The 57,671-nt window shown below is 48.6% G+C and carries 56 protein-coding genes and 1 riboswitch (2 of these 57 cut by a window edge); of the genes, 55 read left to right on the top strand and 1 reads right to left on the bottom strand.

Annotated features, from left to right (window positions below):
- The 45 genes from ALO_RS13565 to pyrR form a co-directional block, all read left to right on the top strand.
- A protein-coding gene (locus ALO_RS13565; protein ID WP_004573428.1) for a 1-deoxy-D-xylulose-5-phosphate reductoisomerase crosses the window boundary here: on the top strand, positions 1 to 1,131 show its 3' portion. 39 nt of this gene lie to the left of the window's left edge; 1,131 of the gene's 1,170 nt are visible here — the last part of the coding sequence; its start codon lies beyond the left edge, outside the window; its stop codon occupies positions 1,129 to 1,131.
- A 9-nt stretch (positions 1,132 to 1,140) separates the two neighbouring features.
- Positions 1,141 to 2,181, top strand: a complete 1,041-nt coding sequence (gene rseP / locus ALO_RS13570; protein WP_004573429.1) for an RIP metalloprotease RseP — start codon at positions 1,141 to 1,143, stop codon at positions 2,179 to 2,181.
- Between the two features lie 24 nt (positions 2,182 to 2,205).
- Entirely contained in the window at positions 2,206 to 3,285 is a 1,080-nt protein-coding gene (gene ispG, locus ALO_RS13575) for a flavodoxin-dependent (E)-4-hydroxy-3-methylbut-2-enyl-diphosphate synthase (protein WP_004573430.1), read from the top strand.
- The gene (locus ALO_RS13580; protein WP_004573431.1) at positions 3,286 to 4,992 is read left to right on the top strand and encodes a proline--tRNA ligase; all 1,707 of its coding nucleotides are present in this window, start codon (positions 3,286 to 3,288) and stop codon (positions 4,990 to 4,992) included.
- Positions 4,993 to 5,132: 140 nt separating this feature from the next.
- Positions 5,133 to 8,831 carry a PolC-type DNA polymerase III gene (locus ALO_RS13585; RefSeq protein ID WP_004573432.1) on the top strand — a complete coding sequence of 1,233 codons (3,699 nt, stop codon included), beginning with the start codon at positions 5,133 to 5,135 and terminating at the stop codon, positions 8,829 to 8,831.
- Positions 8,832 to 9,050: 219 nt separating this feature from the next.
- Complete coding sequence (locus ALO_RS13590) at positions 9,051 to 9,503, top strand: ribosome maturation factor RimP (protein ID WP_004573433.1); 453 nt, start codon at positions 9,051 to 9,053, stop codon at positions 9,501 to 9,503.
- A gap of 39 nt (positions 9,504 to 9,542) precedes the next feature.
- Complete coding sequence (gene nusA / locus ALO_RS13595; RefSeq protein ID WP_004573434.1) at positions 9,543 to 10,586, top strand: transcription termination factor NusA; 1,044 nt, start codon at positions 9,543 to 9,545, stop codon at positions 10,584 to 10,586.
- Positions 10,587 to 10,597: 11 nt separating this feature from the next.
- Positions 10,598 to 10,876, top strand: a complete 279-nt coding sequence (gene rnpM / locus ALO_RS13600; protein WP_004573435.1) for an RNase P modulator RnpM — start codon at positions 10,598 to 10,600, stop codon at positions 10,874 to 10,876.
- Complete coding sequence (locus ALO_RS13605) at positions 10,846 to 11,169, top strand: L7Ae/L30e/S12e/Gadd45 family ribosomal protein (protein ID WP_004573436.1); 324 nt, start codon at positions 10,846 to 10,848, stop codon at positions 11,167 to 11,169. The genes rnpM and ALO_RS13605 overlap by 31 nt, the downstream gene beginning before the upstream one ends.
- Before the next feature lie 25 nt (positions 11,170 to 11,194).
- Positions 11,195 to 13,906 (top strand): translation initiation factor IF-2, encoded by a 2,712-nt coding sequence (infB, locus tag ALO_RS13610; protein ID WP_040293459.1) that lies wholly within the window; start codon positions 11,195 to 11,197, stop codon positions 13,904 to 13,906.
- 21 nt (positions 13,907 to 13,927) lie between these two features.
- The gene (rbfA, locus tag ALO_RS13615) at positions 13,928 to 14,296 is read left to right on the top strand and encodes a 30S ribosome-binding factor RbfA (RefSeq protein WP_004573440.1); all 369 of its coding nucleotides are present in this window, start codon (positions 13,928 to 13,930) and stop codon (positions 14,294 to 14,296) included.
- Complete coding sequence (locus tag ALO_RS13620; protein WP_004573441.1) at positions 14,286 to 15,239, top strand: DHH family phosphoesterase; 954 nt, start codon at positions 14,286 to 14,288, stop codon at positions 15,237 to 15,239. Before rbfA ends, ALO_RS13620 begins: the two co-directional genes overlap by 11 nt.
- A 4-nt stretch (positions 15,240 to 15,243) precedes the next feature.
- Positions 15,244 to 16,131 (top strand): tRNA pseudouridine(55) synthase TruB, encoded by an 888-nt coding sequence (gene truB, locus ALO_RS13625; RefSeq protein ID WP_004573442.1) that lies wholly within the window; start codon positions 15,244 to 15,246, stop codon positions 16,129 to 16,131.
- Between the two features lie 69 nt (positions 16,132 to 16,200).
- A complete protein-coding gene (locus ALO_RS13630) occupies positions 16,201 to 17,139 on the top strand; it encodes a bifunctional riboflavin kinase/FAD synthetase (protein WP_004573443.1) in 939 nt (312 codons plus the stop codon).
- A gap of 147 nt (positions 17,140 to 17,286) precedes the next feature.
- Positions 17,287 to 17,553, top strand: coding sequence for a 30S ribosomal protein S15 (gene rpsO / locus ALO_RS13635; protein ID WP_004573444.1), 267 nt, complete (start codon positions 17,287 to 17,289; stop codon positions 17,551 to 17,553).
- Positions 17,554 to 17,731: 178 nt separating this feature from the next.
- On the top strand, positions 17,732 to 19,822 hold the full coding sequence (locus ALO_RS13640; protein ID WP_004573445.1) for a polyribonucleotide nucleotidyltransferase: 2,091 nt from the start codon (positions 17,732 to 17,734) through the stop codon (positions 19,820 to 19,822).
- A 127-nt stretch (positions 19,823 to 19,949) separates the two neighbouring features.
- A complete protein-coding gene (locus tag ALO_RS23540) occupies positions 19,950 to 20,081 on the top strand; it encodes a hypothetical protein (RefSeq protein ID WP_004573446.1) in 132 nt (43 codons plus the stop codon).
- A gap of 8 nt (positions 20,082 to 20,089) precedes the next feature.
- Complete coding sequence (locus tag ALO_RS13645) at positions 20,090 to 21,415, top strand: sensor histidine kinase (protein WP_004573447.1); 1,326 nt, start codon at positions 20,090 to 20,092, stop codon at positions 21,413 to 21,415.
- 23 nt (positions 21,416 to 21,438) lie between these two features.
- A complete protein-coding gene (locus tag ALO_RS20970; RefSeq protein ID WP_004573448.1) occupies positions 21,439 to 22,113 on the top strand; it encodes an accessory gene regulator ArgB-like protein in 675 nt (224 codons plus the stop codon).
- A gap of 235 nt (positions 22,114 to 22,348) precedes the next feature.
- The gene (locus ALO_RS13655) at positions 22,349 to 23,131 is read left to right on the top strand and encodes a LytR/AlgR family response regulator transcription factor (RefSeq protein WP_004573449.1); all 783 of its coding nucleotides are present in this window, start codon (positions 22,349 to 22,351) and stop codon (positions 23,129 to 23,131) included.
- Between the two features lie 203 nt (positions 23,132 to 23,334).
- Positions 23,335 to 24,060, top strand: a complete 726-nt coding sequence (locus ALO_RS13660; RefSeq protein ID WP_004573450.1) for a polysaccharide deacetylase family protein — start codon at positions 23,335 to 23,337, stop codon at positions 24,058 to 24,060.
- 207 nt (positions 24,061 to 24,267) lie between these two features.
- Positions 24,268 to 25,083 carry an N-acetylmuramoyl-L-alanine amidase family protein gene (locus ALO_RS13665; RefSeq protein WP_004573451.1) on the top strand — a complete coding sequence of 272 codons (816 nt, stop codon included), beginning with the start codon at positions 24,268 to 24,270 and terminating at the stop codon, positions 25,081 to 25,083.
- Between the two features lie 157 nt (positions 25,084 to 25,240).
- On the top strand, positions 25,241 to 26,494 hold the full coding sequence (locus ALO_RS13670) for a M16 family metallopeptidase (RefSeq protein WP_004573452.1): 1,254 nt from the start codon (positions 25,241 to 25,243) through the stop codon (positions 26,492 to 26,494).
- Positions 26,491 to 26,970 (top strand): dCTP deaminase/dUTPase family protein, encoded by a 480-nt coding sequence (locus ALO_RS13675; RefSeq protein ID WP_004573454.1) that lies wholly within the window; start codon positions 26,491 to 26,493, stop codon positions 26,968 to 26,970. Before ALO_RS13670 ends, ALO_RS13675 begins: the two co-directional genes overlap by 4 nt.
- A gap of 165 nt (positions 26,971 to 27,135) precedes the next feature.
- Positions 27,136 to 27,594: a transcriptional regulator NrdR gene (gene nrdR / locus ALO_RS13680; RefSeq protein WP_004573455.1), complete on the top strand. Its 459-nt coding sequence runs from the start codon at positions 27,136 to 27,138 to the stop codon at positions 27,592 to 27,594.
- Positions 27,595 to 27,624: 30 nt separating this feature from the next.
- Positions 27,625 to 29,604 (top strand): anaerobic ribonucleoside-triphosphate reductase, encoded by a 1,980-nt coding sequence (nrdD, locus tag ALO_RS13685; RefSeq protein ID WP_004573456.1) that lies wholly within the window; start codon positions 27,625 to 27,627, stop codon positions 29,602 to 29,604.
- A gap of 20 nt (positions 29,605 to 29,624) precedes the next feature.
- On the top strand, positions 29,625 to 30,161 hold the full coding sequence (gene nrdG / locus ALO_RS13690) for an anaerobic ribonucleoside-triphosphate reductase activating protein (RefSeq protein WP_004573457.1): 537 nt from the start codon (positions 29,625 to 29,627) through the stop codon (positions 30,159 to 30,161).
- 71 nt (positions 30,162 to 30,232) lie between these two features.
- Positions 30,233 to 31,975 (top strand): TIGR03960 family B12-binding radical SAM protein, encoded by a 1,743-nt coding sequence (locus ALO_RS13695; RefSeq protein ID WP_040293496.1) that lies wholly within the window; start codon positions 30,233 to 30,235, stop codon positions 31,973 to 31,975.
- 33 nt (positions 31,976 to 32,008) lie between these two features.
- Positions 32,009 to 32,815, top strand: coding sequence for a peptidoglycan editing factor PgeF (pgeF, locus tag ALO_RS13700; RefSeq protein WP_004573459.1), 807 nt, complete (start codon positions 32,009 to 32,011; stop codon positions 32,813 to 32,815).
- A gap of 108 nt (positions 32,816 to 32,923) precedes the next feature.
- Positions 32,924 to 33,634 carry a YggS family pyridoxal phosphate-dependent enzyme gene (locus tag ALO_RS13705; protein WP_004573460.1) on the top strand — a complete coding sequence of 237 codons (711 nt, stop codon included), beginning with the start codon at positions 32,924 to 32,926 and terminating at the stop codon, positions 33,632 to 33,634.
- Between the two features lie 33 nt (positions 33,635 to 33,667).
- Positions 33,668 to 34,087, top strand: coding sequence for a cell division protein SepF (locus ALO_RS13710; RefSeq protein ID WP_004573461.1), 420 nt, complete (start codon positions 33,668 to 33,670; stop codon positions 34,085 to 34,087).
- A 14-nt stretch (positions 34,088 to 34,101) separates the two neighbouring features.
- Positions 34,102 to 34,908, top strand: a complete 807-nt coding sequence (gene proC, locus ALO_RS13715) for a pyrroline-5-carboxylate reductase (RefSeq protein ID WP_004573462.1) — start codon at positions 34,102 to 34,104, stop codon at positions 34,906 to 34,908.
- Positions 34,905 to 35,696 (top strand): YlmH family RNA-binding protein, encoded by a 792-nt coding sequence (locus tag ALO_RS13720; RefSeq protein WP_004573463.1) that lies wholly within the window; start codon positions 34,905 to 34,907, stop codon positions 35,694 to 35,696. Before proC ends, ALO_RS13720 begins: the two co-directional genes overlap by 4 nt.
- A gap of 30 nt (positions 35,697 to 35,726) precedes the next feature.
- Entirely contained in the window at positions 35,727 to 36,179 is a 453-nt protein-coding gene (locus ALO_RS13725; RefSeq protein WP_004573464.1) for a DivIVA domain-containing protein, read from the top strand.
- Positions 36,180 to 36,181: 2 nt separating this feature from the next.
- Positions 36,182 to 36,508 carry a DUF167 domain-containing protein gene (locus ALO_RS13730; protein ID WP_004573465.1) on the top strand — a complete coding sequence of 109 codons (327 nt, stop codon included), beginning with the start codon at positions 36,182 to 36,184 and terminating at the stop codon, positions 36,506 to 36,508.
- Positions 36,509 to 36,629: 121 nt separating this feature from the next.
- On the top strand, positions 36,630 to 39,419 hold the full coding sequence (gene ileS, locus ALO_RS13735; RefSeq protein ID WP_040293500.1) for an isoleucine--tRNA ligase: 2,790 nt from the start codon (positions 36,630 to 36,632) through the stop codon (positions 39,417 to 39,419).
- A 189-nt stretch (positions 39,420 to 39,608) separates the two neighbouring features.
- Positions 39,609 to 39,920, top strand: a complete 312-nt coding sequence (locus ALO_RS13740) for a DUF5665 domain-containing protein (protein WP_004573468.1) — start codon at positions 39,609 to 39,611, stop codon at positions 39,918 to 39,920.
- Positions 39,904 to 40,464: a nitroreductase family protein gene (locus ALO_RS13745; RefSeq protein WP_004573469.1), complete on the top strand. Its 561-nt coding sequence runs from the start codon at positions 39,904 to 39,906 to the stop codon at positions 40,462 to 40,464. Before ALO_RS13740 ends, ALO_RS13745 begins: the two co-directional genes overlap by 17 nt.
- Positions 40,465 to 40,480: 16 nt before the next feature.
- The gene (locus ALO_RS13750; RefSeq protein WP_004573470.1) at positions 40,481 to 41,161 is read left to right on the top strand and encodes a TraR/DksA C4-type zinc finger protein; all 681 of its coding nucleotides are present in this window, start codon (positions 40,481 to 40,483) and stop codon (positions 41,159 to 41,161) included.
- A 122-nt stretch (positions 41,162 to 41,283) separates the two neighbouring features.
- Complete coding sequence (locus ALO_RS13755; RefSeq protein WP_004573471.1) at positions 41,284 to 41,988, top strand: TVP38/TMEM64 family protein; 705 nt, start codon at positions 41,284 to 41,286, stop codon at positions 41,986 to 41,988.
- A gap of 51 nt (positions 41,989 to 42,039) precedes the next feature.
- Positions 42,040 to 42,207, top strand: coding sequence for a DUF362 domain-containing protein (locus ALO_RS13760; RefSeq protein ID WP_004573472.1), 168 nt, complete (start codon positions 42,040 to 42,042; stop codon positions 42,205 to 42,207).
- Positions 42,208 to 42,326: 119 nt separating this feature from the next.
- Complete coding sequence (locus ALO_RS13765) at positions 42,327 to 42,707, top strand: methylglyoxal synthase (RefSeq protein ID WP_004573473.1); 381 nt, start codon at positions 42,327 to 42,329, stop codon at positions 42,705 to 42,707.
- A gap of 18 nt (positions 42,708 to 42,725) precedes the next feature.
- On the top strand, positions 42,726 to 43,196 hold the full coding sequence (lspA, locus tag ALO_RS13770) for a signal peptidase II (protein WP_004573474.1): 471 nt from the start codon (positions 42,726 to 42,728) through the stop codon (positions 43,194 to 43,196).
- A complete protein-coding gene (locus ALO_RS13775; protein WP_004573475.1) occupies positions 43,193 to 44,119 on the top strand; it encodes an RluA family pseudouridine synthase in 927 nt (308 codons plus the stop codon). The genes lspA and ALO_RS13775 overlap by 4 nt, the downstream gene beginning before the upstream one ends.
- Before the next feature lie 25 nt (positions 44,120 to 44,144).
- Positions 44,145 to 44,693 carry a bifunctional pyr operon transcriptional regulator/uracil phosphoribosyltransferase PyrR gene (gene pyrR / locus ALO_RS13780; RefSeq protein WP_040293463.1) on the top strand — a complete coding sequence of 183 codons (549 nt, stop codon included), beginning with the start codon at positions 44,145 to 44,147 and terminating at the stop codon, positions 44,691 to 44,693.
- Positions 44,694 to 44,770: 77 nt separating this feature from the next.
- On the opposite strand, the gene ALO_RS13785 is transcribed toward pyrR, so the two are convergent.
- The gene (locus tag ALO_RS13785; protein ID WP_040293465.1) at positions 44,771 to 46,531 is read right to left on the bottom strand and encodes an Rqc2 family fibronectin-binding protein; all 1,761 of its coding nucleotides are present in this window, start codon (positions 46,529 to 46,531) and stop codon (positions 44,771 to 44,773) included.
- Between the two features lie 163 nt (positions 46,532 to 46,694).
- Between ALO_RS13785 and ALO_RS13790 the strand changes: the two genes are divergently transcribed.
- The 10 genes from ALO_RS13790 to priA form a co-directional block, all read left to right on the top strand.
- Positions 46,695 to 49,445, top strand: coding sequence for a calcium-transporting P-type ATPase, PMR1-type (locus ALO_RS13790; protein WP_004573478.1), 2,751 nt, complete (start codon positions 46,695 to 46,697; stop codon positions 49,443 to 49,445).
- A gap of 41 nt (positions 49,446 to 49,486) precedes the next feature.
- On the top strand, positions 49,487 to 50,332 hold the full coding sequence (gene dapF, locus ALO_RS13795; RefSeq protein ID WP_004573479.1) for a diaminopimelate epimerase: 846 nt from the start codon (positions 49,487 to 49,489) through the stop codon (positions 50,330 to 50,332).
- A gap of 120 nt (positions 50,333 to 50,452) precedes the next feature.
- On the top strand, positions 50,453 to 51,049 hold the full coding sequence (locus tag ALO_RS13800) for a hypothetical protein (protein ID WP_004573480.1): 597 nt from the start codon (positions 50,453 to 50,455) through the stop codon (positions 51,047 to 51,049).
- A 129-nt stretch (positions 51,050 to 51,178) separates the two neighbouring features.
- Positions 51,179 to 52,063 (top strand): YicC/YloC family endoribonuclease, encoded by an 885-nt coding sequence (locus ALO_RS13805; RefSeq protein WP_004573481.1) that lies wholly within the window; start codon positions 51,179 to 51,181, stop codon positions 52,061 to 52,063.
- Positions 52,064 to 52,123: 60 nt separating this feature from the next.
- Entirely contained in the window at positions 52,124 to 52,390 is a 267-nt protein-coding gene (gene remA / locus ALO_RS13810; RefSeq protein WP_004573482.1) for an extracellular matrix/biofilm regulator RemA, read from the top strand.
- Positions 52,391 to 52,409: 19 nt separating this feature from the next.
- A complete protein-coding gene (gene gmk, locus ALO_RS13815) occupies positions 52,410 to 53,015 on the top strand; it encodes a guanylate kinase (RefSeq protein WP_004573483.1) in 606 nt (201 codons plus the stop codon).
- Positions 53,016 to 53,026: 11 nt separating this feature from the next.
- Complete coding sequence (gene rpoZ / locus ALO_RS13820) at positions 53,027 to 53,233, top strand: DNA-directed RNA polymerase subunit omega (protein ID WP_004573484.1); 207 nt, start codon at positions 53,027 to 53,029, stop codon at positions 53,231 to 53,233.
- A gap of 11 nt (positions 53,234 to 53,244) precedes the next feature.
- On the top strand, positions 53,245 to 54,438 hold the full coding sequence (gene coaBC / locus ALO_RS13825) for a bifunctional phosphopantothenoylcysteine decarboxylase/phosphopantothenate--cysteine ligase CoaBC (RefSeq protein WP_004573485.1): 1,194 nt from the start codon (positions 53,245 to 53,247) through the stop codon (positions 54,436 to 54,438).
- Positions 54,439 to 54,531: 93 nt separating this feature from the next.
- Positions 54,532 to 54,643, top strand: a riboswitch (SAM riboswitch).
- Between the two features lie 65 nt (positions 54,644 to 54,708).
- Positions 54,709 to 55,893 carry a methionine adenosyltransferase gene (gene metK / locus ALO_RS13830; protein WP_004573487.1) on the top strand — a complete coding sequence of 395 codons (1,185 nt, stop codon included), beginning with the start codon at positions 54,709 to 54,711 and terminating at the stop codon, positions 55,891 to 55,893.
- Between the two features lie 124 nt (positions 55,894 to 56,017).
- Positions 56,018 to 57,671, top strand: the 5' portion of a protein-coding gene (priA, locus tag ALO_RS13835) for a primosomal protein N' (protein WP_004573488.1). Its footprint extends 764 nt past the window's final position; only the first 1,654 of its 2,418 coding nucleotides appear in the window; it begins with the start codon at positions 56,018 to 56,020; the stop codon falls past the right edge of the window.

The following is a 57,671-nucleotide window of genomic DNA, read 5'->3' on the forward strand; positions in this document are numbered from 1 at the left end:
GGCACTCAATGCCTGCAGGTGATCAACGAGTATCCCGGCCGATTTCAGGCAACTGTTTTAGCGGCACATCATAATGATGTTCTGCTGGAAGAGCAAATCCGGCACTTTAGCCCCCGATTGGCTGTCCTAGCAGATAAAGCCGCGGCTGACAGGCTGGTACGGCGTTATCGCGGAGCTACTTCGATTCTGGCGGGAGAAGAAGGCCTTTTAGAGGCGGCGGTCTATGAGCCGGTAGAAACAGTACTGACTTCCATAGTGGGATTCGCCGGGCTCCAGCCTACGGTAGCAGCCATAAAGGCTGGTAAAAACATCGCGTTGGCCAACAAAGAAACTCTGGTGGCCGCCGGCGGGCTGGTCATGGATTTAGCCAAAGAATATGGTGTTTCGATTATTCCGGTGGATAGTGAGCATAGTGCTATTTTTCAGTGTCTGCAGGGGGGGAAGAAGGAACAAATTTTCCGGCTGCTGCTTACCGCGTCCGGCGGTCCCTTTTTAGGCTATACCTTAGACCGGCTGGCTGATGTAACCATTGAAGCCTGCCTGAAGCATCCCAATTGGGCCATGGGCAAAAAGATCACGGTTGATTCGGCCACCTTAGTTAATAAAGGCCTGGAAGTAATCGAGGCAAAGTGGTTGTTTGGGGTCGATTACAGTCAGATTGAAGTAGTCGTTCACCCCCAGAGTATCGTTCATTCCATGGTGGAGTTTCAAGACGGATCGGTCATTGGCCAGATGGGGCTGCCGGATATGAAGCTGCCGATCCAATATGCCCTGACTTACCCTGAGCGCTTGCCGTCCCAACAGCCTCGTCTGGATTTAACTAGCCTAACGGCGCTTACCTTCGCCAAACCGGATCAGAAAACCTTTTCCGGCTTGGCGCTGGCCTTTGAGGTGGGCCGCTGCGGCGGGTCACTGCCCTGTGTGTTCAGCGCCGCCAATGAGGTTGCTGTTTACGCTTTCTTAGACAGGAAGATCCGTTTTTTAGATATCGTACAGGTTATCCGTAACACAGTCAATAGTCATCAGACAATCACTAAGCCGGATCTGGCGGATTTGTTCGCGGCGGATGTCTGGGCGCGGGATTTTGCCTCTCAGGTGATCCGGGATTTAGGCCCTGCTATCAAAACTTGACAACAAGGAGTGATTCCAATAGCCACCATATTTGCCGCGATTTTTGTGTTTGGCTTGCTGGTTATCATGCACGAATTAGGGCATTTTGCCGCAGCTAAGCTGGTTGGAATGGGTGTCCATGAATTCGCGATCGGATTCGGCCCCAAGCTGTTGAGCCGTAAAGTGAAGAATACGGTGTATTCGTTGCGTTTAATACCTCTGGGAGGTTTTAATAAAATTGCCGGTATGGACCCGGATGAACCCCAGGATCAAGATTCGTTTAACTCTAAGCCCATATGGGCCAGAATTTTGGTGATTATTGCCGGATCAGCCATGAATTTTCTGCTGCCGGTTATCTTGTTCGCCATGATCTTTTGGTCAGCGGGCATTGACCTTCCTTCGGAAGAGCCGGTTCTGGGAACGGTAATGTCCGACAAGCCAGCCAGCCAGGCCGGCCTGTTGACCGGCGACCGTATTGTCTCAATTGATGGTGTCAGAATCGGCAACTGGATGCAGATGGTCGAATTTATTCAAAAAAATCCCGGGAAGTCTCTGAAGATTGCCTATTCCCGGCATGACCAACCCCAAGAGGTGACGATCACGCCGGAATATGACGAACAGGCCAGAAGGGGGATTATTGGGGTTCTGCCTCAGATATTCCATCAGCAGCCTGGTTTTGTTGAATCGATTAAATTGGCTTGTCGCCAAACTTATCAGATTGGGATGGGGATGATCATTGGCATCGGACAGATGATTACCGGCCAGATTCCGGCTGATGTGGCCGGTCCCATTGGCGTGGCTCAAATGGCCGGACAAGTGGCTCAGTTGGGATTTATCCCTCTGCTGCAGTTTACGGCTTTGCTGAGCATTAACCTGGGATTGATTAATATGCTGCCGGTTCCAGTGTTGGATGGCGGTCATGTGGTGACCTTACTGGTGGAGGCGGTGCGGCGCAAACCATTGGAAAAAAATCAGCTGTACTTTATTCAAATGATCGGCTTTGCCTTATTAATGGCCTTATTGTTGATGGCCACATTTAAAGATATTGCTCGTTCGATCGGACTGAATTGATCGGGCTAAGAGCGGGGGAAAACGATGATGCTCCGTAGAGATACTAGACCGATTTATATCGGGAAAGTCGGAATCGGCGGTCACATGCCCATATCCGTCCAGTCCATGACTAATACCAAAACTACCAATATCCCGGCTACCGTGGAACAAATTCACCGTCTGACAGAGGCCGGCTGCGATATCGTCAGAATTGCTATTCCCGACATGGCGGCAGCCCAGGCGGTGGAGTCTCTGAAAAACTCGGTCAGTGTGCCGTTAGTAGCTGACATCCACTTCGATTATCGTCTGGCCATTGCTGTTCTGGAGCGAGGGATTGACGCGCTTCGCATCAATCCCGGCAATATCGGGGATCCGTCCGGTGTCAGAGCGGTGGTGACCGAAGCCCAAAAACGGCGGGTTCCTATTCGCATCGGCGTCAACGCCGGATCTCTTGATAAAAAATTATTGGCCAAATACGGCGGCCATCCCACACCGGAAGCGATGGTTGAAAGTGCGCTGGAACATATAAAGATTCTGGAAGAGCTGGATTTTTTCGATATTAAGATTTCTTTAAAGGCCAATGATGTACCGACAACGATCAGAGCTTACACCTTGATGTCTGAGCAGGCGAATTATCCGTTGCATTTAGGGATTACTGAGGCTGGAACCATATCATCCGGGGTCATCAAGTCGGCTGTGGGCATTGGCGCCTTACTGGCTCAAGGGATTGGCGACACCATTCGGGTATCCTTAACCGGTGATCCGGTGGAAGAAGTGAAGGTAGCCAGCGAAATTCTCAAATCACTGGGTTTGCGGCAATATGGCCCGACACTGGTATCCTGTCCTACCTGTGGTCGATGCAATATTAATTTGGTGAACATAGCTAATCAGGTAGAACAAAAATTGCGCGACATCAAAAAACCGATCAAAGTGGCGGTTATGGGCTGCGTGGTGAATGGCCCGGGCGAGGCCAGAGAGGCTGATATCGGTATTGCCGGCGGCACGGAATACGGCCTGATTTTCGCTAAGGGAGAAATACTGAAAAAAGTGCCGGAACCTCAGTTGCTCACGGAGTTGTTCTCGGAAATAGACAAACTTGCTACAGAAGGTAAGGGGGAACCATAAATGCGCGCTTCGCAATTGTACGCTCCTACATTACGAGAAGTGCCGGCAGAGGCGGAAGTGGTAAGCCATCAGCTTATGCTGCGGGCCGGCCTGATCCGCAAAGCTACGGGCGGAATCTATACATATTTGCCATTAGCTTGGCGAGTACTGAAAAAAATTAAGCAAATCGTTCGGGAAGAAATGGATGCCAAAGGCGGGCAGGAACTGGCCATGCCTATTATGCAGCCGGCGGAAATGTGGCAGGAAACCGGCCGCTGGGATGTTTACGGCGAAGAAATGTTCCGTTTGAAAGACCGGCATGATCGTAATTTTTGTCTGGGACCAACCCATGAGGAAATGATCACAACCCTGGTTCGGATGGATGTACGTTCTTACCGGCAGTTGCCGTTGCTCTTGTATCAGATTCAAAACAAGTACCGGGATGAGATTCGTCCCCGGTTCGGCCTGATGCGGGGACGGGAGTTTATCATGAAAGACTTGTACTCCTTTGACCGGGATGAGGCAGGCCTTGATATCAGTTATCGGAAGATGTACGATGCCTACACCAACGTGTTTTCCCGTTGCGGACTGAAATTTAGAGCCGTGGAAGCGGATTCTGGCGCCATTGGCGGCAGTGGTTCCCATGAATTCATGGTCATTGCCGAATCCGGCGAGGCGGCGATCGCCTATTGTGCCGCCTGTGAATATGCGGCCAATGTAGAAAAAGCGGAACTGAAGGCAATAACCGTCCCGGCTGAAACCCCGCTGCCCCTGACCGTAAAAGATACGCCAGGCACCAAGTCCATTAAGGAAGTCAGTTCCTACTTAGGAGTCAGTCCGGAGAAAACTATTAAAACCTTAGCCTTTCAAACCGAAAAAGAGCTGGTATTGGCACTGGTCAGAGGTGACCATGAGGTCAATGAGATAAAACTCTTGAATCAACTGGGCTGCCTGCATCTGGATATCGCGCCGGAGCAGGCCATTGTAAGCCAGCTGCACACTGTTCCCGGCTTTATTGGACCGGTAGGCGCAACCGGCGTCAAAATTGTGGCTGACCATACCGTGATGCAGATGGTAAACGGGGTTTGCGGCGCCAATAAGCCGGATCAGCATTATATTCAGGTAAACCCGGACCGGGATTTTCAACCGGATATCATCGCCGATATTCGTTTAATCCAGGAAGGAGATCCTTGCCCCCACTGCGGCGCCGCTGTGAAAACCGCCAGAGGCATCGAAGCGGGACAGGTATTTAAACTGTTTACGAAGTATAGCAAGTCCCTGGAGGCTACCTTTTTGGATGAGAATGGCAAGGAACAGCTGATGCTTATGGGCTGCTACGGCATTGGCGTCAGCCGGACTATGGCTGCAGCCATTGAACAAAACCATGACGATGACGGCATTATCTGGCCGGCTGCCATTGCCCCTTTCCACGCCGTGATTGTGCCCATTAGCGGCAAGGACTCAGAACAGATGGATCTGGCGGAAAGACTATATGGCGAGTTGAATCAGGCTGGCATTGAAACCGTCATTGATGATCGCAGCGAACGTCCCGGCGTGAAATTTAAGGATGCTGACTTAATCGGCTATCCTCTGAAAATTACCGTTAGTCCCAAGACTGTCAGCGAAGGGTTGCTGGAGGTTAAAATCCGCCGTTCCGGCGAGACGGTATTCCTCCAGTTAAACGCCGGCGTTATTGCCAAAGTAAAAGAATTGCTCGTCTCCCTATAAATTTTTATCATGCTGCGCGGCCTCAAGACAACTTGGGGCCTTTGTTTTGCTGCTGTCAATCCCGATTCATTTTGATTTGAATCTATATGGTTGAATATGGTAAACTGTAAGTGTCTTTTGGCTAGAAAAAGAGGTGCCATATGAGTAAATATTGCATTGCCCCAGGGAACTGCCAGAACTTTTTGCGCCTGATTCAGAAACAGCATTGGCCGGATCAGCATAAACGCATCTTACAGCAGTGCCGGATTTCCCTGATTGACGTTTACCCGGAAGAAAAAAAGTGGCAGCTGCATCTGAAAGCGCCTCAGGCTTTATCGCCGGAGTTGCTGAGAGAGTTAAGCGGGAAATTATGTGTTGACTGCGGTTTAGCCAATGTAGAGATTTCTGTCCAAGTTAACAATCTGGAGCCATTTTTAACCCAGCATTGGGCTGAATTTGTGACCCAGGTCACCGAGCAGCATCCCGGCAGCAGGCACTTTTTACTGGCGGCCAGTTGGACGCTGGAAAATGAATGCCTGACGATTGACACTATTAATCCCATTACGGCTGAGATGCTGCTGGATAAGGGACTGGAAAGCGGTATCGAACAATATATCGCCCGGGAATTCTCCCGTCACTGCAAGGTCCGGATTGCTTCCCAGCGCCCAGAGTGCGGGGGAGAGCCGGAACCCGACGAAATGATAACCGACGAATATTGGCAGGCACTGACCGAGGCCGCCAACGCCGGTGATACCAAACCCGGACGTTCCCGGTCCAAGTCTGGAAAGGAAACAGACGGCAGCATTCTTCTGGGCAGAAACATCCGGGATGAAGCCCAGGCCATTGTGACGATACAGGAAGAAGCCCGCAATGTGGTTGTAGCCGGGGAAGTTGTCACGGTTGATTTTCGACAGCTGCGGTCCGGACGTTATCTGGGGATCTTCGATATTGTGGACGCCAGCGACGGCATCAGCGCGAAAATATATTTTGATTCAGACGAACAATACGGCAAAGTCGCCGACAAACTTTCCCCCGGTATGCTGATCAAAGTAAAAGGGACGGTTCAATTTGACAAGTATGCCAAAGAAAATGTGCTTTTTGCCGACAGTATCATTCAACTGAAAAAAACAGTACGCAATGATAACAGCGAAATTAAACGGATTGAGCTTCACGCTCATACCCGGATGAGTCCGTTGGATTCGGTAATGGCGGTAAAGGATTATATCAAAACAGCGGCCAGATGGAAGCACCCGGCGGTTGCCATTACCGACCATGGTGTGGTTCAAGCCTTTCCCGAAGCCTATGATGAGGCGGCCAAACACGGCGTAAAAATCATTTATGGCATGGAAGGATATTTGTTTGACCAAGACATCGCTCAGTCCAATCATATTGTCCTGCTGGCGAAAAATCGCCAGGGACTGATGAATTTATATAAACTGGTTTCGATCTCCCATCTGAAATACTTGCACCGTACGCCACGGATTCCCCGCTCTGTATTAAGCGAACACCGGGAAGGCTTGATCCTGGGATCGGCCTGTGAAGCCGGGGAATTGATCCAGGCGATGCTGGCCGGGGCTGATGACGAAGTGATCCGTCAAATCGCTGTATTTTATGATTATCTGGAAATTCAGCCGGAGGGAAACAACGCATTTTTGCTGCGGACGGGTAAAGTCGAAAATGAGGCGGCATTAAGAGATATCAATCAAAAAATCTGCGATTTGGGCGAGCAACTCAACCTGCCGGTGGTGGCCACCTGTGACGTACATTTTTTGAATCCGGAGGATGAGTGTTACCGCCGTATCCTTATGTCCGGACAGGGGTATACTGACGCTGAACTGCAGCCGCCATTATACTTCCGTACTACCGAGGAAATGCTGGCTGAGTTTCAGTATTTGGGCGAGAAAAAGGCTTATGAGGTGGTGGTCACCAATACCCGCCGCATCAGCGACTTAGTGGAAAACTTCAAACCCATACCGGATGAACTGTATTCACCTCAGATCCCAGGGGCGGAGGACGCGATACGCACGATGTCCTATGCCAGAGCCAAGGAGCTTTATGGCGATCCGCTGCCCGAGCTGATTGCCTCCCGCCTGAAAAATGAACTGGATTCTATTATTAATAACGGGTTTGCCGTATTATATTTCATAGCGCACAAACTAGTGAAAAAATCTATGGACGACGGTTACCTGGTTGGTTCGCGGGGATCAGTAGGTTCATCTTTTGTCGCCACCATGACCGGGATCACCGAGGTCAATCCGCTGCCGCCACATTGGCGTTGTCCGGCCTGCAAATACAGTGAGTTTATCACAGATGGAACTTACGGCGGCGGATTTGATCTGCCTGACAAAACATGTCCCCGCTGCGGCGCTTTGGCCGAAAAGAACGGGCACGATATCCCCTTTGCCGTATTTATGGGTTTCCACGGCGATAAAGTACCGGATATTGATTTGAATTTTTCCGGCGATTATCAGCCGACCGCCCATAAATATACTGAAGAGCTGTTCGGCAAAGACAATGTGTTCCGGGCCGGCACCATTGCCACTATTGCCGACAAAACCGCCTTTGGCTTTGTAAAAAACTATTACAATGATAAAGGCATCGTCGTCCGCAATGCCTTGGTGAATAAACTGGTATCCGGCTGCACTGGAGTAAAACGGACGACCGGTCAGCACCCTGGCGGCATCATGGTTGTTCCGCGGGATATGGATGTCCATCATTTTACGCCAATCCAGTATCCGGCGGACGATAAAAACTCCAAGACCATAACCACCCACTTTGACTATCATTCCATCAGCAGCAGGCTGGTCAAACTGGATATTCTGGGGCACGATGATCCCACGGTGATCAAAATGCTGGAAGACTTGACCGGCGTGGATGCCAAACGGATTCCTTTTGATGACAGTAAAACCATGGCTTTGTTTTCATCTACTACCACTTTAGATCTGACTCCCGAACAATTAGGGTCTACAGTGGGTACCTTCGGCATTCCTGAGTTTGGTACGAAGTTTGTCAGACAAATGCTGGAGACCACCAGCCCTAAGACCTTTAGCGAACTGGTGCGGATTAGCGGTTTTTCCCACGGAACGGATGTATGGCTCAATAATGCCCAGGATTTGATTAAAAACGGGACGGCCAAACTTTCCGAGGCTATTTCCGCCCGGGATGACATCATGGTGTATTTGATTCAAAGGGGAGTAGAGCCGCAAATCGCCTTTAAAGTCATGGAAAGCGTGCGTAAAGGCAAGGGCGTGAAAGCCGAAGACTGTGAGAAACTGCGGCAAAAAAATGTGCCGGAATGGTATATAGAGTCCTGCCAGAAGATCAAATATATGTTTCCCAAAGCCCATGCAGTAGCTTATGTGATGATGGCCTTCCGCATCGCATATTTCAAAGTGTATTATCCCCAAGCCTTTTATGCTTCCTATTTTTCGGTCCGGGCGGATGATTTTGATGCGAATTTAATTTTGCAGGGAGCCCAGTCGCTGCGAAACAAACTGGCGGAATTTGAGCAAAAAGGCAATACATTGACTGCGAAAGAAAAGAGTCTGCAGACGATTATCGAAATGGCGCTGGAAATGTATTTGCGGGGATTTAATTTTCAGCGTGTGGATCTCTATCGTTCCGATGCCACTAAATTTTTAATCGCGGGTAGCGACCTGCTGCCTCCGATTGCCTCTCTGCAGGGAGTAGGCGCCTCCGCCGCCTGGAATATTACCCAGGTACGCCAGGGCAGGCCCTTTTCCTCAATGGAAGATCTCAGGAACCGGGCGCGGGTGTCCAAAACGGTGATCGATATTTTGCAGGAACACGGCTGTCTGCAAGGATTGCCTCCTACCGATCAAATGCTGCTGTTTGCTTAATTTTTCCTCGGGCATATAATTCACTCCCGCAAACATTGTAAAATGCATCCTTTAGTGGTATACTAAGATTAGTAAAGATTGGAGTCGGTGAAAGAGTGGGTTTCAAACCCACTCTTTCATCTTACTGCTATGACTGCCATGTTGAAAATTGCGAACAGTATATGTACTGCTGCTATCTGGTAAAACTAGATGGTAGTATAGTTAAGGGGAAGTGGCGCTATGAAACCAATTGAACAAACCGCGGAACGCCTTATCTTGGATATTATCAAAGATACCAAGCTGGAATTGGTGGATGTGGAATATGTAAAAGAAAGGGACTGGTATCTGCGGGTATACATAGATAAACCTGGCGGCATTGATATGGATGACTGTCAGTGGGTCAGTGAAAAATTGGAGAATAAACTGGATGAATTAGATCCCATTAAAGAAAGTTACTATCTGGAAGTGTCTTCACCGGGCCTGGATAGAACTTTAAAAAAAGAAAGAGACTTTCAGCGTCATGCCGGAGATACAGTCGAAGTCCATACCTTTGCTCCGATTAACGGCAGCAAGAAAATTGTCGGCGAACTCGACGGTTTAAGGGACAATCACGTTGTCATCAAAGTGGATGACAGCGTGATGAACATTCCGTGGGATAAAGTTTCACAAGTGCGTTTGCACATTGATTTTTAGATTGTCAGCACAGTAAAATTGAATAGGGGGAATATATTTGTGAACGCAGAATTTATGCAGGCTTTTGAGCAGTTGGGCAAGGAAAAAGGGATATCTACAGAAGTTTTATTTGACGCCATCGAAGCGGCTCTGATATCAGCCTATAAGCGTAATTTTGCATCGGCTCAAAATGTAAGGGTTTCACTGGACCGGAGTACAGGGGACATACACGTTTTTGCCCGTAAGACCGTTGTCGAGGTGGTAAAGGACCCCAGAATGGAAATATCTTTAGAAGAGGCAAAAAGAACCGATGTTCGATATGAGCTGGACGATGTGGTTGAATTGGAGGTCACGCCCAAAAACTTCGGACGTATTGCCGCCCAAACTGCCAAGCAGGTCGTGGTGCAACGCATTCGTGAGGCTGAGCGTGGGATTATTTTTGAGGAATTTTCCAATCGGGAAAGTGACATTGTCACAGGAATTGTACAGCGGATCGAGCAGAAAAACGTATTGATCGACCTGGGGAAAGCGGAAGCCATCCTGGCTCCTTCCGAGCAAATGACCGGTGAACTGTATAAACCCGGTGACCGTATCAAAACGTATATTACTGAAGTGAGAAAAACCACTAAAGGCCCTCAGATTCTCGTTTCCCGCACTCACCCAGGACTCTTAAAACGGCTGTTTGAGTTGGAAGTGCCGGAAATACACGATGGGGTTGTGGAAATCAAATCGGTTGCCCGCGAACCAGGCCTGAGGTCAAAGATAGCCGTTTATTCCCGGGATGAAAACGTGGATCCGGTTGGCGCCTGTGTCGGACACAAAGGAATGCGTGTGCAGACTATTGTAAACGAATTACGGGGCGAGAAAATTGATATTGTGAAATGGAATTCGGATCCGGCTAAGTATATCGCTAGTGCTCTCAGTCCGGCGAAAGTGGTCTTGGTGGATGTCAATGAGACCGAGAAAATATCTAAGGTTGTGGTCCCTGATTACCAGCTCTCCCTGGCCATCGGCAAAGAGGGGCAAAACGCCCGGCTGGCGGCTAAATTAACCGGATGGAAAATTGATATTAAAAGTGAATCCCAGGCCGGATCGCTGGTTTAGGGGGAGTTGACTTGAAAACAAAAAAAAATCCCCAGCGCATGTGCGTGGGCTGCCAGGAAATGAAGAGTAAAAAGGAACTGCTTCGAGTCCTGCGTACCCCGGAAGGACAAATCGTCCTGGATTTGACAGGAAAAAAAGCCGGGCGTGGCGCCTATATCTGCAATAACGAAACCTGTTTTACCAAAGCGTATAAGGAAAAGAGGCTGGAACGGGCGTTGAAGCAGGCGCTGCAACCTGAAACTTATGAGGAAATAAAGGCATGCATACTAGCGGTACCCAATGCAAATTAATCGCCATGCTGGGACTGGCCCAAAAAGCCGGCAAAGTGATTTCCGGCGACGACGCCATCACTAAGGCAGCTCGCAACGGCAGCGTTCACATCGTATTGATCGCTGCGGATGCTTCCGATAATACCCGAAAAGGTTACCAGGACATGGCTAATTACTATAAAGTTGTTTGTGTGGAAGTGTTATCGAAAGAACAGTTGGGCGCAAGTATCGGCAAGGCCCAGCGGGCCGCTTTGGCAATCACGGATGCCGGATTTGGCCTGGCGGTCAAGAAATTGTGCCTGGAGCACACATAGCCGAGAAGAAAATGGGGGTGGATCAATGTCGAAATATAGAGTATATGAACTGGCAAAAGACTATAATACAACCAGCAAGGTCATCATCGATATATTAGCGCGTAATAACATTGTTGCCAAAAATCATATGAGCAGCGTCGAAGATAATGCCAAAGCCGTTATTGAACGGACTTTCGCCCGTAAGACAGGTCCGGAAATGCCGGAACCGCAGGGTCAGCCTAAACCGCCGAAAGAGGACAGAAATGCTAATCTGAGACCGGCGCAATCGCCGGCATCTATGCCGGCGGTTGCGCCCAAACCCGCTGCCGATGACCGGCGCGGCATTCAGCCACAAAGACCTCAGCCGACGGCGCCGGTTCAGAACCGTCAGCCTTATCCAGCCGGACAGAGGCCTGCCGGTCAGGCGGGTCAGGCAAGACCGAACCCCGGTAACTCTGGGAGATACGGGGCCAATGCTCAAACGGGTCAAAGGCCTGCACCCCAGTCTCATAATACTGCCCAGGCCGGCCAGCGGCCGCCCCAGCAGGGATATCATCAGCAAGGGGGACAGCGTCCTCCCTATTCATCAGCGCCGGGCCAACAACGTCCGCCCCAAAGGCCTAACAATATGCCCAATATGCCGGCCGGACAACGTCCGGCAGCGCCGGGCCAGGGGGGACATCATACTGCAGGTGGGGCGCCGCAGGGCCAGCCGCACCAACAGCAGCGTTTTTCACAGACTGGTGGGACGGGCAGCCGTAATATCGGTGACAGGCAAGGGCCAAATGCCCCGCAGCAACAAAGACCGAATCAACCGGGCAGGAATGATCAATTCAGGTCTAAAAACCAGCATACGGGTCAAGGGCAACAACAGCCTTACTCTAAACAACAGCAGCAACAAGGGACTAACAGAAAAGGGCCTGCTAATACGAGGCAGCGTTCACCACAGCGAAATTCCAATCAACGCCCGCCAATGAACGCTCAGGCGCAAGTCAGGCAAGAACCGGCCAAACCGAAAGTGGTGAAACTGGACGGACCGGCTACGGTAAAAGAATTATCCAGTAAGTTTGGGCGGGAAGTAAGCGAAATCATCAAAAAACTCATGGTGCTTGGAGTCATGGCCGGGATTAATCAAGAGGTGGATATTGAAACCGCCTCGATCCTGGGCTCTGAATTTGGCATCACTGTGGAGGAACTGCCGCCGGCGGAAGATCCTACGGAAATTCCGGAAATTGAAGACAGTCCGGAATCCCTTTTGCCCAGACCGCCGGTCGTTACCATCATGGGCCACGTGGACCACGGCAAAACCTCGCTGCTGGATGCGATCCGCCAAACCAACGTGACTGCCCAGGAAGCCGGCGGGATTACGCAGCATATCGGGGCTTATCAAGTCAACTACCAGGGTAAGAAAGTGGTGTTTCTCGATACGCCGGGGCATGAAGCCTTCACGGCTATGCGAGCTCGCGGGGCGCAGGTTACTGATGTTGCCATCCTGGTTGTGGCAGCAGATGACGGCGTGATGCCTCAAACTATCGAAGCGATTAACCATGCTAAAGCAGCTAAGGTGCCGATTATCGTCGCTGTGAACAAAATAGACCGGCCCGAAGCTAACCCGGACCGGGTTACCCAGCAGCTGACTGAGCACGGACTGGTGCCGGAGCAATGGGGCGGTGATACGATTGTTGTCCCGGTTTCGGCTCATACCAAGGCCGGTATTAGCGAATTGCTGGAAATGATTCTCCTGGTATCCGAAGTCCAAGACCTGAAAGCCAATCCCAATCGACTGGCTTACGGCACTATCATTGAAGCTCAGCTGGACAAGGGGAGAGGGCCGGTTGCCAGTGTGCTGGTACAAAAAGGAACTTTACATATCGGCGATACCATTATTGCCGGCACTGCCTTTGGCAAGGTCAGAGCCATGGTGAATGAGCGGGGAGAAAAACTGAAAAAAGCGCCGCCCTCGACGCCGGTGGAAGTATTGGGCCTGTCAGATGTGCCCCAAGCCGGCGATATTTTGGTGGCGGTAGATGAATCAACGGCCCGGGCAGTGGCGGAAAAACGCTTTGCCAAAAAGCGCACGGATGAAATGAATCAGGTGCAAAAAGTTTCACTTGATGATCTCTTTAGCCAGATTCAGGAAGGCAAGCTCAAGGACCTGAACATCGTGATCAAAGCTGACGTGCAGGGGTCCATTGAAGCCCTTCGCCAAGCTTTTGCCGGCTTACAGAACAAAGAAGTCCGGGTCAGTATTGTCCATGCCGGTGTGGGCGCTATCAACGAATCGGACGTTATGCTGGCTTCAGCGGCCAATGCCTTAATCATCGGCTTTAACGTGCGCCCTGACGCCAATTCTCGCAAAGCGGCCGAGGCGGAAAAAATCGATATCCGCACTTACCGCATCATTTACGATGTCATCAACGATGTAGAGGCCGCTATGACCGGCATGCTAGCGCCAGAGTACAAAGAAGCGGTTCAGGGCAGAATTGAAGTGAGAAAGGTGTTCTCCGTGCCCAAAGCTGTTGTTGCCGGCTCCTATGTGCTGGAAGGGAAAGTGACCAATCATTCCCAAATCCGTATCATCCGCAACGGCATTGTCATTCATGAGGGCAAAGTTGAATCGCTGCGGCGTTTCAAAGATGAAGTCAAAGAAGCTACCGCCGGATATGAATGCGGTATTTCCATAGAAAAATTCCGGGACATAAAAGAAGGAGATATATTGGAAGCCTTCACTATGGAATTGGTGAAACCGGGCAGTTAGGTCTAAAACGGAGGTTGGATCATGGGACAGCTGCGTATCGAAAAAGTCCAGGAGTTTATTAAACAAGAAATCAGTAATATGATATTAACTGAGTTGAAAGATCCCCGGATTGGATTTGTTACCGTTACCCGGGTAGAAGCCACCGGAGATCTGCATCAAGCCAAAGTTTTTGTCAGTGTGATGGGCAGCGATGAGAGTAAAGCCCAAAGTTTAAAAGGATTGCAAAGCGCTTTGGGTTATTTGAGGACTGAGATCGGCAAACGGATCCAGTTACGAATTACGCCGGAACTCTCGTTTCATCTGGATGAAACTTTGGATCACAGCGTCAAGATACAGAAACTGCTGGATCAGATAAAACAGAACGAAGCGGGAAATGCTGATGAAAGTTAGTTTGGATCAGGCGCACAATCTTATACGATCGGCTGATCAAATCCTTATTACCGGTCATATTCATCCGGATGGAGACTGCCTGGGGTCCATGCTGGGCCTGTATCATCATCTAAAGGCGGCGGGAAAGAAAGCAACGCTGCTGTTAGATGATGATGTGCCAAGCGGGTTTCGGTTTTTGCCAAATTGGACCGATATAAAAAAACCGGCTCATCAGAACGAACAATATATCACGGATTTATTGATTGTATTGGATGCCAGCGATAAAGAAAGAATTGGCCGCGTGGGAGCCTGCGTCAGCGGGCCGGTTCTAAACCTGGATCACCATGTGTCCAATACTCAGTTTGCTGATTATTGGTATGTGGATACCAAGGCGGCCGCCACCGGTGAAATCATTGTGGATCTGATCCATGCCGCCGGCGAGCCGATTGATCCTGACTCTGCGCTGTGCTTATACACGGCTATTGCTACGGACTGCGGTTTTTTCCGTTATGCGAATACGACGCCAAAGGTTTTGCGGTATGCGGCGGATTTACTGGAGCAAAAGGTGAAGCCTGAGCTGGTGTCCGAATCCATTGAAACCAGCACCTTGGCTGATATCCAGTCACTTATCGCCGTATTAGGGACATTGGAACTGCAGCAAGAAGGTCGGGCCGCCCTGATTACGGTTGATTCTCATGCTTTGTCTCTGACCGAAAATACCGAAAGCTATATTAATTATCCCCGCAGTATTGCCGGGGTGGAAGTAGCTGTTATGCTGAAGGAAGTGGAAGCCGACTGCGTTCGGGTGAGTTTGAGGTCAAAGACCGCTGATGTCAGTAAAATTGCACTTTCCTTTGGTGGCGGCGGGCATATGAGAGCTGCCGGCTGCACCCTTAATACTACCTTGGACCAGGCAAAAAGCAGGATATTAGAGGCGATTGCCCGCGGACTGGCGGAGCGGTAAAGCGATGTTTCACGCATTGAATGTTCTCAAACCACCGGGGATGACCTCACATGATGTGGTGTCCTTTGTCCGGAGAGTATACCAAACAAAACAAGTAGGTCATGCCGGAACTTTGGACCCCGCTGCCGCCGGAGTCTTGCCGGTGCTGCTGGGACGGGCTACCCGGCTGGTTGAGTATTTTGCCGATTGCAGTAAAAGCTACCGGGTTGAACTTACTTTTGGCTATCAAACCGATACGGGTGACGATACCGGCGCAGTGATTAAGTCCCAAGACCCACCGAACCTGCGGTTCGATCAAATGGAACCTGTTTTGCGGCAGTTCTTAGGCACTCAGTTTCAGATACCACCGGTCTATTCCGCCATCAAGGTCGGCGGCAAGAAAATGTACGAACTGGCGCGTCAAGGGCTGGAGGTGCAGCCGGAACCACGACAAATTACCATTCAGGACATAAAACTGTTACGAGTTCAGGATAATACCATATTGTTTGACGTGGAATGCTCCAAGGGAACTTATATCCGTTCTTTATGTGTTGATATCGGACAGGCGGCGGGTTGTCCGGCAGTCATGTCTTTTCTGGTTCGGACCAGGGTCGGCGGATTTTTGTTGGATACCGCCGCAACCCTCGAGGAAATCCAGACTCATCCTGAGATTTGTTTAACATCGCCTGATTTATATTTGGAACATTTGCCTCGATTGACAATAGACCAGCCTCTTGCCGCCGGTTTTATAAACGGGCAGAAAATTTCGGCCCCGCCATCTAGGCCGGATACAGCAAACGACACAGGGGATTTTCTCCTGAGAATATACCATGGCAACCGATTCATTGGTATTGGAAAAGCGACAGCTCATGGCTTGATCGCGCCCCATAAGATTTTTCCCACTGATCGATGATAGGGGACAGACAAGGGAGAATTTTAGGGCGACGAATTTTGAGCGAAATTTTGGGAGAGTTGCAGTAGTATGAAGCTATTTACCCAAATCGAAAAGATAGATAAAAGCGTTTCGAATATCGCAATTGCTCTTGGCACCTTTGACGGAGTTCATGTGGGGCACCAGCGGATTATTGGCAAAACTGTCGCCTACGCCAAGAAACAACAGGGGACGAGCGCGGTCCTTACCTTTTCCAATCACCCCATGTCTATCATTGATCCCAGGCACAATCCCCTGCAGATTACTTCCATGCAGCAAAAGATTGATCTGATTGCCGAAATTGGAGTCGATTTGCTGTTTTTCGTTCCATTTACCGCAGAGCTTTTGAAATTTCAGCCCCGTCAATTCATCCAATTTCTCATGCAGCATATCAGACCTTCCCAGGTAGTGGTCGGTCCTAATTTTTCTTTTGGCTATCAGGGGAAAGGATCTCCGGATATGCTGCGAGTTTTCGGTCAGGAATTCGGTTTTGCGGTAGATGTGCATGAAGCGGTATTTTTGGAAGACAGGATGGTCAGCAGTACGGCGATCCGGCAGTTGATCCTGGAGGGGAACGTAGAGTTGGCCAGGAAACTTCTGGGAAGGCCTCTGCGTTTATCCGGTCCTGTGGTTTCGGGGCAGCAAAGAGGACGCTTACTTGGTTTTCCCACCGCTAACTTGAGTTTACCGGAAAGAACGGCTATCCCCCGTGACGGAGTGTATGCTGTCCGGGCCAATATTGGTGCGGATAGTTATCAGGGAGTGGCTAATATTGGGACCAACCCGACCTTTTCCGGACAGTGCCGCAGACTGGAGACTCATATTTTTGATTTTGCCCGGGACATTTATGGTGAAATGATTTCGGTGGATTTCCTCACCCGCATACGGGGAGAAGTGACTTTTGCCAATGCCGATCAGCTTCAGGCCCAAATATCCTCTGATATTGTTCAGGCCCGCCGTTATTTTGACCATGTTGATCAAACCGGATAGTTTACATCCATTATTTCATATGATACAATATCTATCGTAGATAACTGCGGCGTTTTACCAAAGCGGTTATAGAACCTTGGCGAGGATCATCGACTCTCCGACGATGATCTTGGCTAGAGGGGATACAGGAAAAAAGGAGGTGCCAGCATGTTAGCTCCCGAACAAAAACAACAATTAATTGAAAAGTATCGAATCCATGAGACCGATACCGGTTCGCCGGAAGTGCAGATTGCCATTCTTACCGAACGAATCAACTACCTGACCGGGCATTTGAAGGAACACAAAAAAGATCATCATTCCCGTCGCGGTTTGTTGAAGATGGTAGGTCAGCGCAGAGGTTTGCTGAATTATCTGCGCGACAGCGATATCGAACGTTACCGTTCGATCCTAGAAAAGCTGAATTTAAGAAAATAAACAAAAAGCGGGGTAATACCCGCTTTTTGTTTTAATGACTAAGACAGAAAAAAGTTCCACAAAGTGAATTTTTTCTTGTCACGGATTTTACGGTTTAGATAAAAATAAAAAGGGAATAATAAAAAATATGTCGAAGTTCTAAACTTTGGAAAAAAAGTGGCATAGAGGAGGAAACCGAATGCATAGTTTTCAAATGCAAATCGGTGGCAGGTTACTGGTCGTGGAATCAGGCAAACTTGCTAAACAGGCCAATGGGGCCGCCTTGGTTCGCTATGGTGATACCGCTGTGCTGGTTACGGCTACGGCATCGGCTGAACCCAGGGAAGGCATTGATTTTTTCCCATTGACTGTAGATTATGAAGAAAGACTGTATTCTGTAGGAAAGATTCCGGGCGGCTTTATCAAACGGGAAGGTCGTCCCAGTGAAGCGGCAATTTTAGCAGGACGGTTGATTGACCGCCCGATTCGACCCTTATTTTCCGAGGGATTCCGTAATGATGTGCAGATTGTTGCTACTGTACTGTCGGTAGATCAGGATAATCCGCCGGAAATTCCGGCTATGATCGGAGCATCCTGCGCTTTAAGTATTTCGGATATTCCTTTCCAGGGACCTATTGGCGGGGTGCGGGTTGGCAGAATTGCCGAACAGTTCGTTATTAATCCTACTGTCAAAGAGCAGGAAGAAAGTGAGTTAAACCTGGTAGTGGCGGGAACCAAGGATGCTGTTTTAATGGTAGAAGCCGGTGCCAATGAACTGTCGGAAGCAGTGATTTTGGAGGCCATTTCTTTTGGTCATGACGTAATTCGTCAGATTGTTGATTTCCAGGAGGCAATGGTCAAAGAAATCGGCTTGCCCAAAAAAGAACTGAAAGTGTATGAGCCGCAGGCTGACATTAATCAGGCGGTGCGTGAATATATTACCGAGAAAATGCGAGTTGCCGTCTTTAATTCAGACAAATTGACCCGGGAAGAAAATATAAAAGCCGTGAAAACTGATGGCGCTCAGCATTTTGCTGAGATTTACCCCGATAAAGGCAAAGATATTTCTTATGTCATGCAAAAAGTGCTGAAAGAAATTGTCCGCAAAATGATCACGGTCGATAAAATCAGACCGGATGGTCGTAAACTGGACGAAGTTCGCCCTATCAGCTGCGAAGTCGGCGTGCTAGCCAGAACTCACGGTTCAGGCCTGTTTACCCGGGGACAAACTCAAGTCCTTACCGTAACCACTTTAGGTGCTATCGGTGATGAACAGATCCTGGACGGGCTGGGTGTCGAGGAATCCAAGCGCTACATACATCACTATAATTTTCCTTCCTACAGCGTAGGTGAAACCCGGCCATCCCGCGGTCCCGGACGCAGGGAAATCGGCCATGGCGCTCTGGCGGAACGGGCTTTGGTGCCGGTGATTCCGCCTGAAAGCGAGTTCCCTTATACCATCCGTTTGGTATCGGAAGTTTTGGAATCCAACGGGTCCAGTTCCATGGGCAGCGTCTGCGGCAGCACTCTTTCCCTGATGGATGCCGGTGTACCAATCAAATCGCCGGTTTCAGGCGTGGCTATGGGATTGGTCAAAGACGGCGAATATTATACGATTCTCACCGATATCCAAGGCATGGAAGACGCTTTAGGCGACATGGACTTTAAAGTGGCCGGTACGACTAAAGGCGTTACCGCGATTCAAATGGATATAAAAATTGCCGGTTTAACCAAGGACATTTTGCAGTCCGCTCTGGAGCAGGCCAAGCAGGGACGGATGCATATTCTGAACACCATGCTGGCAGTAATCCAACAACCCCGGCCTGAGTTGTCGCCTTATGCCCCACGCATTATCACTATGTCCATTGACCCGGATAAAATTCGGGATGTCATCGGACCAGGCGGCAAAATCATTAAGAAAATTATCGACGAAACCGGCGTCAGCATCGACATTGAAGATGACGGCAAGGTATTTATCGCGGCTGTGGACATGGAAGCCGGACAGAAGGCCGTCCGGATTATCGAAAATCTGGTGAGAGAAGTGGAAGTAGGCGCTGCTTACCTTGGTAAAGTAACCCGCATTATGAACTTCGGGGCCTTTGCCGAGATTTTGCCCGGCAAGGAAGGTTTGATTCACATCTCGCAACTGGCCCGGGAACGGGTCAATAAAGTGGAAGATGTGGTTAAAATCGGCGATGAATTCATGGTTAAAGTCACCGAAATCGACCGACAGGGAAGAATTAACCTTTCCCGCAAAGAATTGCTGAAAGGTGAAAAGGCCGGCGAATAAAGCGCGAAAACATAAACCTGATGGTTTATGTTTTTTAACTATAATTAAGAAAGTATAAATTGGGGGCTATACCAAATGATGGGGTAGCCTTTTATTTTTTGAGTTCCTTTTTAGAGGAGATTACCGCATGGTTATAGAAAATAATGGGGAAAAACAAAAGAATAAAAGAAAAACAAAAGAAAAACCAAAAAAATCAAGTGAGAAGGTAGTCTTTGGTGGTATTAATAATATATTAAAAAATCATTTTTCAGGGAGTTGAGCAAGAAGTTGCCAGAGATTACTTTTACGATTATCCTTTTTTATTCATTTCCGGAAGCCATGGTCTTAGTGCTGCTGAGCCTCTCTCTGCTGGGGATTAGGCCGGGTTTTCGTAAAATTTTGCTAATCGGAGGAATCCAAGCCCTTTTTGATGTTTTATTATTCCTTGTTGTCGGCAAATTGATTGCTATTCCATTTGGTGTTCATACAGTGGCGCAAATTGCTGCCATGGCGATGATAATACGTCGCGTTATGCGGTTTCCGTATCAAGACAGCTGTCTGGCTGTTTTGTTCGGGTTTAGTATCTATCTTTGTATCGAAACCTTGATGTATCCCGCAATGATTTTTATAATAAAAGATTTCGTTCCCTCCGTTGTGAGTCCCGATAACTGGTGGCAACGTTTGCCCATGTTTATCATGCAACTGATGATTACTCTGCTAGTTGCTTTTTTGATCTACCGGTTCAATATCCGGTTCATGAGCGGTTGGAAAAGGAAAACTGGGAACAGTCTTTTTCTACTGGCTAGTTTGATGTTGGTCCAAAGTATATTGATGCTTTGGTTAGGTTTGCAATACTATATAGATGATAAGAATCATGCTAACTTTGGGATACCCATACATTTCTCTTTTGTCTTGATGAATACAGCTATACCGGTTATTACCTTGATGGTTATCAAACAATGTATGGAATTTATTCGTAATGAGGTTGAAACCCAGGCGCAGCTTGATAATTTACGTCATATAGAAGAATTATTGAATACGATGCGGGTGCAGCGTCATAATTTTACCCACGAACTGCAGGTGATCTACGGTTTACTGGAAGTCCAGGCATTTCAAGAGGCCCGGGACTATTTAAAAAAGAGCGTAAACGAAGTGGCCGCAACCTCTGAATTGGTTAGAACGGATAATCTGGGTGTTACCGCCCTGCTGCATACCAAGGCTGGCCTGGCGGAAGCCCGCAGCATTGACCTGCATATTACGGTGAAAACAAGTTTACGGCAATTGCCCCTGGAAGTGAGGGATGTTAACTTGATTTTGGGCAATCTCATCGACAATGCGATGGAGGCAGTGGCCCAACTGCCAGTGCCGGAAAGAAAGGTGGAGGTAATGATTGGGCAAGACCTCAGGGGATTTGTTGTGGAGGTGAACAATAGCGGTTCACCGATTTCTCCGGAAGTGAGCGCCAAAATATTTATGCCAGGATTTTCGACTAAAGGCGAAGGCCGGGGAATGGGACTCTATAGTGTCCAGACCCTTGTACACAAATACAATGGTGATATTCAGGCGGAGAGTGATGGCAACGGTACTTCTTTTCGGGTAGTTATTCCTGGCTGAATGAATAATTGGGGGGATAGGCAGTGGATATACTAAAGGATACTGCTGTATGCGTGGCGCGCTATCTGTCAGAGAAAACGGGCCTTGACAGCAAAGAGACGGACACAGTGCGGTTCGTGATGGAATATTTGCTGGGATTCTTTGTTAATCTGGGGGGGGTTATTGGAATTGCTTTAGCGTTAGGGACTGTACCCTATGTTTTGGCTGCCATGCTTACCGCCCTCCTTTTGCGGCTTGTTTCCGGCGGTTCTCACTGTTCAACCGCTCTTCGCTGCTTCGTGCTGGGAACGGTTGCTCTTGTAAGCATTGGACAGTTAGCGGCGCTGCTTGGGAGGCAGGCACCGCCGGCTTTGTTGGCTGCCTTGATGATTTTCTCAGTTGCCGCCGGATTTTATGCGGTAAATAAGTGGGCGCCTGGCGATACACCGGCGAAGCCGATTGTTTCAGCAAAGAAAAGAGAAAAATATAAAAGGTTTTCGTTTCTGTTTATTATTGCTTGGGCGGCCGCAGTGAGTTTAGGATTGATCTTCAGCGGGCGGAACACACCCTTGGCTGCTGCTCTAATCGCAGCAAGCATCGGGGGATTCTGGTGGCAAATTTTTAGCATTACCCCCGCCGGTTATCGTTTTGCCGCTGCTATGGAGCGGGTGTTTGACAGCTGCTGCATTACTTTTCGGACAAAGAAACAGCAAATGTAGACATGGCTACCGATTTTTTAGACAAGGTTACTTGCGTTATAAAAATAACACCCATTATAATTATAGTATAGTAATTTTATTAAAAAGGCGGGATGGATATGGTACAGAATTTTAAAAGAAAATGGCTGTATTATGTGACTCGATGCATGCTTGCGGTAGCGCCTATGTTGTTTCTGCCAGCTTGTGCCACAACTAGTTATCAACCCCAGGTACCGGAACACTTACGAGACCATGAGTGAGAGCTGAAAAAAAGGTATTTTTTCAAATGCTGAAGGTCATTATCGCCGAAGATGACGTCTCCATGCGGGTGGTTTTAAAACGTGCCCTGGAAGAGATCCCTGAGTTAACCGTCATCGGAGAGGCGGAAAATGGACGCCAGCTTGTTGCGATGGTAGAAACAATGGAGCCGGATGCCGTGTTTTTGGATATTGATATGCCGGCATTGAACGGCATCGAAGCGTCCCAGGAAATCTTCGATATCGACTCGAAAATTTTTCTCGTCTTTGCGACTGATTTTAGTTGTTCTATGCAGGAGGCTTTTGAAGTCTACGCCTTCGACTATCTGGTGAAGCCCTTTGATTTGGAGCGGATTCGACAAACGACAAACCGAATTAAAGAATTGAAAAAAGAGCGAGAACAAGTTGTGGCTTTACAACGAGAAGTAACGCCGCATCGAAAGGAAAACCCTAAACTTATAGCTTCATCCAATGAGAAGAGCGTCTTTATCAGTATTCAGGATATTATCTTCATTACACGCAACGAGCGTAAGACGACGATTCATATCGCCGGGAGCAGTCCTGTTCAAACCTGTGAGTCACTGCAAAGTTTGGAAAAACGGTTGAATAAATACCGCTTCTTCCGCTGTCACAAAAGCTTTATTATTAACCCGGACATGGTGATGGAGCTTTCGCCCTGGGGCAATAAAACCTACTTGGTTAAGTTGGTCAATACAAAAGAAACGGCACTGATGACCCTGGAGCATGTCAAGGAGTTTCATAAGCAATATTGTTTGGTATAACGAATCCGTCTTTGCAGATCCTCTCTTGGTGGATAACCGCTGTTTATCCGCCAGGAGATTTTTTGTTTTTCTCCTTGCCTCATTTAGCGAGTTCCTTGCTAAATGAGTGTTCACCGAATTTTGGCGCTGTGATTCATGAATCGGTCACTTTTTGAATAGTATTGAATAGCAAGTTTTTGATGCAAATCGAGGTGACTTTTTTAATGCGTTTTTGGGTCGTCACCGTTCGTTCCTGGTATTTGGTCTTTGTATCCGCCGTTTTTGTGGTCCTGGCTGTTGTATCGGACATAAATCCGACCGCTGATTCATTGATCGTCCGGACGCAGCAAGAAAAAAAAATAAGCCCCATTTTTCAGGGCAATGCTGTCAAGCCCAACGTTGCTTTAGCCTGCAACGTATTTTGGGGAGAAGATCTATTGCCGGACATGCTGCGTGTTCTGAATGAGAAAAAGGTAAAAGTGACATTTTTTATCGGCGGCAGTTGGGCTAAACGCAATCCGGATTCTCTTAGGGAACTGGCTCAAAATGGGCATGAAATCGCCAATCACAGCTATAGTCATCCCCACCCCAACAAATTGTCCAAAGAGCAAAATCAGCAGGAAATCGCCCGTACCGAAGAGCTGGTTAAAGAATTGACCGGCAAGAAGACGACATTGTATGCGCCGCCATACGGCGAATACAATGACACGGTTTTAGCGGCAGCCGATGAATTAGGATACAAAACCATTATGTGGACCATTGATACCGTCGACTGGAAGAGGCCGGCGCCGGCCACGATCATTCAGCGAGTCACAAGTAAATTGCAAAATGGCGCCATTATTTTAATGCATCCTACCGAACCTACTCAAAAAGCGTTAGGGCAGTTAATCGATGAAATCAGGAAAAAGGGGTATGAAGTAGTCACAATTTCTGAAATCATAATCCCTTAAGGGCTTAATATAGCTGAGTTTTTAACAGCAGGAGAATTTTCCTGCTGTTTTTTATTGTTATTTATGTTAATATTGTTTACATAATGTCATTATTGTGCTACTCGGTGCGTGAGGAGAAATAGACTGTGCTGCCTGGAACTATCGTCCACAATGGCGGATTTTATGGCGGTTCAGTGAAAAATTTGGATCACCATACAGGAGGTTACTATGAAAAATACAAAAAGAATAACATGGCTTCTCTTGTTGTTTATGATCTGCAACGTAATGATTGCTCTTCCGGGGGCTTACGCCGCCGGCGCCGCATCGGATAGTAGCGTCAAAGCAGGGAAACCTAATGTTATCGAGAGGGTACTTCAGTTTTTTTACAATCTAATATTGGGCCCCATATTCAATAATGATAAAAAAGATGACCGCAGTGCTACTCTTCCAAGTAAGACAAGGCCTGGCACCAGTTCTTCGCTGAAAGGAAAAACCATTGTAGTCGACCCAGGCCATGGAGGAAGCAATCCGGGGGCGGTGGACAATAACGTAGAAGAAGCGGATGTTAACCTGGCTGTAGCTGCTATGTTGCGCAACAAATTGGCGGCCTCCGGCGCCAATGTGGTCATGACCCGGACCAGCGACCGGTCAGTTGCCGCCAACGGCAGTTCTCTGGGCAAGGAATTGCAAGCCAGATTGGATATTACCAACAAAAATAAAGCCGACATCTTCGTCAGTCTCCATTCTAACTCGAACCCTGATAAGAAAATCGCCGGCGCTATGACATTTTACCCCAAAGGCCGTTCTTCCCAGCTGGCTTCTGCTATCCAAAAAGAACTGATTGCCGAGACAGACGCCGTTGACAAAGGAATTTCAGCCGGCACCTTTTATGTACTGCGCAACAATGCCGTGCCGAGCGTCTTAGTTGAAATGGGCTTTGTAACTAACGCGGCGGAAGCAGCGAAACTTAAGACTCCTTCCTACCAGCAGCGTCTGGCGGAGGGAGTGTATCAGGGGATTATAAGATACTTCAAGAACGCGTAAATCCAAATTGATCGCAAACCCGGAGGCTTACTCCGGGTTTGCTTCATATCCTGAAAATTAACAGCGGTATTGAAATCTAATTTTTTATAAGCAGGATTTTCACGTTGAGAATACAATTTGTATATAGGGATCAATAAGAAGAGGCAAGGAGTAGTGTATGTATCATAAATCTGTATTATCGAATGGCATCCGGGTCATATCAGAAGCTATGCCGCACCTTAAATCCGTAAGTTTTGGCGTTTGGGTAAAAACAGGTTCCCGGAATGAGCAGGACCACAATCATGGCGTTTCGCATTTTATCGAGCATCTGATGTTTAAAGGTACAGAATCCCGCTCGGCGAAAGACATCGCCGAAACGGTGGACGCGGTGGGCGGACAGATGAACGCCTATACCGGCAAAGAACATACCTGCTACTATATGAAAGTATTGGATACTCACCTGGATTTAGCAGTTGAAATCATCAGCGACATGTTGCGGCATTCTAAATTTGCGCCTGAAGACATTGACAAAGAAAGAGGAGTTGTCCTCGAAGAATATAATATGTATGAGGATTCTCCTGATGAACTGGTACATGACATCCACTATGCGAACGTTTGGGCCGATCATTCCCTGGGACGGAATATTTTAGGCTCGGTTGAATCGATTCATCGGTTTAGCCGGGACATGATTTGCGATTACACCCGGAATTTTTATGTCCCGGAACGGATGGTGATCGCTGCCGCCGGGAATCTGCAGCACGAGAAGCTGGTCCAATTAGCGGAGAAGTATTTCGGACAGATAAAGCCAGGCCGGCAGGAAAAACCGCAAATCGTCCCGCCCATTTTTCTTCCCGGCAAATCGGTTCAGAGCAAGGATACTGAGCAGGCGCATATCTGCGTTGGTTCAATCGGAGTGCAACAGAGCGCGGATGATTTATATGCGGTCCATATTTTGAATAATATTCTGGGCGGCAGCATGAGTTCCAGGCTGTTCCAATCCATCCGCGAAGAACGGGGTTTGGCTTATTCCGTTTACTCTTACCAGACCAATTACAGCGATGCCGGACTGTTGACAGTGTATGCCGGAACTCGTCCGGACAATACAAAACAGGTTGTTGACCTGATTTTGCAAAATCTCGCTCAGATTAAAGATACTGGAGTTTCGGCGGCAGAGCTTGCCAAAGCCAGGGAACAGCTGAAAGGAAATCTGTTTTTAGGCCTGGAAAGCTCCAGCAGCCGGATGTCACGCCTGGGTACAACAGAGGTTACAATTAGCAAATATGTGACACTGGACGAAGTGATAGAGAAGATCAATAAAGTTTCGCTGGATGATATCAAAGCCGTATGCGGCAAGCTGTTTACGCCCCAGACTATGTCCTGCACGATCCTGGGGCCGCTGGACGCAACCTTTATGGAGGAGATCGCGCTGTGACACCAGTGAGAGGATTTGAAATAGTATCCGGTTTTCGGGATCTGGCGTCTGGGATTCATCTGCCTGAGAGGAAAACTCAATTCAGTGCTGGTTATGATATTTTCTCCGTCGAAGATGTGTGTTTGGAACCGGCAAAAGTAACCTTGATTGCCACCGGATTAAAGGCGTATATGCCGGGCGATGAATTCCTCGGCATTTATATTCGGTCCGGTATGGCTGTCAAACACCAGCTTTGTTTAGTCAACAGCGTGGGTATTATTGACGCCGATTATTATAACAATCCTGACAACGAAGGGCATATTCTGGTGGCTGTCCTGAATTTAGGGCCAGAGAAATTTATTTTGCCCAAAGGCACGAGATTCGCCCAAGGTATTTTTCAAAAATATTTTTGCTGTGACTATGAGAATGATGCTAATGGCGACGCACCCCATGCCAAACGCATGGGAGGAATCGGTAGTACCGGCACAATCGGTTAAGGGTAAAATTATATCAAATATGAAAAATCAACAGCGATTGGTGGCGATTGCTGTTGATTTTTCTTGCTAAAAAAATCGTATTTACAGCAGGGAATCATACAATATATGGCGTATAATTAAAATTTATAACACTATATACAGTACATAGCGAATGGGGGTTATCCGGTGCGTTGTCCTTATTGCCATTTTGCTGAGAGTAAAGTTGTAGATTCCCGCGCGGCTAATGAAGGTAATTCTATTCGCAGAAGGCGGGAATGCATTCAGTGTGCCCGGCGTTTTACCACCTATGAAGTGGTGGAGGAAATCCCGCTTATGGTAATTAAAAAGGACGGACGCCGGGAATTATTTGACCGGGCAAAATTACTGAATGGCTTATTAAAATCCTGCGAAAAGAGGCCAGTGCCAATGAGCACGCTGGAATCCCTGGCTGATACGATTGAAAAAGATATGCGTAATACCATGGAACACGAAATCAGCACACGAAAAATCGGAGAATTGGTGATGGAGCGGTTAAAAGAGGTGGATCAGGTGGCTTATGTCCGTTTTGCCTCAGTATACCGTCAATTTGCCGATATCAACAATTTCATGCAGGAGCTGGAGACTCTCATGAAGGCCTCAAAATAAAAGAGCGGTTTAGGAGACGGAGGAATAAAAATGTTTATGAAAATCAAAAAAAGAGACGGCAGAGAGGCTCCCTTCGATGAGGCAAAAATCACCGAGGCGATTTTTAAAGCTGCCAGGGCTGTGGGCGGCGCCGATAAACAGATGGCCATGGAATTGACCATCGAAGTCTTGCGGCAGCTGAAACAGAGATACAATGGCAATATGTTTAGCGTGGAAGACGTTCAGGATACTGTGGAAACGGTTTTAATCGAAAGAGGTCATGCAAAAACCGCAAAAGCCTATATCTTGTATCGTGATCAACGCACCCGCATGAGGGAGGCTAAATCAGGGCTGATGGATGCTGTTGCCGAAATCCTGGTGGAAACCAATCGGGAAAATGCCAATGTTTCCAACTCTCCTTCGGCCAAAATGCTGCAGATTGCCAGTGCAGCCAGTAAGGCTTATTATCTGAATCGTTTAATCCCCGAACATATTGCCATGGCTCATAAACGGGGTGATCTGCACATTCATGACCTGGATTTTTACGGCAAGACTCTGACCTGTGTGCAAATTCCTCTTGGTCGCCTCTTGCAGGAAGGCTTTAATAACGGACACGGCTACATCCGTCCGCCCAAACGGCCGGCTTCGGCTACGGCACTGGCTGCTATCATTTTGCAAAGTTCCCAGAACGATATGCATGGCGGTCAATCTTTTGCCTTTTTTGATCGGGATATGGCGCCTTTTGTGAAAAACGCCAGTGAGGATGAAACCTACCAGGCTATGGAGGCCCTCATCTACAATCTAAACAGTATGCATTCCCGGGCCGGCGCTCAGGTCCCATTCTCCAGTCTTAACCTGGGTAACGATATATCTCCGGAAGGAAGAATGGTAACCAAACATCTGCTGCTGGCATATGAAAAAGGGTTGGGCCGGGGGGAAAACCCCATATTCCCCAATATCATTTTCCGGCTCAAAGACGGAATCAATTTAAACCCCGGCGATCCGAACTATGATTTGTTTATGCTGGCGATTCGGGTAGCGTCTCAACGTCTGAATCCCACCTTTAGTTTCATGGATTCTTCTTTTAACAAGGCTTATGGCGATCAGGTCAGCTATATGGGATGCCGTACCCGGGTTATCGCCAACCGGCGCGGCGAGGCTGTGACTGACGGGCGCGGCAACTTGAGCTTTACCACCATGAATTTGCCCCGGCTGGCGATTAAAGCCGAACGGAATCTAATGCGATTTTATCAAAGCGTGTCAGAAATGATCGATTTGGCCTGTGAGCAGCTGTATCACCGCTATCAGGTGCAGGCCCGCCTGCTGGTCAAAGATATGCCGTTTTTAATGGGGCAGCATCTGTACTTGAATTCCGAACATCTGGAGCCGAATCAAACAATTGAAGAAGCCATCAAAAACGGCACACTATCGGTAGGCTTTATCGGTTTGGCGGAAACTCTGGTTGCTTTGACCGGCGCTCATCACGGGGAAAGTGATGAATCTCAGGCTTTGGGTGAAGAGATCGTTGCCTTTATGCGTAATAAAGTGGACAAGGCTGCCGAAAAATATGATTTAAACTATACCCTGCTGGCTACGCCGGCGGAAGGATTATCCGGACGGTTTGTAAAAATAGACCGGAAAGAATATGGAATTATTCCCGGGGTGACTGATAAAGATTATTACACCAATTCATTCCATATTCCGGTTCATTATCCGATTAGTATCTTTGAAAAAATCAGGCGGGAAGGGATTTATCACAAATATACCAATGCCGGGCATATCAGTTATGTGGAGTTTGCTTCTCCGCCGGTGAATAATCTGAGTGCAGTGGAAGATATTATCCGACATATGAAAAACTGTGATGTGGGTTACGCCGGTATTAACTTTCCCATTGATTTCTGTGAGAAATGCGGTTATATGGGGGTTATTGACTCTGAATCCTGTCCGGGATGCGGGACCTCTTTCCAGAGGGAATTTCAGCGGACGTCCGAGTCGGGTGAAACAGCCTGCAGGCAGGTGCTGCGCGATTGATTTGCCAAGAGGGGTTGTTTATGGAACTTCAGATTGCCGGCGTCACCAAAGAAAGTGTGGTTGACGGGCCTGGATTACGGTTTGTTATTTTTACGCAAGGGTGCCCTCACCGCTGCCCGGGGTGCCATAATCCCGAAACCCATGATCCCCGGGGCGGGAAAAGGGTGGATGTTACTTCTGTTTTGCAGATGATCGAACAGACTAAACTCCTGCGCGGGATTACTTTTTCCGGCGGCGAACCCTTCATGCAGCCCAAACCTCTTTACTCCATTGCCAGGGAAGTGAAAAGCAACAGGCTGAAGCTGGATGTGGTAACGTATACCGGATACAAATTCGAGGAATTACTAACCATGGCCCGAAGTTCTGAGGATGTGCAGCTTTTGTTGACGGCAACCGATATTTTGATCGACGGGCCTTTCCAGCGGGGAGAACGCAATCTAAGCCTGGCTTTCCGCGGCTCGAACAATCAGCGTTTAATTAATGTATCTCGTTCGCTGGCCGAAAAAGAGATTGTACTGTGGGATGAAGCGACCATCAAGCGATTTTATATGCAGTGATTTTGAGGAAACAGCTCGCTTATCCTGAGGAGCTGTTTCCTGCTTTGAAAGCGGGGAAAGCGGAGGAAGCTATGACGTGGGAATTGAAGAAACGGCTGCAGCAGACATTGTCTGCTGAACGGGGAGCACGCGTATTTGCCGCCGGAGCAAGACAAGCCTTTGCGCTTGCTTATCCCAATACATATCATGTTGGTATGTCCAATTTAGGATTTCATATTATTTATCAGCAAATTAATCAGCGAGGCGATACCGGCTGTGAAAGATTCTTTTTGCCTGATCCAAAAGAGCGACTCGAATATATCCGGACGAACACGCCGCTGCTGAGCCTGGAGACCCAAAGGCCGCTGGCCTCGTTTCCCCTCATCGGATTTGCCGTCACCTTTGAAATGGATTATTTTCATTTGCTGGATATATTGTCTCTGGGGCGCATTCCCTTGCTGACCAGCGAGAGGGATGACGCCGATCCCGTGGTGATTGCCGGAGGGCCCTGCGCCACGTTTAATCCGGAACCTATCGCCGATTTCGTCGATGTATGCATCATCGGCGAGGGGGAAGAAGTCATCCATGAAGTGTTGGATGCCTATTATGAAGCACGTCAGGCGGGGCTATCGCGCTGTGAGATATTGCGGAAACTGGCTCTCATAGCAGGGGTATATGTGCCATCTTTGTATAAACCGGTTTATGATCAGGCGAACGAGACTCACTTGATTGGATATCAGGTGGAGGACCAGATTCCTTCGACTGTTCACCGGCGCTGGATCAAAAATTTGGATGATTATCCGGCTGAGACGGTGATTTTTACTCCCCATACTGAATTCGGGGACATGTTTCTGGTGGAAGTAGCCAGGGGCTGTGGCCGGCATTGCCGTTTTTGCATGGCAGGCTATTGTTTCCGCAATCCCAGGGTCAGGCAATTGGAAAAGATCAAAGCGTCAGTGATGAAAGCCCGGGATTTTACCGGCAAGGTAGGACTGATGGGCGCTGCTATTTCCGATTATCCCGATATCGACCTTCTGTGCGAATTTATCATGAAGCAGGATATATCCATGTCGGTAGCCTCTTTGCGGGCGGATTCTTTAAGTGAGATCTTGACTAAGGCCCTGGCCCAAAGCGGCCACCGTTTGATTACCCTGGCGCCGGAGGCTGGCAGCGAACGCATGCGTCAGGTGATTAACAAAGGAATCAGCGACCGGGATTTGTACCAGGCAGTGCGCACAGCTATTGGCAACGGTGTCATCCATGTGAAGCTATATATCATGATCGGGCTGCCTTTTGAGTCGGACTCGGATATCCAGGCCATTATCATCATGGCCCGCAATATAAAAGCCTTGATGTTGCAATTGGGAAGTAAAGGCAAGTTGACCTTGAGCATCAATCCGTTTATTCCCAAGCCTTTTACCCCGTTTCAATGGATGCCTATGTGCGCCCGGAATGGAATTATCGATAAACTTGCCCTGATCCAGCAGGCATTGAAAAATGAAAAAGGGATTCTGATACAGGTTGAAGCCCCCAAGGAAGCCTATATCCAAGCTGCCTTGGCCCGCGGTGACCGCAGGCTTTCCCGGGTTTTGCTTTCGGCTTATCGCCAGGGAGGGCCAAAGGCCTGGAAAAAGGCCTTGCAAGAACATGCCGTGGATGAAGCCTTTTATTTGTACCGTGAGCGGGATACTAATGAGGTTTTGCCTTGGAGTCATTTGCATATGGGGCTTGAACCCGAATACTTGCATCAGGAGCTGGAAAGGGCGAAAAACGAGCAGTATACTGTGCCTTGTTTTCCAGGTTGTCAACGCTGCGGCGTGTGCAACGGCCGTTAAAAAAATGAAGGATGCCGGGGAGGGAGAAGGATCATGAGTGATTTCGTACTGCAGGCCGGAAGCAATGGTCTATGGTATGGTACTTTTAAGCATTTACCGGTTAAACATGCAATTTCCACCAGGCTGGGCGGAATCAGCCGGTCGCCTTATCGGTCGTTGAATCTCGGTATTCACACCGGCGATGACCTTGCCAATGTAATTGAAAATCGCAAGCTGTTTTGTCAGGCCTTACACCTGGATTTCCAACGGGTGGTAACCGCCCAGCAGGTGCATGAAGATAAAATAGCCGTTGTTACTGCTGTTCACGCCGGCAAAGGTGCTGCTAACTACAGTGAGGCTCTAGGGGCGACCGATGCTCTGATCACGAATACGCCGGACCTGCCTCTGATGCTTTTCTTTGCCGATTGCGTCCCGGTGCTGATCTGCGATCCGGTCCGGTGCGTTATTGGATTGAGTCATGCCGGCTGGAAGGGAACAGCGGCCCGAATTGCCGCCAAAACCGTTATCAAAATGGGTGAGGTTTTCGATGCCCGGCCGCAGGACTGTCTCGTGGGAATTGGACCCTCCATCGGTCCGGCTTCGTACGAAGTGGACGATAGTGTTATGGACCCGTTTAAAACGGCTTTTCCCGCAAAATGGCCCTGTATGCTTAAATCCAGGGAGGACAAATGGATGCTTGATTTGTGGCAGGCGAACCGGGTTCAATTGGAAGAAATAGGTGTTGTTCCGGAGCATATTACTGTCAGCGGAATCTCTACGGCGGAAAATCTGGACCTGTTTTTTTCACATCGCATGGAAAAAGGTACAACCGGGAGAATGGGCGTTGTTATGTCACTGTAAATAATCATAGGGCCGAAAAAATTCTCTTATATTTTTTTACAATTTCTATGGAAAATAAGAGGAAAACACTGCTTGTGAGCGAATAACAACAAATGGAGGTTTTGTATCGTGACAATTGCTGAAAATTTAGAACAGGTGCTTGCGAATGTAGACAGAGCCATTTCAGCCAGAGATGCGAGCAAAACTTGGTTTGATCATACAGTTACAATTGTAGGGGTGACGAAAAACCAGGATGTAACGGCAATGCGTCATGCCCTAGCAGCAGGTGTGGTGATTTTAGGCGAAAACAGAGTACAAGAGGCCAGTCAGAAATTCGGTACAATAGGGACTGATTTTAGTCCGTCATGGCATTTAATCGGACATTTACAAACCAACAAGGTGCGTCAGGCATTGTCTATGTTTGACCTGATTCATTCGGTTGACAGTGAGAAGCTGACAGTGGAAATCGACCGGATAGCCGGACAAATGCAGAAGGTGCAGGATGTACTCCTTCAGATAAACATTGCAAATGAAGCTACGAAATACGGCCTGGCGCGTGATCATGTCAAACCGCTGGTTGACCTGATCACCCGGATGGATCATGTAAGATTGTGCGGCTTGATGACCATTGCGCCTCTCTATGACAATCCGGAAGCCTGCCGGCCTATATTCCGGGAACTATATCATACGTTCATGGAAATCAGAAGCCTGAACTTGTCGAATGTTTCGCTTCAATGGCTGTCGATGGGCATGACCAATGACTATGGGATTGCTGTTGAGGAAGGAGCCAATTTAATTCGAATTGGCACAGGATTGTTCGGGGCGAGAAACCCAAAATAGTTACCTATTTAAGCAGGGAGGGTAATGAGCGTGATGAAAATCATGGAAAAGGTTTGGGGCAGTTTAGGTATACTTGAACCGATAGAGATAGAAGAAGAGCGGGGAAAATCAGATGATTTTGAAGGCCGGGGCAAGAAAAATAATCTGGTGAATCTCTCGAATGCTCAGAAACCATTAAAAGTGATTGTTGTAGAGCCTTTTTCCTTTGATGACGCTCAACATATCGCGGATCATTTGAAGAACCGTAAGCCGGTCGTCATCAATTTCGAAAACACCGATGCAGAAGTGGCCAAACGGATGATTGATTTTATCAGCGGCAGTACATACGCCTTAAGCGGAACCATCCAAAAAATCGGCAATCATATTTTTTTCTGTGCGCCGGTGAATGTGGATATTGCTTATAGCGGCAGAGAAGAAGCAAATGATAAACTCTTTCTTTCGTGGAACAAATAGTGGGGGTACTGTAGTTGTATAGACAAGTTGGATTTATTGGCGGCGGAGCCATGGCAGAAGCCTTAGTGAACGGGATTCTCAGCAATCAGCTGTTTTCTCCCGGCCAAATCACGGTAGCCGATGTTGTGGCAGAACGTCTGGAATATATGAAATCTCGGTATCAAGTTGCTGTCACTCAGGATAACGCAGCTTTGGCCGAGGCAAGTGATCTTATTTTTCTGGCCGTGAAACCACAGCATATTCATGGTGTACTTGACGGCCTGGCCGGGCATGTCCGGCAGTCATCCTTGATTGTTACCATTGTAGCCGGGATTAATATCGAAGTGATTCAAAACAGGCTGCCCCAGGTTCCCATAATCCGGGTCATGCCGAATACCCCGGTTGCGGTGAATGCCGGCATGTCGGCTCTGGCCCTGGGCCCTTACGCGGACGAGACGGCAGGGAAGATGGCGGCGGATATTTTTAATGCTGTCGGCAGATCGTTTGTTACCGACGAGGCTTTGCTGGATGCAGTGACGGGTTTGTCGGGCAGCGGCCCCGGATATGCGTTCGTCCTGATTGACGCTTTGGCCGATGCCGGAGTCAGGGTAGGGCTGCCGCGGCAGACCGCTATTACTCTGGCTGCGCAAACCTTAATGGGCGCGGCGAAAATGGTGCTGGATACCGGTGAACATCCGGCAAAACTGCGTGACATGGTTACCTCTCCGGGCGGTACGACCATTGCGGGGATTCATGTGCTGGAACAAAAAGGAGTAAGGGCAGCTCTGGTGGATGCAGTCCTGGCAGCAACGCAGCGTTCCAGAGAGCTAGGCAACAGATGAGTGAACGGGAAAAAATAATACGCTACTATCGGGCCAGCGGGGAAGCGGAGCTGGCAGCCAAACTTCTGGATATTGCCGAAGCCGCTTTGCGGTATCAAAAATATAAAATCAGTGATTTCCTCGATCCTTTTGGCATCAGTGTGGCTGAAACCATTATTGCTCACTATGGACGTTTGCGGCTTGCTTCGGACGGCGGTTATCCCGGTGCCGAACGGGTCAAAGCGGCTTTTGTTACGAATGACTATATGGGGACAATTGATTTTGGCATCTCTGTGTTGGCGGTTCAATATGATTCCCGTTACTATAGCCTGTCCCATCGCGACGTTTTGGGGGCTTTGACAGGAGCCGGCTTAAAACGGGAAGTCATAGGCGATATTATTCCGGGGGACAGGCAATATCAGTATCAGATCCTGATTGATGCTAAGCTGGTGGAATTTGTTCTGCGGAATCTTACTCAGATCGGTCCGGCGCCAGTTCAGCTTTCATTGCTGGATTTGACTGAGATTGTTCCCCGGGAAGAAACGCTTAAAGAAATCCGGGCGACGGTAGCCTCTTTGAGGCTGGATTCAGTGGCAGCGGCGGGGTTTGGCACGTCCCGCACTAAAATGGCAGCGGAAATCATGGCCGAAAAAGTGAGAGTGAATTGGCAGGATGCCAGGAACAGCTCACAGATAATAAAACCCGGCGATGTGATTGCCATGCGGGGGCGTGGACGGGTAGAAGTTTGTGAAATCGGCGGTCAGACCAAGAAGGGCCGTACCAGTCTTCTGTTAAAACGATATTTATAAAGATCTAGGTTAATTTAGGGAGGGTATTTGATGTTAACGCCGCTTGATATTCACAACAAAGAATTTAAAAAAAATTTTCGTGGATATAATGAAGAAGAGGTAGACCAATTTCTTGACAAAGTGATTAAGGACTATGAGAAGCTGTATCGGGAGAATATTGAACTTAAAGAGACCTTAGAGCGTCTTAGCTCCAAACTGGAGCATTATCAAAGCATGGAAAATACCCTGAATAACACGCTGGTTATCGCTCAAGAAACGGCGGAAGAAGTCAAACTCAATGCTAAAAAGGAAACCGAACTCATTCTGAAAGAAGCCGAAATCAGCGCGCAAAAAGTAGTGGAAGAAGCCATCAGCAAAGTCCGCAAGTTCACCAGTGAATATGAAGAAATGCAACGGCAGACTCAGATTTACCGTTCACGGATGCGTACATTGCTTCAGGCGCAGCTTGATATGCTAAAAACCAGTGAAGAGGAAGAAAATTAACGGTGTCCCCGGATACTCTGGATGCTTTAGCAATTCAGCAGCTTCATGACGGCGTTACCGTAAAGATCAAATTGCAGCCCCGCAGCAGTCGCAGTGAGGTATCCGGACTATGCGGCGACAGTGTCAAAGCTTGCGTTAACGCACCTCCCGCTGATGGGGAAGCTAACCAGGCTCTGATTCAACTTTTGTCTGATGTGTTTCACATTCCCAAAAGTCGTATTGAGATCATAGCCGGGCACAAGAATCGCAACAAGAGAATTAAATTCAGCGGAGTGGATTCCGCCTTCATTCTGCGGCAATTAAAGGCAATATTTGACTTGTCAGGGTGAACTTTGTATAATATATATAATAACTTGGGATGAAGGTTATACCAGGTTGCGTGACTTAAGGCGCCCCTCTCGTCCTTTTGGGATGTGAGGGATATATTTTATTTTGGAGGTGCTGGATAATTTGGACTACAGTAATTCATTGAATCTGCCACAGACCGAATTTCCGATGCGAGCCAATTTGCCGGAACGAGAGCCGCAAATGTTGGAAAAATGGCAGTCTGAACGGATTTATGAGCGTAAAATTAAAGCTTTTCAAGGCAAGAAAAAATTCGTCCTGCATGACGGGCCACCCTATGCCAACGGTAATATTCACATTGGCACGGCTCTGAATAAAATTTTGAAGGACATTATCGTCAAGTATAAATCTCTGCAAGGTTACGATGCTCCTTATGTTCCCGGCTGGGACACCCATGGCCTGCCGATTGAACATGCCGCCATCAAAATCCTGGGATTGAACCGGCATCAGCTCAACCCGCTGGATTTAAGGCGCAAGTGTCAGGAGTACGCCTTGCAGTGTTTGGATATGCAACGGCAGGATTTCCAGCGTCTGGGCGTCAGCGGGGATTGGGAAAATCCCTATGTTACCCTGAAACCGGCCTATGAAGCCGAGCAGATCGAAGTATTCGGCACTATGGCGAAAAAAGGGTATATTTATAAAGGCTTAAAATCCGTCTATTGGTGCCCTTCCTGCGAAACGGCTCTGGCCGAGGCTGAGATCGAATATGCCGAGAAAAAATCTCATGCAATTTATGTGAAATTCCCCTTAGAGAATGACCGCGGCAAACTCCCGGCTGCTCTGAAGGATAAAAAAGTTTTTGCCGTAATTTGGACCACAACGCCTTGGACCATGCCAGCCAACGTGGCCATTGCAGTCCATCCCGAGCTGGAGTATTCCTGGGTAGAAGTCAATCAGGAAGTCTATCTCCTGGCCTCCGGACTGGTGGATTCCGTGGCGAAAACGAATCACTGGGAAACCTATACTGTTCTTGAGACTCAAACCGGCAGTCAGCTGGAAGGCATGGAGTTTTCCCATCCGTTTATCAACCGGCTGTCCCTGGTTATTCTGGGAGATCATGTTACCCTGGAGCAGGGTACAGGCTGCGTTCACACGGCGCCAGGCCATGGTCAGGAAGATTTTGAAGTGGGGCGCAAATATGGTTTGCCGATCATCAATCCGGTGGATCCCAGTGGCAAATTTACTGCTGAAGGGGGCAAATTTCAAGGCCTGTCAGTAGAAGATGCCAATGTTCCGGTTATTAAAGAGCTAGCAGAGAAGGGCATGCTCCTGGGCAAAGGCTCGGTCAAGCATCAGTACGCTCACTGCTGGCGCTGCAAAAATCCGATTATCTACCGCGCCACAGAGCAATGGTTTGCATCGGTTGCGGGTTTCCGGGAACAAGCCCTGGAAGCCATCAAAAATGTACAATGGATTCCGTCCTGGGGCGAAGAGCGCATTCATAACATGGTGGCTGATCGGCAGGATTGGTGTATATCCCGTCAAAGAGTCTGGGGCGTGCCGATTCCGATTTTTTATTGCAATCAGTGCCAGGAACACATTATTAACGATGATACCATCCGGGCTGTGAAGGAGCTATTCCGCCAGGAAGGGTCCGACGCCTGGTGGGCTAAAACTGCTGCGGAAATTCTCCCGCAAGGCTTCACTTGTCCCCATTGCGGTCATGACACCTTCCGTAAAGAAACTGACATTATGGATGTGTGGTTTGACAGTGGCTCCAGTCATGCATCTGTATTGGAACAAAGACCCGAATTGACCTGGCCGGCTGATATGTATCTGGAAGGCAGTGACCAGCACCGGGGATGGTTCCAGTCATCCCTGTTGACTTCGGTGGCTACTCGTGGCGTTGCGCCCTACCGCGCCGTTCTAACCCATGGATTTGTCATGGATGGAGAAGGCAGGAAAATGTCTAAGTCCTTAGGCAACACGATTTACCCCCAGGAAGTGATCAAGCAATACGGCGCGGATATCTTGCGGTTGTGGGTTGCTTCCGCTGATTATAAGGCGGATATCCGCATTTCCAATGACATCCTGAAGCAAATGGCCGAAGTTTACCGCAAAATTCGCAACACCTTCCGCTATATTCTGGGCAACCTGTATGACTTTGACCCAGATCGGCATCAGGTGGAATACAGCCGTTTGACGGAACTGGATCGTTGGGCCTTACTGCGGTTGGAGCAGGTCCGTCAAAAGGTGACCAAGGCCTATGATGAATATGAGTTTCATCAGTTATTCCACGCGGTTCATAATTTCTGCACTATTGATCTGAGTTCCATCTATTTGGATATCTTAAAAGACCGGCTGTATGCCTCCCTGCCTGATTCATTGGAACGCAGGGCCGCCCAAACAGCCATGTATGAAATTTTGGTCAATCTGGTTGCCATGCTGTCTCCGGTACTGACTTTTACTGCGGAAGAAGTCTGGCAATATATGCCCAAAACCAAAGATTTGCCGGACAGTGTGCAGTTAGCTCAATGGCCGGAGGCTAAGCCTCAGTACCTGGACAGCCAACTGGAGGCCAAATGGAGCCATGTCCTGGAGATGCGCAATGAAATTACCAAATCCCTGGAAAACGCCCGCCGCAATAAGGTGATTGGTCATTCCCTGGATGCTCATGTGGATATTTTTGCTGACGGCAGAGAATATGCCGGGCTGAAAGCAATAGGCGATGCGAAAATAGCTTCCATCCTCATTGTTTCCAGTGTTACCCTCCAGGAAGGTGTGGACAAAGCGCCTGCCGACGCCTATAAAGCCGAGGAAATGGCACTGGCGGTTGCAGTTGCCGCCGCTAAGGGCGATAAATGTGAACGCTGCTGGATTTATAGCGACTCGGTGGGACACGACAGCCATCATCCCAGCTTATGCGCCCGTTGCGCCGGAGTCGTTGCCAAGTAAAAACCGGAAAAAAACCGGCGGGAAAAGCCACTGTGCTTTTTCCGCCGGTTTTTATTTAGACGGAAACAAACTCTGCAAAGCAGGTTTGTTTCTCGCCAAGACGGAAACAAGCTCTGCAAAGCAGGCTTGTTTCTCGTTTGTTTTTTAATAAATAGGGAAATAATAGGGTGGAGAGAGAAAGGATGAAACATGGACGATCAATCAGAAAAAGCGACTCATTTGGATTTGATCAATACCCAGCTGGGCAAATTGATCAGTCACCTGGAAACGCTAAGAATCGCCGAATATGTAGAATTGCTGCAAAGGCCCTTTAGATTGCTGGCCATCAATTTTATCGCCGGCATAGCCAGAGGGCTGGGTATTGCCCTAGGAGCCACCGTTATTTTCGCTCTGGTTATAGAATTGCTGCGCCGGATGATTGTGTTAAACATTCCCGGCATCGGAGATTTTATCGCCGATATCGTGCGAATCGTGGAGACAAAAAATGGAGGAAAGTTTTAAAAAGAAGGTAGAGATTATGACAAACGATGTGTTTCAATGCATGCGAGACAGCCATAGTGTGCGGCATTTTCAGCCGGATATGATTCCTGATGAGATGATCACCAAAATATTGGAGGCGGGAAGCTGGGCGCCCAGTGCCGGTAATCTTCAGCCCTGGTATTTCTATGTTGTAAAAGATCAGGCTGTCAAAAACCATATCTATGAAGCATGTGTCCGTCAATCGCAAATCGAACAAGCCCCGGTTCTCATTGTCATCCTGGCCGATCCGGCTCGGTCCAATGAACATTATGCCGAACGGGGGGCGCAACTCTATTGTCTGCAGGATACGGCTGCAGCCGCCCAAAATATGCTGCTGGCAGCAGAAGCTTTAGGGATTGGCGCCTGCTGGGTAGGCTCTTTTGACGAAGTGGCTGTCCAACAGGCCGTAAAAGCGGCTCCCCGACTCCGGGCGGTGATTATACTGGCGCTGGGGTACAGTAATGAGCAGCAGCCAGAAATTAAAAACAGACTGCGGGTTGCTGAGGTTGCCAAATTTATTCAGTGAACAGGGAGAAGATAATTTGAATGCGAAAGAAGCCATGATAATGGAGACGCTGGATGCGGAAAAAAGACGGCTTACCTGCCAACTGGAAGGAATTAAGGGTTCCGGTTCCGAAGATTCCTTTACCGGATCTCTCAGCGAATTGTCGCTCTACGATAACCATCCGGCCGATATTGGTACAGAAATGTTTGAACGCAGTAAAGATATAGCGTTAATGGATACCATCCAGGGTACGCTGGACGATATTGATAGGGCGATGCAAGCACTATCCTCCGGGATATATGGTCTGTGTCAGGACTGCGGCCGGGACATAGACCCGGAAAGGCTCCGGGCCGTGCCTTGGGCTGTCAAATGCCTGCAATGCCAGAGGAGGGAGGAACGCCATGACGATGGGGACAAACGGCCGCTAGAGGAAAGCAGTTTAATCCCTGCCTTTCAGCGTACCTTTTTGGATGACTCTCCCGCCGGATTCACCGGATTTGACGGCGAGGACAGTCTGCAAGCAGTGATCCGCTACGGCAGTTCCGACACACCCCAGGATTTACCCGGCAGTCATGATTACGACGACTTATATCCGGATCCTGATGAAAGAATTGGTATTGTGGATGATATGGATCGTTTCGCTGCTGATGATTCCCGGCAGTCTGACCCGGCAGGAACGAAAAGGCATGGTAGAGATACCAGAAAAACCGAGCGTTAATTCCTCGGTTTTCCCCTTTTATTTTGCAGGATTTTGGCGCTAGTGGCAGAACACTAAAGTAGTGTCAGTTCACACAAGATGCATCTATTATTGAATAGGAGTCCAACACGGAGAGTGACACTATGAACACCAGGGCGGCCAGAGGATTATATGCTTTGAAATTAGGATTGTTATTGCTGGCCATAACCGCTTGTTATTATGTTCCCTGCATAAATGAGTTTATTACAACTGGCACCGCTTTTTTGCACCAGAAAGATTTTAGTGGATTGAAACAATTTATTCTCTCCTATGGAGTCTGGGCTCCGGTGACCAGTATCGCATTAATGACGCTTCAATCTCTGGTTCCGCTGGTGCCAGGACTGATCATTACGATTGCCAACGCCTGGATATTCGGCTGGCAATACGGTTCCCTGTATTCCTGGATTGGAGCTCTGATCGGCGCGTTCCTGGATTTTGGCTTGGCGCGCTGGTATGGCCGACCTCTGGTAGAATGTACGGTAAGCCGGAGACATTTGGATATGGTGGATCAATTCTTTAAAAAATACGGGATTCTGGCGGTATTTATTACCCGACTCATACCGATCATCCCGTTTAAAGTAGTCAGCTATGGGGTCGGTTTGACAGCCATCTCATGGTGCCAGTACCTGATTGCCACCGGCATCGGCCAAACGCCGGCTATCGTCTTATATTCCGTTTTAAGTCAAGATTTAGCCCGTAATTACCGTCTGGCGGCAGTTGTGACAGTTTTGCTGCTGGCGGTCGGTTGGGGAGCCTATTACGGCCGGGAGCGCCTGGCGCAAATCTTTTTTTACAATGACAAAAATTAATGTTTCATGAGCCATACAAAAGAAAGATTGAATATGGGAGGAGGTGAATCCATGCATGTGATCAGCAGTGACTGTATCAAGTGCGGCGCTTGTGCAGCGACTTGTCCGGTTGGCGCTATTTCCGAAGGAGACGCCCAGTATGTAATTGACGATCAGTGCATCGACTGCGGCTCTTGCGCGGCGGTCTGCCCGGTTGGCGCAATTAGCGCGAACGGCTAATAATAAAAGTCCAGATATCTGGACTTTTATTATTAGTGATTCCTTTTTGCCGGATGCTTCGGAAGGACAGTATAATGGTATTATAATTAATTTATAACATAAAAGAGCAGGTGATACCTATGAAGACGATCGCCCTGATTGCCCATGACCGTAAAAAACAGGAAATGATCGCGTTTGTTAAAGAACATTTGGAGATATTGCAGGGTAATACCCTGGTTGCGACGGCAACTACAGGGAAACTCATCGGCGAAAGCACGCATTTGACTGTCCGGGCTTATCTTTCCGGCCCATTAGGAGGAGATTTACAGATTGGCGCTTTAATTGCTAATCAAGAGGTGGATTTGGTTATCTTCCTCCGGGATCCACTGGCTGCCCAACCCCATGAGCCTGATATCACCGCTCTTTTGAGAGTTTGTGATGTACATAATATCCCTGTGGCAACCAATGTAGCAAGTGGACGGCTCCTTTTACGCTCGCTGGTTTCCGGATCAAAACAATGAGTAGGAGAGACTTTATTCGTGCCGATTTTATTGTTAGCTGTGACTATAATTCTACTGGACCAATGGGTAAAATATTACGTTCAAACGCATATGACCCTGGGAATGTCCATTCCGGTAGTGCCCGATATTTTTCATATTACCTATATTTTGAATCCGGGTGCGGCATTTGGTATTCTTGAACATCAGACAACAATATTTATTGCAGTAGCCATCCTTTTAGTAGTAGCGGTTGTTTATTTTTATCCCCGGATTCCCAAAGGCTGCCGGCTACTGCGGTTAGGCATAGGATTGCAGGTGGGAGGGGCGGTCGGTAATGTGATTGACCGCATTCGGACCGGATATGTGGTTGATTTTTTGGATTTTCGCATATGGCCGGTTTTTAATATCGCCGATATGGCCATTGTGATTGGTGTCGGCTGTATTGTCATCAGCATGTTCTATTTTATGCCCAGCGAGACCGGAAAGGAAAATGGAGACAGCCGTTCATGAGCAGGATCTATACTTTTACCGCCACGGAAGATCAAGGCCGGCTGGACAGTTTTGTCACCCGGCAGCTTCAAGCGGAAACTGACAGTTTTTCACGTTCTCACGTGCAAAAATTGATTGAAGAAAAGAATATAAAGGTAAACGGCAAAGAGACCAAAGCCAAGTATTCCGTGCAATCCGGAGACACTATTGAGGTGATTGTGCCGAAAACCAGGTCCTGCGCTATTTTGCCGGAAGAAATTCCATTGGATATTTTGTATGAAGATGATTCTGTGATCGTGATTAATAAGCCCCGCGGCATGGTAGTGCATCCTGCGGCTGGAAATTTCCAGGGTACGCTGGTCAATGCGCTGCTGGATCATTGCCGGGACCTGTCCGGCATTAACGGCGTAGTCCGGCCGGGCATTGTGCACCGCCTTGATAAAGATACTTCCGGGGTTATGGTGGCGGCTAAAAATGATACCGCCCATTTGGATTTAGCAGATCAGATACAAAAAAGAATCGCCGGCAGAAAGTACTTTGCCGTGGTGTGGGGGAACATTAAAGAAGAGCAGGGCGTTGTCAATGCGCCCATTGGACGCCATCCGGCCGACAGAAAAAAAATGGCGGTTGTACCAATCAACAGTAAGCCGGCCGTAACTCATTTCCGGATTCTGGAGCGATTTCGGAATTTTACCTTGATTGAATGCAAGCTGGAAACCGGACGCACTCACCAGATCAGAGTGCATATGGCCTATATCGGGTACCCGGTAGTGGGAGACCCCAAGTACGGACCTAAGCAAAATCCCTTTGCCATTGCCGGGCAGGCGCTGCATTCCGCTGAATTGACCTTTGTTCACCCGATGACGAAAGAGACCCTGCATTTCACGGCGCCTTTGCCGCAAGATATGACGGTGATAATCAATCAATTAAGAGAGGATAAGTAAAATGTAAAATGCGAGGAGGAGGAGCATGCCTCTAGTGGAGAAAGCTTCTATTATGGACGAACAGGCCATCCAGCGGGCGCTGATTCGCATTGCCCATGAAGTGATTGAAAAGAATAAAGGTATTGAGAATATGGCACTGGTGGGAATCCGGACCCGGGGCGTTCCCCTGGCGGAACAATTAGCTCACGAAATAGGCAGGATTGAAGGCAGAGATATAGCAGTAGGAGTACTGGATATCACGCTATACCGGGATGATCTGTCCACCCTGTCCCACCAGCCGATTGTTCGCGAAACCAAACTGCCCTTTGACATAAACGGCAAGAAGATCATCCTGGTAGATGATGTGCTGTATACAGGCAGAACCATTCGGGCAGCTTTAGATGCTCTCATTGATTTGGGACGTCCCCAGAGCATTCAACTGGCGGTGTTAATTGATCGGGGGCACCGGGAACTACCTATCCGGGCCGATTATGTGGGGAAAAATGTGCCAACGTCCAGCAAGGAAGTCGTCAGTGTGCAGCTTATAGCGACCGATCAGGTCGCCCGGGTGGTTATCAACGAAATAGTTGACTAAAAAGCAATACAAAAAGGCAGCAGGGAAGAAACCTCGCTGCTTTTTTGATTGCCGCAGAAAAACGGTTAGTTTTTTACTCAATGCAGTAAGGATTTGATTTCGCTTTCACTGGGAGTAACAAATAGAGTAGTTTGATGGTCATAGATGACAAAACCGGGTTTAGCTCCATTCGGTTTCTTTACATAGCGCTTACGGGTGTGATCCACCGGAACATTAGCCGAATATCTGGCTTTGCTAAAATATGCGGCCAGACGGCTGGCCAGGAGAACCGTCTGGGGGGAGGGATCGTTCGAATCGGTTCGCAGCACCACATGGGAGCCGGGAATGTCCTTAGTATGAAACCAAAGGTCATGGGGCTGGGCTATCTTAAAGGTCAAAAGATCATTTTGCCGGTTGTTTCTGCCGATCAGGATGATCGTACCATCCCCGGCTTTTACAGTCAAAGGCGCTGATGGCGTGTCTGGGCGGGATTTTTTCGCCGGTCTGGCAATATAACCGGCACTGATTAATTCCTGACGGATTTCATTGGCCTCTTTTTGGCTGGATGCAGCGTCAAGGGAGACTTGAATGCTTTCCAAGTAGCTAATATCGGCTTCCAGTTGCCCTAACTGCCCTCGGATAGATTGCTGCGCCCGCTTTAATTTATTATAGCGAGCATAGTATTTCTGGGCATTTCCGATGCCGCTGCGCAGGGGGTCGATGGGGATGATGACGGGTTGTAAACCGGGATCGTAAAGATTGGGCAGCGTCACGTTCTCCGGTTGAGGATGGCGGGGCTCGACGCGGATGTGATGACCGTGAGCCATCAGTATATCAGCGTATATTCTAAAGGTTTCCGCTGTATCCGCCTCAGCCAGTTCCTCCTCTAAAACGGCTCGTTTGCGCTGCAATTTGCTGATTTCAGTGATAACCGGTTTCCGTAAGGCTTCTATGCCGGAAGGCTGCTGCTTGGGACCGGTGGTCATATGGACCCACTCTGCGGCGGCATTCATGCTGCTGAATTCTTTCGTACGGTATACAGCCAGGTGAGTCAGGAGAAAACAGGCCATGGCTAGCAGTCGCGAATCCTTGTCGATGACGACTGTGGGGCGAAGAATTCCTGTTTGGACCGAAGCGGCAATGCTGCTCCATTGCTGCTGGATTCGGTCTATATCCCGGGGCTCCAGACCGGCCACCGGAGTGTCCGGCGCCACATTGGCCCGCCAGCATATTTCTTTCACGCTGACCGGCCCCAGCCCTGTGGCTGTGCCGAAGATGGCTTTTATTAACGTCAAATCCTGTCTTGACAGCAGCGTAGCCATAAATTCTTCCATCGGGATTCTAAGGGTATTCAGGCGTTCTTGTCCCGGGGGAAGTACATATTGTCTTCCCGGCAAGATTTGACGATGACGGTTTACCGCCAGTCCCACCCGTTTCAGCGCATCAATGATGATTCCGTTATGAGTGAATACCAGATTGCTGTGTTTGCCCATCAGCTCGAAAATCAATGATTTGGTAGTAATAGCGCCGGATTCATCCCGGACATCCAGATCGATCCGAACAATGCGGTCCAGGCTGTGCTGCGCTATTTCCGCAATGCGTCCGTCTTCCAGATGCTTTCTGAGCAGCATGCAGAAACCCGGCGGCGCAGCCGGATTTTCACCGGAGAATGAAGAAATATGGATTGTTGGGGACTGGGGATTGGCTGAGATGAATAATTTCACCGTTTTCCCCGGAACCCGGATATGCAGTACCACCGTCAGTTTGTCAGGCTGGTAGATTTTCTCGATGCGTCCGCCGGTTAGCGCCGCATCTAATTCCTTGACCAGCGGGAACAGAGACAGTCCGTCTATATTCATGATGCTTTCCTCCCGGATTTTCCATTCCATATAGTATACCATTCCGCCGGACCAGGATTCAATATGCGATCTGTTCAGGTGATCGCCCCAGGTCTATTTCCACCCCTGTGAGAATAAGATGGTTAGTGGCAAAAAGTGTAACCGGAACGAGGTGGAAAAAGACATGAACGGAGAGCGTTGGCATTGTTATACGGTTGAAGAGACAGCAGCCCATTTAAAAGCAGATCTCAGCCAAGGGCTGACAACCCATGAGGCGCAAAAGCGACTTAAACTATACGGCTATAACGAGCTGCCTGAGAAAGAAAAAACGATATGGTGGAAAACCCTGCTGGCGCAATTTCAGGATTTTATGGTACTGGTATTGTTGGGAGCAACCTTGATTTCCGCCATAGTCGGAGAGTATGTGGATGCCATTACCATACTGGCAATCGTGCTGCTGAATGCCTTACTAGGCTTTGTTCAGGAATACCGGGCGGAACGGTCCATAGAAGCGTTAAAGCAGCTTACCGCTCCTGTGGCAACGGTGATTCGCAATGGCTTTATCCAGCAGGTTCCCGCCAGGGAATTAGTTCCGGGCGATGTCATGGTCCATGAATCGGGTGACAGGCTGGCTGCGGATGCGCGGATTGTGGAGGCTTATAATTTTGAATTGGAGGAAGCCGCTTTAACAGGGGAATCCATACCGACCCGCAAGATGGCGGAAATGCAGTTGACCGAGGACGCTCCCCTGGGTGACAGAAAAAATATGCTGTACGCCGGCACCAGCATAACCAGGGGCCGGGGCAAGTCAGTGGTGTGCGCTACCGGCCTGCATTCGGAAGTGGGAAGAATTGCCGGTATGATTCACGAAGCCGGTGACGATACTACGCCGCTGCAGCAGCGCTTGGAACATTTGGGACGGTGGTTGGTCTGGGGCTGCCTGGCCATCTGTTTGTTAGTAGTGGTTGTCGGCATTTTTAAAGGGGAACCATTATTTTTGATGTGCATGGCGGGCATCAGCCTGGCGGTAGCAGCTATCCCGGAAGGACTGCCGGCTATCGTAACGGTATGCCTGACCTTGGGAGTACAGCGCATGATCAAACGCAATGCTATTGTGCGAAAATTACCCGCCGTAGAGACTCTGGGCTGCGTGACGGTAATATGTTCTGATAAAACAGGCACACTGACGCAAAACGCCATGACAGTGCGCCGGATTTATCAATGGGACATGACCTATGAAGTGACTGGCGGCGGCTATGACATACAAGGGGATATCCTGCATCGGGGGGAAAAGCTGGATGTGACCCGGGCGCCAGCGCTGAAAAAGTGTCTGGAGATCGGCAGTCTGTGCAATAACAGTGTGATCAAGCGCGGCAGCATTGGCGTGGGAGGCTTGTGGCGCAAGAAGGCGGAAGTCTGGACTGTGGAAGGGGACCCGACAGAAGGGGCTTTGACGGTGGTCGCAGCCAAAGCCGGCATTTGGCGGGAGGAACAGGAAAAATCCATGCAAAAAGTGGCGGAATTTCCTTTTGAATCCGAACGTCGCCGGATGTCAGTACTCTATCGTGATCCAGCATCCGGGTTGATGCTGTTTACCAAAGGAGCGCCTGATACCATCCTTCATTTATGCAAATACTATTTGCATGGAACTAAAGAACAGGTATTAACAGCGGAAATAGCTGAAAAGATATTAGAAATGAATGAATCTATGGCTTCTGACTCTTTACGGGTTTTGGCCATGGCCTATCGCCGCGTACCGGAAGATGAATCCGGGGATTTGAATCCGGAACAAGACCTTGTCTTTGCAGGTCTGGCCGGCATGATTGATCCGCCTAGAGAAGAAGCTAAACAAGCTGTCGCTTTATGCCGGCAGGCCGGTATCAAAACCATTATGATTACCGGGGATCACCCCAAGACGGCGGTAGCCATTGCCAAAGAACTGCGGATCTACTATGAAGGGATGCATAAATCCCTCTCCGGTTCTGAACTGGATGCATTAAGCGATAAGGAGCTATACCGGATTGCCGATACAGTCACTGTGTATGCCAGAGTGTCGCCGGCCCACAAACTGAGAATCGTAAAGGCGCTTAGACAGAGAGGGCATATTGTGGCTATGACCGGTGACGGAGTTAATGACGCACCGGCCGTGAAGGAAGCAGACATCGGCATTGCCATGGGAGTAACAGGTACGGACGTTACCAAAGAAGCTTCTTCCATGATTCTGGCTGATGATAATTTTGCCAGCATTGTGGCAGCAGTGGAACAAGGCAGGGGTATCTATGATAACATTCGCAAATTTATCCGTTATCTGTTATCATGTAATACAGGGGAAGTTTTGATCATGTTTATGGCGACCTTGGTGGGCTTGCCGCTGCCTTTGCTGCCGGTGCAGGTATTATGGGTCAATTTGGTTACCGACGGATTACCGGCATTAGCGTTAGGACTGGATCCCAGTGAACCTAATAACATGCAGAGACCGCCCCGGCTGCCCAATGAGAGTCTTTTTTCACGGGGTTTGGGCAAACGGATTATGTTCCGGGGGATTCAAATTGGCCTGAGTACGATTTTTGTGTTTGGCGCCGTTTACTTCTGGCGCAACGATTTGGCCGCCGCCCGCACCATGGCTTTTACTACTCTGGTGTTTTGCCAAATCTTTCATGTTTTTGAGTGCCGCTCGGAGATGTTTAATATTTTTGAAATCGGATTCTTCTCCAATTTATATCTGGTGTTCGCGGTAATATGCTCTACGATTATGCAATTAATGGTGATCTATACTCCTGCATTGAGCAATGTCTTTGCCACGGTGCCGCTGACCGTCAATGACTGGCTGCTGGTTGTAGCTGTTTCGGGCTGGACCATGATTTTGAATCTCGTGAAGTATCTTTTCTTCCGGCGGCGGAAAATGTATTTTCCCGCAGCCACTAAGTACACTTGATAAAGCTGTAAGTTAATAGCAGCTTAAATAGGAGGATTAATATGCAATTTAGCAAATGGCACGGAATAGGAAATGATTTTATTATCGTAAATGGGTTACAGGAAACCGCGGCAACCATCGCAAAATTACAACAGCAGGCCGCTTTTTTCTGCGACCGTCATCTGGGGATTGGCGCTGACGGTCTGATCATTGTTTTACCTTCGGAAAAAGCGGATATCCGGATGAAAATCATCAATTCGGACGGCAGCGAAGCTGAAATGTGCGGCAACGGCAGCCGGTGCTTCACCCGCTATGTTTTTGAGAATGGTCTGCTCCTCAAGCGCCAGATGGAGATTGAAACCCTGGCAGGAATCATTCGCACGGAATTAGTAGATGGCAACGATGGCAATGTAATCGTCAGGGTGGATTTGGGAGAACCTAAATTAAAACGGGCGCAAATCCCAATGCAGGGAGACCCGAATGATACTGCCGTTCATGTTCCGATCCAGATTGGGGAACAGACCTTTTACGCCACGGCTGTATCCACCGGCGTTCCTCACTGCGTAATTTTTGTCGAGGACTTGAAAGGCATCGATCTCGGTGTTCTTGGCCCTAAAGTTGAATGCCACAATTTGTTCCCACGAAAAACAAATGTAGAGTTTGTAAAAGTGGTGGGGAAAAATGAGGCCATCATGAAAGTATGGGAAAGGGGCGCCGGTATCACCATGGCCTGCGGCACCGGTGCCAGTGCCACTCTGGTGGCAGCGGCGCTAAACGGGTTAACCGAGCGCAGAGCTGTGATCCATCTGGACGGCGGCGATTTATCCATTGAATGGGACCAAAATAACCGAGTTATTTTGTCTGGGACAGCAACCCAGGTATTTCAGGGAAAATGCGAGATCCGTTAAATTTCTGTCAGCGGATTCCGCTGCAAAGCTGCTTTATCCCGGTCAATGACCTCTGAAGAGAGGTCATTTTCCGTAATACTGCTTTAAGCTGCGAATCGTACTCTTTGGCGGAGGTGTGACATGAGACAATTTTTCGTTTCACTGCTTATCTTATGCCTATTGACCAACACCGCTGCAGCCCTTGCTCCCATGAATGGGGCTGCTATCCGGGAAGCGCATCAGTACGGCAAACAGCATAATCGCACGGTACTGTCCGATTTTTTAATTCCTTGGATTTCCTATGAGGAAAAGGTGACAGCTATAAATGACGCGGCTGACCGCGCTTATTTATACACGCCGTTTTTGCTGCTGGCTCTGGATGCGCGGGAAAAAACCCTTCAGGGAAAGGCGCCGGGCAGCTGGGCAGCGGAAAAAGTTTTAACCGAATACACAGGATTTGTGGTCATTAGTGTCATATTATATGGAGACAGCCCGGACTTTGTTAAGGGAACAGAAGCCGCATTAACTCAGGATGGCCGCATTTTCAGGCTGTATCATGCCACTTTTCCCGGCAAGACTGTCAGGACTGCTTGGACAAAACCCCGGCCACTATATTCGGCCCAGTGTTATTTTTATTTTTATGACCAGGGCCTGGACAACAAAAAAACGCTGCTTTTGAATTTGACGAATAAAGGGCAGCAGCGTAAGTTTTACTTTGACCTGGAGAAGATAAAATAATAAAGCAATAAAAGGAATTATTCGGTGGAAGCAGAATATTTCTGGAATACCGGATTAAGAAGCGGCGGCCCAGTTAATAATAACATCGCAAAATGCACAAGGCGTGAGATGCTTGAGAGGAGCAATACAGTGTTAAAAAGCATGACCGGTTTCGGCCGTGGGGAATTTTTGGACAAACATTACCGGTTTGTTGCTGAAATCAAGGCAGTAAATCATCGTTATAATGAAATATCCATCCGCATGCCGAAAAATCTTGCCAGTCTGGAAGATAAAATCCGGCGAAAAGTGTCGGAAACCCTGGTGCGGGGCAGGATTGATATCTTTATTTCTCTTGATGAGTTCGGTGAAAAGAATCGGGTGCTCAGAGTTGACAAAGAATTAGCAATGGCTTACCATAAAGCATTAAGAGACTTAGCTCAACTGCTGGCCATGGATCCGCCTGATTCGGTTTATGATATCACAAAATATCCGGATGTACTCAAAGTGGAAGAAGTGGATGAGGATACTGCTTTGCTTTGGGAAAAACTGGCTCAGGCATTAGATGTGGCAGTTGCAAATTTGACAACAATGCGGCAAAATGAGGGTGAGCATATCCAGCAGGACCTCCTTCAGCGAGTTGAAAAGCTGAACTCCTTGGTGCATGCTATTGACCAAAGAGCGCCCCAGATTATTACCGACTATTATGACAAAATCTTAACCAAAGTGAAAGAATTGCTTGATTCGGCGGGAACGGCACCGGATGAAACAAGAATTATGCAAGAAGTGGCAATTTATGCGGACAGAGTTAATTTTACCGAGGAAGTAGTGCGCCTGAAAAGCCATTTGAATCAATTCCGGGTTACACTTTTGTCAGATGAACCGGTAGGGCGCAAACTGGATTTTATCGTGCAGGAAATGAACCGTGAAACTAACACCATAGGATCCAAAGCAAATGATTATACAGTGTCCAATATGGTTGTCGAAATGAAAAGTGAAATAGAAAAGGTCAGAGAGCAAATCCAAAACATAGAGTAATAATAGATGAGTATGGACCGGCAAAACATAGGAGATTACTGAGGGAGGTTTTTTTCTGCTATGGAAATCAAACTGATCAATATCGGCTTTGGTAATATTGTTTCCGCCAATCGGATTATTTCAATTGTCAGTCCTGAATCAGCTCCGATCAAACGCATTATTCAGGAAGCACGGGATCGGGGGATGCTGATTGACGCCACTTATGGCAGAAGAACCAGGGCAGTTATCATTGCTGACAGCGATCATGTGATCCTTTCTGCCGTTCAGCCCGAGACTGTCGCCCATCGTCTGGTCAGCAAGGATGTTGCCGATGACGCTGCCGAGTAATTAAAGAAGGGGTTTTCAAATGCAGCAAGGAATATTAATTGTCCTTTCCGGTCCCTCCGGCACCGGGAAGGGAACGATTTGTAAAGAATTGCTGCGGAGTATGCCTGAATTGCATTACTCCGTTTCAGCAACGACCCGTCCCGCCAGAACGGGAGAAATAAAAGGCGTAAGTTATCATTTTGTCTCTCTTGAATCGTTTCAGCAGATGCTAAGCCAGGATGCCTTGTTGGAATGGGCCCAAGTGTACGGGCAGTATTACGGCACTCCCCGCCAGTATGTGGATGAGAAACTGCAAAACGGGCAAGACGTGGTTCTTGAAATTGATGTTCAGGGTGCCATGAAAATAAAAGAAAAATTTCCACAAGGAGTCTTTATCTTTATTGTCCCGCCATCATTAGCGGAGTTATCAGTACGAATTAACAAAAGAGGGTCTGATACACCGGATGCGATTGCCAAGCGCCTCGGCTGCGCCAAAACTGAGTTATCCCTAGCCGGAAGTTACAACTATGTAATCATGAATGATGAAGTGGCCAAGGCTGTGAACAAGATCCGGTCGATTGTTACGGCGGAGAAGTGCCGGACGGTGAGAAATCAAGACATATTAGACAAGATCTGTAATGATTAAGGGGGATTCCAATGATTCGTCCGTCTTTAGATGTTTTAGTCAGTAAAGTAGATAGTAAATATACATTAGTAGTATTAGCGGCCAAAAGGGCCCGTGAAGTAATGAATGGCGATTCCCCCCTGGCGGAAAGCAAATCCAATAAGCCGGTCACCCTGGCCCTGGAAGAGGTTGCCCAGAATAAAATTTCTTACGAACGCACCAAAGCCGGCATAAAATAGGGGGGAGCTCCATGACTCAGACCAAAAATATTGTGATGGGAGTCAGCGGAGGGATTGCGGCCTATAAAGCGGTTGAAGTGGCCAGTAGTCTGAAAAAAGCCGGTTGCAGCGTGCATATCATTATGACCGATGCAGCTGCCAAATTTGTCACTCCTCTTACTTTTCGCGAAATAACGGCGAATCCGGTAGTTGTCGGCATGTGGGAAGAGCCGAAAAAATGGAATGTAGAGCATATCGCCTTGGCTTCCCTGGCCGACGTGTTTGCGATCGTGCCGGCAACCGCGAATATCATTGGCAAAATTGCCAATGGTATTGCCGATGATATGCTCTCCACGACGGTGATGGCGACCAGAGCGCCTGTCATTTTGGCGCCTGCCATGAACACGAATATGTATAATAACCCGATCCTGCAAGAAAACCTGGTGAAACTGGCGAAACTGGGTTATGACATCATTCAACCGGAAAGCGGCCGGCTGGCTTGCGGCGTCGAAGGCTTCGGCCGGTTGGCGCAGCCAGCGGTTATTGTCGACAGGCTGTTGTCTTATTTAGGCCATAAAAAAGACTTGCAGCAGAAAAAAATCCTAATTACTGCCGGCGGCACCCGGGAGCCGATTGATCCGGTTCGTTACATCGGCAACCGTTCCAGCGGAAAGATGGGATATGCAATTGCCAAAGCCGCTGTCGAAAGAGGGGCGGAGGTTACTTTAGTAACCGGCCCTACTGTTCTCGCGGCGCCGGTCGGCGTTAAAGTCATTGCCATTGAAACAACTGAGCAGATGAGGCTGGCCGTCTTGGCGGCATTTCCCGACACCGATATTGTCATTAAGGCGGCGGCAGTGGCTGATTACCGGCCAACAGAGACTGCCCCCCAAAAAATAAAGAAAACTGATGACACATTGACGCTTATTTTGCAAAAAAACCCGGATATCTTAAAAGAGCTAGGCGGTTTAAAAAAACCAAATCAACTCTTAATCGGCTTCGCGGCGGAAACTCATGAACTTTTAACCTATGCCCGGCAAAAGCTCGTTCAGAAAAACCTGGATATGATTGTTGCCAATGATGTGACTGCCCCCGGCGCCGGCTTTAACTCTGACACCAATATCGTAAAACTTTTGTATCGGAACGGCTCGTCGGAAGAGTTGCCGCAAATGGAGAAAGACAAGTTGGCGCATGTCCTGCTTGATAGAATTTGCAGTTTCGTGTAAAAGCAAATGGAAATAAGGAAAAGGCAATAAAAATTGTTTGCTTTTTCAATTCATTTGCTGTAAGATTTTCTTGGTAAAAAACTATATATAGTAAACTCATCCAGAGTTGGCGGAGGGACTGGCCCGATGAAGCTGCGGCAACCATTTGACAGAGTCTCTGTCGAAACGGTGCCAATTCCGGCGAATTTTTTTCGCAAGATGGGAGTGAAAATAAATCACTCCATGGCGGGGTGATTTTTTACTAGAATCTATAAAGTATGGAGGTACGTTATGCGTAGATTATTCACCTCAGAATCCGTTACAGAAGGTCATCCTGATAAAATGGCCGATCAGATTTCCGACAGTGTATTGGATGCCATCATCGCGCAGGACCCATATGCCCGTGTGGCCTGCGAAACCTTGGTTACCACCGGTTTGGTGCATGTGGTCGGTGAAATAACCACGAATTGCTACGTAGACATCCCCAAAATTGTCCGGCAGACCATCAAGGATATCGGGTATACCCGCGCAAAATATGGCTTTGACAGTGAAACTTGCGGCGTCATGACTTCGATTGACGAGCAGTCGGCGGATATTGCCCTGGGAGTGGACCAGTCGCGGGAAGCCAAAGCAGGCGATACGGATGCATTTGAAACCATCGGCGCAGGGGACCAGGGGATGATGTTCGGGTATGCCACCAATGAAACTCCCGAACTGATGCCAACTCCCATTGCCTGGGCTCACAAACTTTCCCGCCGGCTGTCGGAAGTCCGTAAAAGCGGGGAGTTGGGCTACTTAAGGCCGGATGGCAAGACTCAGGTTACGGTGGAGTATGAAAATGACAAGCCGGTGCGGGTGGATACGATTGTGATTTCTTCTCAGCACAGTCCGGACGTGGAATTGTCCCAGATTGAACAGGACATTATCCAAAAAGTAATTCTGCCGATTATCCCCCAAGAGTATATTGACAGTAAGACCAAATACTATATCAATCCTACCGGCCGCTTTGTCGTCGGAGGACCTCAAGGAGACTCCGGCCTGACCGGACGCAAGATTATCGTCGACACCTATGGCGGAATGGCCCGTCACGGCGGCGGCGCTTTTTCCGGCAAAGACCCCACGAAAGTAGACCGTTCCGCCGCTTATGCCGCCCGTTATGTAGCCAAAAATATTGTAGCGGCAGGATTGGCGGACAAATGTGAAATCCAGCTGGCTTATGCCATTGGCGTAGCCCGTCCTGTTTCGGTGCTGGTCGAAACTTTTGGTACGGCCAAACTTTCCGAAGAGAAGATTTCCGAACTGGTGCAAAAGCATTTTGACCTTCGTCCGGCTGCGATTATTCAAAATCTGGACCTCCGCCGGCCTATTTACCGGCAAACAGCCGCTTATGGTCATTTTGGCCGGACTGACCTGGATCTGCCTTGGGAACTGACCGACAAAGCCGCTGCTTTGCGCCGGGAAGCCAATCTATCATAGTAAATTCCAAAAACGCGGACATATCCATAAATGTCCGCGTTTTTTCGCGGTTTTTTACAGGAATTTCGCTAAGTTTATCTAAAGATAAGAGTTATAACTATAAGCGATTGTATTGGGGTAAAACATGATAAAAACGGCTGAGGTAGTCATTAATTCCGGTATCCGGAACCTGACCGACGCTTTCACTTACTTTATTCCGGACCAATTTTCCTATCTGGATACCGGCTGGCGGGTGGTTGTACCTTTTGGCTCCAGGCAGGAAGAAGGTTTCGTGGTAGCGGTCCGCTCTGAGCCAGAAGGCCGGAAAGATGAGTTAAAGCCTATCCAGGACGTCTTAGATGATGATCCCTGGTTTGATGATCATATGATGCAAACAGCCCGCTGGCTTAGTGAGCGTTACCTTTGCACTCTGGCGGAAGCAATGCGTCTGTTTATCCCGGGTAAAAAAGGCATTCGAAAAGAAAAATTCTATTATTTAAATGCGAATTACGCCGGTATATTCAACGAAACCAGGACAGAAAACCAGGCGGCGGTATTGGAATGGTTCCGCCGGCAAAAAATAGTGACGATGCGGCAGTTCCAAAAAGAATTCGGACCAGAGGCACGGTCGCTGATCGAGGAACTGAAACAGCGGAAACTCGTCCTCTGCAGCAGTACCGTGCAAACCGCAAGAGTCAATAAATATGAGTCTGAGCTGCACTTGGCTCTCACGGGCGAACAGGTGACAGGCATTTTACCCCAAATGGAAAGGAAACCTGCTCAGTTCCGGCTCATTCAGGCATTATTGACGAGAAACCTAACTGACGCTGATTTGAAAGAAATGAAGGTGTCTCGTCAGACAGTTAAGACCCTGGTTGATCTTGAAATGATAAAAATCGTTCGAAAGCAGGTTATGCGCGACAGCTATCAGAATGTTGCAGGGAAGTATCAACCTGTTACACTGTCGCCGGAACAGGAGAATGCTGTTGCCGCTATTGCCGATGCATTATCTTATAGCCGATTTCAGAGTTTTTTGCTGCATGGCATTACCGGAAGCGGCAAGACCGAAGTCTATATTCGCGCCGTTGCGGCGGTGCGGCAGGCCGGAAAACAGGCAATCGTTCTCGTGCCGGAAATAGCCTTGACCAGCCAGTTGGTGCAACGATTTAAAGCCCGATTTGCCAATGATGTGGTGGTCATACACAGTAAACTTTCTCTGAATGAACGGTATGATACCTGGCAGAGAATCCGCGAGGAAACAGCAGGCGTCATCATCGGGGCCAGGTCGGCTGTGTTTGCGCCGGCGCCTAATTTGGGCATTATCATTTTGGATGAAGAGCATGAATTCACCTATAAGCAGGAAGAATCTCCCTACTATCACACTCGCGATGTTGCCATGACCAGGGCAAATCTGGCTCAGGCAGCAGTCGTTTTAGGCAGCGCCACGCCTGCGGTGGAAACGTTTTATGATGCTTTGGCCGGCAGGCATGTCTTGCTGTCGCTGCCGTCACGAATTGCCGGCGCCGTGTTGCCTCAGGTCATGCTGGTGGATATGCGGGAAGAGTTGAAAAAGGGCAGGCGCAGCGTACTTTCCACCCAGTTGGAAGGGTTGCTGCGGGATACCATTCAACGCGGTGAGCAAGCCATTATTCTGTTGAATCGTCGGGGCCATTCCACCTTTGTCATGTGCCGGGAATGCGGTCACGTGATTACATGTCGGCATTGCGCCGTGGCTTTAACCTATCACTATGCTGCAGGCATGATGCGCTGTCACTACTGTGACGCCGTCGAACCGGTTC

The organism is Acetonema longum DSM 6540 (assembly GCF_000219125.1).
Classification (GTDB): Bacteria; Bacillota; Negativicutes; order Sporomusales; family Acetonemataceae; genus Acetonema; species Acetonema longum.

Bases quoted from the DNA above. Each gene is read 5' to 3' on its own strand.
- ispG (WP_004573430.1), top strand. From the start codon at position 2,206: ATGATGCTCCGTAGAGATACTAGACCGATTTATATCGGGAAAGTCGGA.
- ALO_RS13580 (WP_004573431.1), top strand. From the start codon at position 3,286: ATGCGCGCTTCGCAATTGTACGCTCCTACATTACGAGAAGTGCCGGCA.
- ALO_RS13585 (WP_004573432.1), top strand. From the start codon at position 5,133: ATGAGTAAATATTGCATTGCCCCAGGGAACTGCCAGAACTTTTTGCGC.
- ALO_RS13590 (WP_004573433.1), top strand. From the start codon at position 9,051: ATGAAACCAATTGAACAAACCGCGGAACGCCTTATCTTGGATATTATC.
- ALO_RS13605 (WP_004573436.1), top strand. From the start codon at position 10,846: ATGCATACTAGCGGTACCCAATGCAAATTAATCGCCATGCTGGGACTG.
- infB (WP_040293459.1), top strand. From the start codon at position 11,195: ATGTCGAAATATAGAGTATATGAACTGGCAAAAGACTATAATACAACC.
- rbfA (WP_004573440.1), top strand. From the start codon at position 13,928: ATGGGACAGCTGCGTATCGAAAAAGTCCAGGAGTTTATTAAACAAGAA.
- ALO_RS13620 (WP_004573441.1), top strand. From the start codon at position 14,286: ATGAAAGTTAGTTTGGATCAGGCGCACAATCTTATACGATCGGCTGAT.
- truB (WP_004573442.1), top strand. From the start codon at position 15,244: ATGTTTCACGCATTGAATGTTCTCAAACCACCGGGGATGACCTCACAT.
- ALO_RS13630 (WP_004573443.1), top strand. From the start codon at position 16,201: ATGAAGCTATTTACCCAAATCGAAAAGATAGATAAAAGCGTTTCGAAT.
- rpsO (WP_004573444.1), top strand. From the start codon at position 17,287: ATGTTAGCTCCCGAACAAAAACAACAATTAATTGAAAAGTATCGAATC.
- ALO_RS13640 (WP_004573445.1), top strand. From the start codon at position 17,732: ATGCATAGTTTTCAAATGCAAATCGGTGGCAGGTTACTGGTCGTGGAA.
- ALO_RS23540 (WP_004573446.1), top strand. From the start codon at position 19,950: ATGGTTATAGAAAATAATGGGGAAAAACAAAAGAATAAAAGAAAAACA.
- ALO_RS13660 (WP_004573450.1), top strand. From the start codon at position 23,335: ATGCGTTTTTGGGTCGTCACCGTTCGTTCCTGGTATTTGGTCTTTGTA.
- ALO_RS13665 (WP_004573451.1), top strand. From the start codon at position 24,268: ATGAAAAATACAAAAAGAATAACATGGCTTCTCTTGTTGTTTATGATC.
- ALO_RS13670 (WP_004573452.1), top strand. From the start codon at position 25,241: ATGTATCATAAATCTGTATTATCGAATGGCATCCGGGTCATATCAGAA.
- nrdD (WP_004573456.1), top strand. From the start codon at position 27,625: ATGTTTATGAAAATCAAAAAAAGAGACGGCAGAGAGGCTCCCTTCGAT.
- nrdG (WP_004573457.1), top strand. From the start codon at position 29,625: ATGGAACTTCAGATTGCCGGCGTCACCAAAGAAAGTGTGGTTGACGGG.
- ALO_RS13695 (WP_040293496.1), top strand. From the start codon at position 30,233: ATGACGTGGGAATTGAAGAAACGGCTGCAGCAGACATTGTCTGCTGAA.
- pgeF (WP_004573459.1), top strand. From the start codon at position 32,009: ATGAGTGATTTCGTACTGCAGGCCGGAAGCAATGGTCTATGGTATGGT.
- ALO_RS13710 (WP_004573461.1), top strand. From the start codon at position 33,668: ATGAAAATCATGGAAAAGGTTTGGGGCAGTTTAGGTATACTTGAACCG.
- ALO_RS13720 (WP_004573463.1), top strand. From the start codon at position 34,905: ATGAGTGAACGGGAAAAAATAATACGCTACTATCGGGCCAGCGGGGAA.
- ALO_RS13725 (WP_004573464.1), top strand. From the start codon at position 35,727: ATGTTAACGCCGCTTGATATTCACAACAAAGAATTTAAAAAAAATTTT.
- ALO_RS13740 (WP_004573468.1), top strand. From the start codon at position 39,609: ATGGACGATCAATCAGAAAAAGCGACTCATTTGGATTTGATCAATACC.
- ALO_RS13745 (WP_004573469.1), top strand. From the start codon at position 39,904: ATGGAGGAAAGTTTTAAAAAGAAGGTAGAGATTATGACAAACGATGTG.
- ALO_RS13755 (WP_004573471.1), top strand. From the start codon at position 41,284: ATGAACACCAGGGCGGCCAGAGGATTATATGCTTTGAAATTAGGATTG.
- ALO_RS13760 (WP_004573472.1), top strand. From the start codon at position 42,040: ATGCATGTGATCAGCAGTGACTGTATCAAGTGCGGCGCTTGTGCAGCG.
- ALO_RS13765 (WP_004573473.1), top strand. From the start codon at position 42,327: ATGAAGACGATCGCCCTGATTGCCCATGACCGTAAAAAACAGGAAATG.
- ALO_RS13775 (WP_004573475.1), top strand. From the start codon at position 43,193: ATGAGCAGGATCTATACTTTTACCGCCACGGAAGATCAAGGCCGGCTG.
- pyrR (WP_040293463.1), top strand. From the start codon at position 44,145: ATGCCTCTAGTGGAGAAAGCTTCTATTATGGACGAACAGGCCATCCAG.
- ALO_RS13785 (WP_040293465.1), bottom strand. From the start codon at position 46,531: ATGAATATAGACGGACTGTCTCTGTTCCCGCTGGTCAAGGAATTAGAT.
- ALO_RS13790 (WP_004573478.1), top strand. From the start codon at position 46,695: ATGAACGGAGAGCGTTGGCATTGTTATACGGTTGAAGAGACAGCAGCC.
- dapF (WP_004573479.1), top strand. From the start codon at position 49,487: ATGCAATTTAGCAAATGGCACGGAATAGGAAATGATTTTATTATCGTA.
- ALO_RS13800 (WP_004573480.1), top strand. From the start codon at position 50,453: ATGAGACAATTTTTCGTTTCACTGCTTATCTTATGCCTATTGACCAAC.
- remA (WP_004573482.1), top strand. From the start codon at position 52,124: ATGGAAATCAAACTGATCAATATCGGCTTTGGTAATATTGTTTCCGCC.
- gmk (WP_004573483.1), top strand. From the start codon at position 52,410: ATGCAGCAAGGAATATTAATTGTCCTTTCCGGTCCCTCCGGCACCGGG.
- rpoZ (WP_004573484.1), top strand. From the start codon at position 53,027: ATGATTCGTCCGTCTTTAGATGTTTTAGTCAGTAAAGTAGATAGTAAA.
- coaBC (WP_004573485.1), top strand. From the start codon at position 53,245: ATGACTCAGACCAAAAATATTGTGATGGGAGTCAGCGGAGGGATTGCG.
- metK (WP_004573487.1), top strand. From the start codon at position 54,709: ATGCGTAGATTATTCACCTCAGAATCCGTTACAGAAGGTCATCCTGAT.